Source organism: Micromonospora sp. NPDC049139 (genome assembly GCF_055586845.1).
This window is the reverse complement of sequence record NZ_JBVJHK010000013.1, coordinates 172,026-223,333: the sequence shown is the minus strand read 5'-3', so window position 1 is coordinate 223,333 and position 51,308 is coordinate 172,026. Positions and strand designations below refer to the sequence as shown.

Below are 51,308 nucleotides of genomic sequence, written 5' to 3'. Positions count from 1 at the left end.
TCGTCGGTAACCAGCACAGCCTCGGGGTGACCGAGCTGCTCGACCAGCCAGTTCCGCACGTCATCGCGGACGGCGTCGGCGTCCCACACCGCCGTACGCAACAGCCGCTGCATCGCCTGCGGATCGGCGTGACCCGCCCGTTCCGCGAGGGACCAGCAGGTCTTACGTTCCACGCCCGACAGCAGCCCTTCCACGAACTGCCCGGCGGTCCGGCGTGGCTCCGCCCGCACGAACCGGCCAGCGACACGCGTCACCGCCTCGTCCAGGATGACCCGCCACCGGTCAAGGTCTAGGCTGTGGCCCACGGCCATCGCGCGATCTTCGGTTGTCCTCACAAACCATCGATGATCAACGCGGTGGCCGTCCTCATGCCCACGCCACGCCCAACGCCGAAGGCAAGTGACGTTGGAGTACTAACCAGGATAGCCACTGGTCGACTCGGTCGATGGCGAAGGCGACTGGGCTCAACCAGACGGCCGTGTCGCGGATCTGGCGGGCGTTTGGGCTCAAGCCTCACCTGGTGGACACCTGGAAGCTGTCCACCGATCCGTTGTTCATCGACAAGGTCCGGGACGTGGTCGGGTTGTACCTCGATCCGCCGGACAAGGCGATGGTCCTCGCGGTCGACGAGAAGTCCCAGATGCAGGCCCTCGATCGCACCGCGCCGATGCTGCCGATGATGCCGGGCGTGCCCGAGCGCCGTACCCATGACTACGTGCGCCACGGCACCACGAGCCTGTCCCGCACGATACCCGTCGCGGTCTCCCACGACTGCTCGGTGCCCACGCACTCGAGCACGCTCGTGGCACCGAGGCCGCCGGTCAGCTCCTTGACGTGTGCGACGGCCGCCTCGCCGCGTTTCGCGACGTGATCGGTGGCCCCAGAAGGCCGGGCGACTGCGGCCCGGTCCTGGTGCCGTCCCAGGCAATGATCCGCTCCGCCCCGAGCCGCTTGGCGGCAGCACCCCTCAGAGCCCCACGGCCCGATGGTCGAGCTCTATGCGGCCATCCGCCAGGAGCCCCGTACGGTGCCTCCGGGGCTGTCCGGACGAACGCTGCAGCGCGCAAGTCTGGACGCTGCGCGGTGCGACCACGCTGGAACAGGCGCACGGCGGGCAGGTTTACCCCGGTCCACGACGCCTGGCGGGCTGCCGCTCGCAAGACCCACGGCGACACCGCAGGAACATCGACCCTGCTCGGCGTCCTGCACTAATCCGACCGGACCAACGACACGAGCACGTCCACGACGAACGCCTCAAGCCCTTGCCGCACCACCGAAAGCTCATCGGGGGCCGATGAAGCATGAAGCAACCCGGACCACTCCGACCACCCACGACACGCCGACCGAACAGAGCACTACTACGCCCGTCTACGAGACAACACAGGTCGCCTGCGCAGGTGATCGTGGCGGCGCCAGGGCCGTAGCCGATGATTTCGGTAGACGATGCCGGATGGACGGGTAGCGGTTGTCGTGCGGACGGCCGAAAGATGCGATCCCCGTGTCCCGGCCGCCCGGGACAGCGGACCCTGTCGCTGGTACCCCCCGGGCCGACAGACTTGCGGGCGAGGTGGCCGGCAGACCCGCCGGAACCGTTGCGCGGCAACGGCTACGCCCGGCACAGCCCGTTCGCACCACACGGGGTGACGGACCGGCCGCCACGACATCCGGACCCACGTTCCCGTGCCGACACCGGCCGTCGGAGCGGCGTCCGCACGGGGAGGGAGAGGCATGCGACCACGTCGGCACCTGGCCCGGCGCTGCCGGTGTTACCGCGCCGCGATGCCCGGCGGCAAGCCGGCGTCGGGTCTCCGTCAGAGGAACGAACTGAGTGGGCACGCGGCCCGCCCGGACGGCTCGCCCCGCCCGTCGTGGATCCGGTGGTTGCCAAACGCCGGGACGGGTCTTCCGCACCGTTGCCCGGTAGGCGCGGCGGATCCCGGCGACTTCAATCGTCGTAGACACCGCGCGACTCCCACCGTCCCGTCGCTCGGCCATCGGCGAGGGGATGCGCGATGACGGCTCCGTCGAATCTGCCACTGGTGCTCAGCGGTCCCGTCGTACGTCGGGTCGACCCGACCGGCGTCACGGTGTTCGTCGCGCTGCGCGCGGAGTGCACGGTGACCCTGAACGTGTTCGCGGTCGGCGCGGCTCCCGGGTTCGCCCGCGGCGCCACGGTCGGCACCGCCAGCCGTACGACGGTGCGGCTCGGGGAGCGGCTGCACGTCGTCGCGGTCACCGCGAGCGGGATCACCCTGCAACCCGGCGTCCTCTACGGCTACGACCTGGCGTTCTCCGGCGGCTCGACCGCCGGGAGCCTGTTCGACGCCGGCGTGGTCGCCGCCGACGCGGCAGCGGCGCGGGCCGCCCTGACGTACGTCGGGCACCCGCAGGCGCCGGCCGCCGCGCCCGCGTTCCCGACCTTCGCCACCCCGCCGGGTAACCCGAACCGGCTGCGGATCTTCCACGGGTCGTGCCGCAAGCCGCACGGCGAGGGCTACGACGCGTTCCCCGCCCTGGACCCGATCATCGCGGCCTCGGCGGGCGACCCGGCCCAGCGCCCGCACCAGCTGGTGCTCGGCGGGGACCAGATCTACGCCGACGACGTGGCCGACCCGCTGCTCGCGCTGATCCACGGCCACGACGCGCTGGCGGCGAACGGCAGCGACCCGGCGGTGCCCGCGTACCCGGGGGTGGCCGCCCGGCTGGGCCTGGCCGCCGAGGTGCTACCGGTCGGGACGACCGATCAGCCGACGGACGCGCGGTACGCGCCGGGCAAGCGCGCCGACGCGATGGCGAAGGACGCGAAGTTCACCTCCGGCGCGGCGGACAGCCACCTGATGTCGCTGCGCGAGTACCTGTGCATGTACCTGCTGGTCTGGTCGGACGTGCTGTGGCCGGAGAGCTGGCCGAGGTTCGAGCACGTGCTGCCGGCGGACACCCGGGTCCTGAAGGACCCGCAGGACCGCCGCCCCGGCGAGACGGTGTACGACCTCATGCTGGCCGGGCGGGCGTACACGCCCAGCGCCCAGCAGAAGGAGATCATCGAGCGGTTCGAGCGGTGGCAGCGGCAGGCGCTCGCGCTGCGGATGTTCCGGCAGGGGCTGGGCGCGGTGCGCCGGCAACTGGCGAACGTGGCGACGTACATGGTGGCCGACGACCACGAGGTCACCGACGACTGGAACATGACCGGCTCGTGGGTCACCGACGCGGTGGTGAACTCGCCGCTGGGGCGGCGGGTGGTGCGCAACGCGATGGCCGCGTACGCGGTGTTCCAGGCGTGGGGGAACACCCCGGAGCGGTACACCGAGGCCGGGGCCGCCGGGGAGCCGGGCCGGGCGGCGCTGGCCGCGCTGCGCGGCTGGGTCGCCGCCCCCAACGACGGCGACGACCTGGCGTTGCGGACCCGGCTCGGGTTGCCCACGGCGGTCACCAGCGAGGGCCGGCTGGCCCGGCCGGCGGGCGCGCTGACCTACCACTGGACCGTCACCTGGCCGCGCTACCAGCTGGTCGCGTTGGACACCCGCACCTGGCGGCAGTACCCGGCCGGCGCCGGCAAGCCGGGCGGTCTGCTCTACGACGACCAGCCGCTCGACGAGATGATCAGCGGCGGCGGGGTGCTCGGCGACGACGCGGTCACCGTCGTCGCCCAGCCGGTCGCCCTGTTCGGCGTACCCGTCCTGGAGCAGCTCGCGCAGCCCCTCGCGAGGGTGTTCGCCGGGCGGTACGACGCCGACGCGGAGGACGCGTGGGTGACGAGCGACGCGGCCGTACACAAGATCCTGGCCCGGCTGTTCGCGGCGGCGCCACCCGACGCCGACGGTGTCCGGCGGCGGCGGCTGGTCATGCTCGGCGGCGACATCCACTTCGGCTCCGCCGAGCGGATCCGCTACTCCGCCACCCTGCCGTACGCGTGCGGGCCCGACCCGGCGAAGCCGTTCGAGGGGGTCAACCGCACCGAGGGGGTGCTCGCCGGGTTCGTGTCCAGCGGGTTCCGCAACGAGGACGGCAAGACCCGGATCCTGCACGCGCTGGGGTACGTGCCGCTGCTCGACGGCACCGGCCGCATCGACCTGGTGGGTTGGGCCAACGAACTGCCCGACAAGGAGGGCCAGCGGATGCAGGCCGGCGTGCAGGTGACGCTGGCCGCCGACGACGTGACCGGCTGGTGGGTGTCCGGGCGGCCCTCGGTCAGCGACCTCGACGCGCTGAAGGTGCTGACCCGGCAGCCCGAGTGGAACGTGCACGTGCAGTTCGTCCGCCACGACGAGGCCGACCCGGAGGTCCGCCGCGACGGCACGCCGGAGTCGGTGGTGGACCCGGCGGGCCTGCCGCGCGACCAGGCGCTCGGGCAGTACCTGGCGGCGGCCCGCAACCTGGACCACTACAAGGGGTCGTGGGGCAACGGCAAGGAGATCGTCGGCCGCAACAACCTCGGCGAGGTCACCTTCGACTGGCCGGACGGGGAGTGCAAGTCGGCGACGCAGCGGCTGTGGTGGCACCTGCCCGGCGAGAACCGGGCGGCCGCGCTGACCACGTTCACCGTGGACCTGTCCTTCGGCTGCTCGCTGGCCGTCACCCCGCCGTACGGCGGGTGGAACCTGCGCGCCGACGACCGGGACGCCACCGCGACGGCCAAGGCCCGCTACGACGGGCTGGAGCGACCGGCGGATCTGGTCAAGGACCGCTGGGTGACCCGGTTGCAGCAGGACCTGGCCACGCTGGGCTTCCTGGCACCGGCCGAGGTCGACGGCGTGTACGGCCTGCTCACCTACTGGGCGGTGCTGGAGTTCCAGACGTACGCCCGCCGGGAGCGGGCCGCGGTCGAGCCGGCCGGCGCCACCGCGCCCCGCTACTCCGACCGGCTGCAACCGGTGGACGTGCCGGAGGCCGAACGGTACCTCGGGCCGGTCAGCGGCATGGCCGACCTGGCGACCCAGGTGGCGATCAAGCACTGGCTGGACAAGCGGTGGCGCTCCCCCGTCGTGGTCGAGGCGTGGCAGGTGGCGGGGGACGTCCCGCAGCGGCTGGACCAGCCGAACGTGTGGAACTTCGACGAGGTGACCGCCGCCGACCGGCGGGTGTACTCACGGGTCGTCACCGGGCGGCCGGCGGGGGCGGGCCGCGCCCCGGACGGGTACCCGGAGCTGATCCGGTTGGGCGCATACCGGGCGCACCCCACCGGGGCCGAGTGGAGCGGCCCGGTGCTCGACGCCGAGTCGGAGCTGCTGCCCGAGGCGGTGCTGCCGCGCCCGCAGGACCACGGCGGCGGCCCGTCGCTGGCCGCGCTGGTCGCGGCGATCGACGCCGGCGGGGACGCGGGCGCGCGGGCCGCCCGGCAGCTGTCCACCTTCAAGGTGCTGCGGGCCGTCGCCGAGAACCGGGTGCCGGACGCCGCCGGCGGCTACCTCGACGCCGTCGCCGCGGACGACCCGGCGGTGATCCGGTTCGGGCCGTTCGGTTGGCGGGCACACGGCCCGCTGGTCACGCCGACGTCGGTGCCGACCTTCCTCGACCTGAACTCCGAGCCGGGCGAGATGTGGGCGTACCTGGCGTTCCTGCGCGCCACCGACCGGGACGCCTACGACGCGCTGGGCGGGCTGGCGGGCGTCACCGCCGTGCCCGGGTGGGGGCGCGACGGCGGCGGGCTGCTCTTCACCGACCTGCGGGTGCTGCGGGCCCGCCCGGCGCGGACCGACGCGACCGGCGCCGCCCGCGAGGGCATCAGCACGACGCTGGAGCTGCTGGGGCTGCGGTCGTGGCACTGGATGCACCGCTACGCGCTCGCGCTGCGCGGCCACGACGGCGTCCGCCGGGGGATCTGGGCGTTCGCCCGGCAGCGGCTGCACGACCTGCTGGCCACCGACTGGGACTCCCCCGACCCGGACGTCTCCCCCACCGTGGCGAACGTCCCCGGGGCGGACGGCAACCCGCGGCGGGCCCGCGTCGGCGACGTGTTCACCTCCGAGCGGGCGGTGGCGCTGCTGGCCTGCTGGCAGCAGCACCGGGCGCACCAGCTCGTCGCCGTCGGGCCGCCGTCGGCAAACGCGGAGAAGCCGGAGTTCCGCACCCGGGCGCGCGCCGCCACCCCGCTGCACCTGGTGCTCACGAAGGCCAGGGCGCTGGGCGCGGACTTCAGCGGGGCGCCCACCGGCTGGACCGACGCGCACGAGACCGCGCTGATCACCGCCATCGGCCAGGTCGTCGCCGGCGACGCCGAGGTCGCCACCGCGCTGACCCGGCTCGCCGCCTGGCCGTCCTGGCCGACGGGGCGGCACTACACGCTGCCGCTCGACGCGCTGCCCGCCGCCGAGCGGGGCCTGTCGGCCGCCCGCGGGTCGCTGCGGCTCGACCTCGGCGACCTGCCGAGGGTGACCGCGTGAGCAGCACACGACCGGCGACGGACAGCGGCCGGCAGCACAAGGGACGGGGTGGACGATGAGCGACGCCAAGAACGCGCTGGCACTGCTGTGGAACGAGATCCGGCTGCTGGCCGAGCCGGTGCTGGCCGCGTACGACCCGTGGCAGCGGGCCCGGCTGATGCGCGCGTTGGGCTGGGACCTGGAGGCGGTCAGCGGGTTCGACGCCGCCCGCTTCGAGGACTGGGTGAAGACGATCGGCCCGGCCCTCGACGCGCTCGGCGCGGCGGCCGAGGCGGAGCTGGACAGCCTGGAGGCGGTGAAGAAGCTCGGTGCCGCCGCCGGCGACGCGTTCGGCAGGATCGGTGCGCTCCCGCCGACGCTGCAGGGGCAGCTGCCCGACGTGGCGGGCCTGCCCGAGGAGCTCGCCGACGACCTGCTCGACCTGCTGGTGCTGACGTACCTGTTGCGCCGGGTGCCGTGGACGGTGCCCGTGCTGGACCTGCTGGGCCTGGTCACCCCCGCCGCAGACGCGCCGCCCAGCGCGCCGATGCCGCCCGGCGACGCCCCGATCCGGCTGCCCCGCCGGCGCGACGAGCTGCACCTCGAACGTGTCGTCGACCTCGTCGCCGACCCCGGCGGCTACTTCCGCGACCTGTACGCCCCGGCCGGCTGGGACACCCCGGAAGGCGTGGCGGAGTTGTCCGCCCGGCTGCTGCCCCGGCTGGCCCGGGCGCTGCGGGCCCTCGGCCTCGACGCCGACCGGGGCGTACGCCCCGGCGTCGGCCCCGACCAGGGCGAGGTGGGGCGACGGCTGGCGGACAGCCTGCTGCGGCTGCGGTTCACCGGGCTGCGCACCCCCGGCGGAGAACCCCCACCGACCGGCGGCGGGCTCGCGCCGTGGCAGCCCACCTTCGGCGTCGGCGTCACCCTCGGCCTGGCGAGCTGGGACGGCCGGTTCACCGTGATCCTCGCCCCGACCGGCGAGGCGCACCTGGAGGGGTCGATCGGCGCGTGGAACGTCGCCACCGACCTCAGCGGCGCCGGCCCCGCGATCGCCGTCAACAGCGACGGGGTCACGTTCAGCGGCGACGCGGCCGTCGTCAAGTGGGCCGCCGAGATCGCCCGGATCGCGCCGGCCGGCGAGCCCGGCTGGATCATCGGCGCACCGGAGGGCACCCACCTCGCCGTCGGGCAGCTCGTCGTCACCGGCCGGGCCAGCCTCGGCGCCGGGCGCGACGACGTCGAGCTGGGCGTGCAGGCCGGCCGCGCCGAGCTGGTCATCCGCGCTGGCGACGGCGACGGGCTGCTCGCCAAGCTGCTGCCCGCCGACGGGCTGCGCCTCGGCCTCGACCTCGGCGCCGCCTGGTCGATGCGCACCGGCCTGCACCTGGCCGGGGCCGCCGCCCTGGTCGCCGAGTACCCGGTGCACCTGTCCTGGCACGGCATCGGCATCGAGGGGCTGCGCATCGCGTTGCAGGCCTCCACGCGGACCCGCGAGGTCAGCCTGCTGATCACGACCACCGTGCAGGCCACGCTGGGGCCGCTGCACGTCACGGTGGAGAACATCGGCGTCCGCGCCGACCTCACCTTCCCGCCCGCGCTGCCCGCCGGCAGCGGGGACGCCGCCCGCGGCGGCAACCTCGGCGTGGCCAACCTGGCCCCGGGGTTCAAGGCGCCCGACGGCGTCGCGCTGCGGATGGACAACGGCTTCGTCTCCGGCGGCGGCTACCTGTTCGTCGACGAGCCCCGCGGCATGTACGCCGGCGCCCTGCAGCTCGGCATGACCTCCACCACGCCGCTCGCCCCGATGAAGGGGTTCCGGCTCCAGGCCACCGCGATCGTCAACACCCGCAACCCCGACGGCAGCCGGCTGACCGAGGCCGACGGCGGGCACAGCTTCTCCCTGCTCCTCGCCGGCACGTACGAGTGGTTCCCCGGGCTGATGCTGTTCTGGGGCATCTCCATCACCGGCCTGGGCCTGGTCGTCGGGCACAACCGGCGCAGCAACCCCGAGGAGTTCCGCAACGCCGCCCGCTCCGGCACCCTCGACGCGCTGCTGTTCCCGCAGGACCCCGTCGCCAACGCCCCGGCCGTCATCGCCACCCTCAGCCGGCTGTTCCCGGTCGACACCACCGGCACCGTCCTCGGGGCGATGGTGCGGCTGAACTTCCTCGGTGGGCAGGTCGTCGCCGACCTGGGGGTGCTCGTCGAGTTCCCCGACCCGGTACGCATCCTGCTGCTCGGCAAGCTGGTGATCGACTTCTCCGACGCCGGCAGGTTCCGGCTGGACTCCTTCGGCATGGTCGACTTCGCCCGCCGCGAGATCAGCCTCGATGCCGCACTCATCGACTCGAAGCTGTTCGGCCGGCCCGTCTCCGGGGAGATGGCGCTGCGGGCCCGCTGGGGTGCCGGGCGTACCTTCGCCATGTCGATCGGCGGCTTCCACCCCCGCTACACACCCCCGCCCGGCTTCCCGCCGGTCAAACGCTTCAGCATCGCCCTGCAGAAGTCCGGCAAGGGCATCGACCTGCTGGCCTACCTGGCGGTCACCAGCAACACCGCCCAGTTCGGCGCCGAACTGAAGCTGCACTTCGAGGGCAGCGGCTTCGTCATCGACGGCCGCGCCTGGCTCGACGTGATGTTCCAGTTCAAGCCGTTCTGGTTCACCGCCGAGATCGGCGCCACCGTGTCGCTGAAGTACGGCGACAAGGAGCTGCTCGCGATCAACCTGCTCATCGGGGTCTCCGGCCCCGGCCCGTGGAAGGCCTGGGGCGAGGCCCGGATCAAGTTCCTGTTCTGGGAGGTGTCGGCGAAGTTCTCCTGGACCGACGGGGACACCGCCGCGGCCGACGAGCCCACCCACGTCGACGCCGCCGAGACGCTGCGCGTGGCGCTGTCCGCACCCGAGGCGTGGGAGATCCGTCCCGCCATCGGCGCCGGCGAGCCGGTGACGCTGCGCGACCTGACCGGCTGGACCGGGCCGATGCTGCTGCAACCCGGTGCGCGACTGTCGGTGCGGGAGAATGTGCTGCCGCTGGACACCGACCTGCAGCGCGTCGGCACGTCCCGGATCAGCGGACCGAACCGGTTCACGCTGACCGGGGTGAGTGTCGGCACCGGCGACGACGCGCTGTCCGGCACCCTCGGCGACACCGTCGAGGACGACTTCGCGCCGGGGCAGTTCCGCGACCTGTCCCCCGTCGAGCAGCTCACCACCCCCGGGTTCGTGCGGCTGGCCGCCGGGCGGACCGTCGCGCTGCCGGAGGACACCACCCTGCCGCCGGCCGACCTGACCACGTTCGCCGAGTTGGCCGACGACTCCGCGTACGACCGGATCATCATCGACGACCCGGACGCCGCCGGCCGGCCCCTGCCCGCCCAGCCGGCGACGGCGCGGCTCGCCGCCCGCGGCGGTGACCTGCTGGCCCGGTTCGCGGCCACCGCGCCGGCCGCCTACGCGGGCAGCCGCCACGGCGGCGCCGCCCGCTTCACCGGCCCCACCCTGGAACTGGCCGCCACCGCGCCGGCCGCCCGCACGCCGCGCGCCGCCGCGACCGTGCCGGCGCAGCGGCGCGCGACCGCCGCCCCGGCGGCGCCGCGCCGCCCCCGCGTCCGGGTTCCCCACCCGAGGATCACGCCCGTCGAGCTGGAGGTCTGCTGACATGGGTGGCCTGCGTTTCCTGCCCTGGGTCCGCGACGGCGTCGCCCGCGTGGTCTCCCACACCGACACCCTCACCGGCGCGCTGCCGCGCCCCCGCGCCGAGGTGACCCTCACCGTCGCCGCGCTCGGCACCGACACCGCCACCGGCGACACCGAGCAGATCACCGGCACCTCGACGGCGCTGCTGCACGGGCCGGGCGACGTCGTCGGCGTCGACCCGCAGGAGATCATCCGCAGCTACCCGGCGCCCGGCGCGGAGAACGTCGAGGTGTCCCTGCTGGCCGCGGTCGAGTTCGACAACCCCGACCTGCCGTGGCGGTACACCCCGGCGCGGCCCGACGACAACGGCGCGCTGCGCCCGTGGCTGGTCCTCGTCGTGGTGCCGGTCGGCGAGGACGGCGCGGAGCTGCGCACGCAGCCGGGCCAGGCCCTGGCCCGGCTCGCCACCACGGTGCGGCACCTGCCGGTGCTGGCCGAGTCGTGGGCGTGGGCACACGCCCAGGTGCTGGTCACCGACGACGACGAGGACCTGTCCGCGGTGATCGCCTCCGCCCCGGAGCGCACCCTGTCGCGGCTGGTGTGCCCGCGCCGGCTCGCCGCCGGCACCGACTACCTGGCCGCCGTGGTGCCCGCCTTCGCCGCCGGGGTCCGCGCCGGGCTCGGCGAGACCGTCGACGACACCGGCCCGCTCGCCCCCGCCTGGGGTCCCGACTCGGCCCACCCCGGCCCCGACGATCCGGTGCTGCTGCCCGTCTACCACCACTGGACGTTCCGCACCGGGCCCGACGGGGACTTCGAGTCCCTGGCCCGCCGGCTGCGGGCCCGGGTCCTGCCCGACGACGTCGGCCGGCAGCCGGTCGACATCGCCGCGCCCGGCGGCGGCCTGCCCGCCGGCGACGACGAGGGCGTCGAGGGCCGGTCCGTGCTCGGCTTCGAAGGCGCCCTCGCCGCGCCCGGCATGACCCCGACCGTCTGGGCCGACGACGTCCGCCAGGCCTGGCAGGGCGCGCTCACCGACCTGCTGCGCCACGCCGACGACCGGCTGACCCCGCCGCTGTACGGCAACATCCACACCCAGCAGGGGCAGGTCCCCACCGGTGACGCGGAACCGCGCTGGCTGGCCGGACTCAACCTGGACCCCCGATACCGGGCCGCCGCCGCCCTCGGCACCCAGGTGGTGCAACGCCACCAGGAGGACCTGGCCGCCGCCGCGTGGGAACGGGCCGCCGAGCTGCGCGAGGCCAACGAGCAGCTCCGCCGCGGCCAGGCCGCCCGGGACACCGCCACCGCCCTGTTCGCCCGCCGGGTCGACCCGGACTCCCCCGGCACGCCGGTCGGCGACGACCAGCTCGTGGCCATGACCCAGCCGGTGCACGACCTCGTCGACGCGGGCTCCGGCGCCCGCCTCGCCGCCGCCGGCGACCCGCTCGACCGGCAGCTCGACGGCAACCCGGGCGCGCGGGCCGCCACCAGCGCGCCGCTGCGCCGGCTGCTGCGCCCCCGCGGGCCCCTCGCCCGCCGGGTCGACGCCGACGGCGGCCCGGCGGCGCTGGCCCGGCTGGCCGGCGGCGCCAGCGCGGTGCCCGCCGCGAAGGTGCCCGCCGGCGGCAAGGTGCTGGACACGCTGGTCACCGACGGCCGTGGGCTCGGCTCGCTGACCCGCGCCGTCATCGAGCAGGCCGCCCAGAACCCGTGGTGGCACACCACCAGCACGGCCGGCGTCACGGCGGGCGTCCAGGTGCTGGCCGCCGACGGCCGGGTCACCGCGACGGCGGGCGTGGGGGCGCTGGCCGCCGACGACCCGGTCACCACCGTGGCCACCAACGCCGGCGACCTGCTCGGCGCCGACCGGTTCTTCCTCGGCGCCGCCGACGGTCGGCTGTTCGAACGCCGCCGCGTCGGCGAGCAGTGGGTGTGGCGCGACCACGGCCTCCCGCCGGGCACCGCCGTGGCCACCTCCGGCGCCACCGTGGCACCCGACCGGGTGTTCGTCCGCACCCGCGACAGCCGCCTGTTCGAGCGGCGGTGGGACGGCGACCGGTGGGTGTGGCGCGACTGCGGCGCGCCGCCGCTCGGGGTACGCAGCCGCCCGACAGTCGGCGGCAACCAGGTCTACCTGCTCGGCGGAGACGGCAACCTGTACCGCTACGACCCGGCGGCCGAGTCGTGGACGTCGCTGGGAAAGCCGGCGATGTGGTCCACCGAACGGCTCTGGGGCACCCCCCGCCCGATCGGGACGACGGTCCTGGTCGCCACCAGCCACAACCGGCTGTTCGTCCACAGCGGGCAGTGGAGCCAGGTCGGCAACGACGCCATCCCGCCGGTGTGGGGCTCCCCGGCCAGCCAGCACCCGTCCGCGTACGGGTCCCGCTTCTCCTACCTCACCACGGACGGCTGGCTGGTCTCCCAGCTCTCCGACGGCTCCCTCTACCGGCATGACGCGACCCCCGAGGGGCGACGGCTCGTCTCGCTCGGGCAGCAGGCGGCCCAGATCGGCGAGGACGACGGCATGTCGATCATCGCCCTCGGCGCGCCCGACGCCAACCCGGCCGACGTGCGCCTGATGCGCCGCTACCGCTACTACCACGACGGGCACGAACGGGAGTACTGGGGCTGGGAAGTGATCGGTTCCGCGCCGGCCGGCGGTCTCGGCCGGCACCGCCCCGGCCCCGTGCTCGGCGAGTTCCGCAGCGGCGAGATCTTCGCCGTGACCCGCGACGGCCGGCTCACCTCGTGGCGGTGGGGCTACGCCCCGACCGGCTGGATCGACCACGGCACCCCCGCCGACCCGCGCGGCGCCGGCCCGGACACCGCGCCCGCCCCGGCGCACCTGCGGTTCGCCCCCCGGGTGGGGCTGCTCGCGTCGCTGCTGTTCACCCACACCGTCCCGGTGGGCACGGGCAGCCGCGCCCGGATGCAGATCGGGCACAACGTGGGCGACGACGGCGCGGTGCGGGAGAACGTCCTCACCGCCGCCGTGGACGGACCGGCCATCCCCGTGGCGGCCCGCGCCACCGCCACCACGATCGGCCCCCTCGCGCCGAACGGCCACCCGGCACTGGTCGCCGCCGCCCTGCTGCCCGGCCCGGACGGCACCTGCCGGATCAGCTACTGGATCGGCCGGGACGCCACCGCCACCGGCACCGCCGCCGCCGGGTGGACCGGCCCGTACGAGCTGCCCGACCCGGTCAGCGCCCACGCCACCGGCCTCGACGTCGCCCTCGCCGACCTCGACGGCGACGAGCAGCCCGAACTCGTCGTCGCGTACGGGGTGAGCCGCCCCGGCGGCACCGAGAACCGGGTGTACTACCGCGTCGGGTGGGGCCTGGACGCGGCCGGCACGGTGACCCGCGGGTGGGGTGACTCGCAGCCCACCCCGCAGCAGCTCGACACCATCACCGCCGTCGGCGTCGACGTGGTCGACATGACCGGCGACCAGGTTCCCGACCTGCTGGTCTTCGCCGCCGGCTCGGTCGGCGCCGCCCCGGTGGCCCGCTACTCCACCGGGCTCGGGCTCAACCGGCGCGGCCGGATCGTCGGCGGTTGGACGGCCGCCCGCGCGGTGCCCGACGAGGCGGCCGTCGCCGGCGCCGCCGGGGCGGGCATCGCCGTGGCCGACGTGACCGGCACCCGCCGCCCCGACCTCGTCGTCGCCCGCCGCAGCGGCACCACCATCACCTACCGCACCGCCTTCGACCTCGACCCCGCCGGCGTACCCGTCAGCTGGAGCCCCGCGGTCACCGTCACCGGGGCCGCCGACGCCGGCACCGCCCGCGGCTGCGCGGTCGCGATCGCCGACCTGCGGGCCGACCTCGTCGCCGACCGGGCCCGGATGGGCGACGACTTCATGGCCGCCGCCGCGGCCCACCAGGGCCGGCTCGCCCCGGCGCAGTCGCTGGCCCGCAACCACCGGCCCGCGACGGTCGACCTCGCCACCGCCGCGGCGGCCGTCCGCGACACGGTCCGCCCCGAGACCGCCGTGGCCGGGGAGGTGCTCGCCGGACTCAGCCTCGGCGACGGCGACCTGGTCGACGCCCTGCCCGACAGCGGCGACCCGCTGCGTCGGCTGCTCGCCGGGGTCAGCTTCACCGTCCCCGCCTACGAGCTGCTGCGCGGCCTGTCCCAGGAGCACGTCGTGCCGAACCTGCCCGCGGTGGCGCCGGAGACGATGACCGCGCTGGCCGCCAACCCCCGGTTCATCGAGGCGTTCCTGGTCGGGCTCAACCACGAGATGAGCCGGGAGATGCTGTGGCGGGAGTTCCCCGCCGACCCGCGGCAGACCTGGTTCCGGCAGTTCTGGGACGTCCGCGGCGCCCTCTCGGCCGGCGCGCCGCTCACCGACATCCCGCCGCTGACCGACGACGCCTGGCGCAACGGGCCGCTGGGCAGCCACCTCACCGCCGTCGGCGCCCCCGGCGAGCAGTCCCTCGTGCTGGTCATCCGCGGTGAGCTGCTGCGCCGCTACCCGTCCACCATCGTCACCATGCGTCAGGCCACGTGGACCGGCCCCGAGCAGCGGGAACCGGCCGGGCCGGACATCCTGCCCATCTTCCACGCGTGGCTGTCGCCCGACCTGCTGCTGTTCGGGTTCCCGTTCACCGCCGACGTCGCCCGCGGCGCCACCCGGCAGACCGCCGGCCCCGCCGGCTACTTCTTCCTGCTGCGCGAGCAGCCGGCCGCGCCCCGCTTCGGCGTCGACCTCACCGGCGACCCGCTGCCGCCGGACGCGGTCGTCTTCGCCGCCCGGCACGGCCGCAACGCCGCCGACACCGCCCTCGCCGTGCTGCAACGCCCCGTCCTGCTCGCCCGCCACGCCAGCGACCTGCTACCGACGCCGGAGAACCACTGATGACCACCTCGTCGTACGCCGCGAACCGGCCGCCGCTGGCCACCGTGCTGACGCAGACCCCGTGGACGCTGTCCGCGCTCGCCCCCGCGGTCATGCTGCCGGTGCGCCTGGAGACCCGGTTCGCCGGCGCGACCCTGAAGATCCGCGTCTACCCCGACCAGATCCACGTCGACGACCACGAGCCGGACCTCACCGCCGAGGAGATCGCCGCCGGCCGGGCGTACTGGGGCGAGGGCCGGCCCGGCGGCGTCACCGGCGCACCCGACGACGCGGCCTGGAACGACCTGGTCCGCCGCTTCGGCGCGCCCCGCGCCGCCTGGATCGCCCGGGTGATGGAACCCGTCGCCGGCGACTTCCCCGAGCCGCAGCCCCGCCCCGGCCCCTGGTGCGAACCGGCCCGGGCCCGGCTGCTGCCCACCCGCTGGTACGCCGTCGGCCGCACCGCCAGCGGCCGACTGTTCACCGGCACCTCCGGCACCGTCACCCCGGACCTGCCCGTCGGGCCCACCCCCGTGCCGGCCGGCGGCACCGGCACCATCGACCAGGTGCCCGCCGAGGCGCCGCCCGTGGACGCCGGGATGCGCTGGACCGTCGACTTCGCCACCGCCGAGGCCGCCGGCATGGCGCTGACCGTCACCGTCCCCACCGGCACCGACGGGAACCCGGAGACGGTGGAACGGCTGCTGGTGTTCGGGCTCGACACCGCCGCCGCGCCCGACGCCTCCGCGAAGGCCCTCGGGCGCCTGCTGGAGGCGCACGCCGCGACCGACGGGCTGGCGTTCCTCGCCCCCGACACCCCCACCAACAACACCGCCACCGCCACGCCGGCGGCGGCCCCCACCACCGCCGCGCCGAGCGCCGCCGACACCGCCACCGACGCCGGGGCGCCGGAGGCCGCCGCCGCACTGGTCGCCGCCGCCCTGGGCGTGTCGCTGACCGCCGAACCCGACGACGCGCTGACCGCCGCCCGGGGCACGCCGACCCGCGAGGGCGCGCCGACCGCGCTCGCCCGCGGCACCGGCGCCACCGTCGCCGACCGGCCCACCGGCCGGCTGGTGCGCCGCCTGCTCTGGCCGGCCAGCTTCGGCGCCCTGCTGCGGGACCTGCTGCCCGTCGCCACCCCCGCCGAGCAGGCCGCGCTGCGCGAGCACTTCGTCGCCCACGTGCACGCCGACGGGCCGCTGCCCACGCTGCGCGTCGGCCGCCAGCCGTACGGGCTGCTGCCGGTGGCCAGCCTGCGGGACTGGCGCCCAGCCGGCGGCGGCGAGGCCCGGGCCGTCGGGCTGCTCACCAAGCTGTGGCAGCAGGTGTGGCTGCCCTCCCCCGTTTCCCGGATCGTCCCCGGCCTCGCCGACCCCGAGCGCACCCTGCTGGACATCCTGGCCACCGACGCGCGGGTGCTGGAGGTACGCGCCCGCAGCATGCTCGGCAACGAGTACGTCAGCTGGCTGTGGCGCTTCGCCCGCCTCGGCCTCGGCCCGGACTGGCGCGAGCAGGTGGTCGAACCGGCCCGGGACCTGCTCGCCGCCCTCGGGCTGGGCAGTCCCACCGACCCGCGGCTGTCCCTGGCCGTGTTCGCCAAGGAGGCGTACGCCCTCGGCACGCCCCTGCTCGACGGGCCCGGACAGCCGCGCGCCGACCGGATCCGCGCGTACCTCGACGCGCTCGCCGCCGTCGGCCTCGAGGGCGACGAGGTGCCGGCGAGCCCCGGTGACGGGCCGGTGCCGCTGTTCCACCGGCTGTTGCGCGCCGCCCTGATCGCCGAGCACTCCGCCGCCGCGCACGCGTTCGCCGGCGAGGCGTCCCTGCCCACCGCGGCGGAGGTCCCGGAGCCGGAACTGGTCGACATCCGCCCGCACGACCGCACCCCGGTGCTGCGCCGCCGCCTCGCCGTGCCCGTGCCCGGCGCCCCCGGCGAAACCGTCGGCAGCTACCTCGCCAGTTCCCAGGTCGACCCCCGCCACGTCCGGGCCACCACCGACCTGCGCGCCTTCCGCGCCGCCCTGACCGACCTGGGCGACGCGCTCGACGACGGGCTGTCCCCCGCCGACCTGCACCGGCACGTCGCCGGCACCCTCGGCCTGGCCACGCACCGGCTGGACGCCTGGATCACCTCGCTGGCCACCCGCCGGCTGGCCCAGCTCACCGCCGGACCCCCGACCGGCGTGCACGTCGGCGGGTACGGCTGGCTGGTCGACCTGCGGCCGGCCGGGCCGCCGCGGCTGGTGCCCCGCCCCGCCGACGTGCCCGACACCGTGGCGCCGCCCACGCTGCCCGTCGCCCCCGACGGCGCGGGTCACGTGCACGCCCCCTCGCCGGCGCAGGCCGTCACCACCGCGGTGCTGCGCAGCGCGTGGCGCTCGCACCACGGCGGGGACCACCCGATGGCCGTCGACCTGTCCTCCCGCCGGGTCCGCCTCGCCGAGCAACTGCTCGACGGCGTCCGCGCCGGCCAGAGCCTCGGCGCCCTGCTCGGTTACCGCTTCGAGCGCGGCCTGCACGACCACCCCGACGGCCCGCTGGACCAGTTCCTGCCGTTGTTCCGCCGGCTCGCGCCGGTGCGCGCCCACCGCGTCGACGCCGACGACGACACCACCACGGTCACCGCGACCGTCGAGTCGGCGGCGACCGTCGACGGGCTGGAACTGCACCGGCTGCACCAGGCCAGGGCCATCGAGTCGCAGCTCGACGCGCTGCCCGGCGCGGCCCGCGGCGCCGTGCGGCAGGTCCTCGCCGACCTCGCCGACGCCACCGACGCCGTGGCCGACACGCTGCTCGCCGAGAGCGTCCACCAGCTCGCCCTGGGCGACATGAACCGGGCCGCGGCCGCCGTCGACGCCGCCTCCGGCGCCGCCACCAGCCCACCCCAGCTACACGTCACCCGCACGCCGGCCACCGGCGCGACCCTCACCCACCGGGTGCTGCTGCTGATCAACGTCGACGACCGGATGGACCCGCTGCGGCAGGACTGGCCGGCCGCCCGCGCCCAGCACCCACGCATCATCGGCAGCCCCGCCGACGCGCTCACCTCCGTGCTGCTGCCGCCCTCGCCGCGGGTGTTCTGGCGCTACCGCTGGCACGCCCCCGACGGTGTCACCGCCACGCCGTGGCGCGACGCGAGCCTGGACCGGCTGCAGACCCCGGCGATCGACCTGCTCGCCGCCCCACCGCACCCCGGCCGCCCCGACGACGCCGAACTGGACCGCCGCATCGCCCTCGTCACCTGGGCGAAGCTGCTGCCCGCCGAGGTGCGACCGGACTGGACGCTGGAGCTGGACTACGACCGCGACCCGGCCTGGGCCGCCGACAAGATCGGCCTGGCCGAGTTCCTGCACGCCGTGAACGTGCTGCGGGACCTGTTCGGCCGCTCCCGGCCGGTCCTCGCCGCCGACCTCGGCCTGGACCCCGACGCGCCCCCGCAGGTCGATCCGGTGACGAAGGCGCAGACCGACGAGCTGTGGCAGTCGGCGCGGAACGCCGCCGCCGCGCTGCGGGACGTCCCGGCCGCCGACGCGCCCGGCTGGGACGAGACGGCGGTCCGCCTGCTGCTGGACACCGCCGCCGGGTTCGGCGTCACCGGCGCGGTGCCCCCGCCGCCGGCCGCCGGCACCGCCGCCGCGGTCGCCGACGCCGCCCTGGTCGCCGGCCACGAGCTGGACCGCCGGCTGGCCGCCCACTGCCGGGTCGTCGCCGACCTGCACGACCGGGCGCCCTGCCCACCGTCGGCCTGCACCTGCGACCCGGCCACCGACTTCGACCGGCCGTCGGCACCCCCCGCGCGGCGGCGGGACGCCCAGATCGCCCGCGTCCGGGCGCTGCTCGGCCCCGACATGCCCGTCCTGACCGCCGCCGGCGCGCCCCAGCCGCAGCAACTGGCCACCGCGCTGGCCGCCAGCGACGCGCTGCAGGGCGGCTCCCCCCACCCGGTGCGCCGGTGGCTGTCCCGCTACGGCCGGGTCCGCCCCGCCGTCGGCCGCCTCCAGGAGGTGCTGACCACCGCGCAGGCCCTGGACGCCGGCGGCGTGGTGAAGCTGCCCGCGACCGTCCGGGTGGCGCAGCTGCCGTACGCGCCCGGCGACCGCTGGGTGGGCGAGGCCCCGCCGCGCGCGAACACCGAACCGGTCTCCCTGGTCGTCGTCGCCCCCGGCGGCATCGACGTGACCCGGCCGGTGCACGGCCTGCTGGTCGACGAGTGGACGGAGGTGGTGCCCGCCGGACGGGTGCAGACCGGCCTCACCTTCGAGTACGACGCCCCCGGTGCCGCCGCGCCGCAGGCGGTCCTGCTGGGCCTCGCGCCCGACGGCGCCGCGACGTGGCAGCCGGCCACCCTCGCCAACGTCCTGGAGGAGGCCCTCGACCTGGCCGTCGCCCGCGCCGTCGACGTCGACTCCCTCGGCGCGGCCGGCCAGTTCCTGCCCGCCCTCTACTTCCCCACCAACGTCGCCGAGACCACGACCACCACCGACTTCGTCCCCGACGCGACGCTCGCGCCGCAGGGCGGACAGGAGGTCCAATGACCACCGTCGAACCAGCCCTGGCCGACACGCACACCCCGTCGGTCACCACCTGGACCCGCCTCGAACCGCGTACCCGCCGCGCCGACCTGGCCCCCGCCGTGGAGGCCCGCACCGCCGACCCGTTGTGGCTGCTCGCCCGGCAGTGGCAGCTCGGCGAGTTCACCGGCGAGGACACGGGGTCGCCGGTCAGCGCCCGGGTGCACGCCGAGGCCGCCCGGTTCACCCGCTACCGGCCCGGCACGGCCTCCGGCAGCACGGTCGGCCTGCCCGCCGCCACTCCCCTGGAGGCGGTGGTGGAACGGGAGTCCGCCACCACCGCCGGCGACCTGCGCTTCGCCGTCGAGAGTGGCCAGCAGCTACTGCGGTCGCTCGCCGCCGCCGGTGCCGGCGCGCTGGCACCCCGGCTGTGCGCCAGGTATCCCGTCCCCGCCGAGCCGCCCGACGCCGCGTCGGCCGCGGACGCCGAGACCCTCGGCTACCTGCGCATCGCCGCCGGCCGCGTACCGCACGGCGACCTGGCCCTGCGCGCCTGCGCGGAGGGCCGGTTCGTCGCCGAGAACGAGGTGCCTTCCGCCCTGGTCGGCGCGGTCACCGCCGCGATCGCCGAATGGATGACCTGGCTGGGCGTGCCGCCCCGCCCCGCCGGCCCGCCGGACGGCTACCTGCTGCAACTGCCCGCCGTGCTGGCGCCGGGCGCGTCCCGGCCCGCCGCGCCGCCGTGGCCGCCAGAGGACTTCACGCCCCTGTTCAGCGCCCCCGGCCAGGAGGGCTCCGCGTGGCGGCGCGAGCGGCTGGAGTACGACTTCGCCGTCGGCGCGCACGGCTCCGCCGGCGAACTGGTCCTCACCGCCCACGAGTACGACGGCGACCGGCTGGACTGGTACCACTTCGACCACGAGCCCGGGGCGACCCTCGACGCCGCCCCGGCGGTCGAGGACGTCGTCAAGGTGCTGCTGCCCACCCCGGTCGCGTACGCCGGCATGCCCTCGACCCGCTTCTGGGAGTTGGAGGACGCCCGGGTCAACCTGGCCGGCATCGGCGCCGGCGCCGGCGACCTGGCCCGGATGTTCCTGGTCGAGTACGGCCTCGTCTACGGCAACGACCACTTCCTGGTGCCGCTGGAACTGCCCGTCGGGTCCGCCACCCGGATCCGGTCGCTGATCGTCACCGACACCTTCGGCATCCAGACGCTCGTGCCGGCCGCGCCCGACGACACCGCGCTGTTCCGCCCGTCCGGGGCGACCGCCGGCGGGCCGGCCGACGTGCTGGTCCTGCCCGCCACGGCCGCCACCACCCTCGACTCCGAGCCGGTGGAGGAGGTACGCCTCGGCCGCGACGAGATGGCGAACCTGGCATGGGCCGTCGAACGGACCGTCACCGGCGCCACCGGCCGGCCGATCGACCGCGGCGCCCAGGTCGGCAGGGCGGCGCCGCCGCCGCGACCGCCGGTCGCCGACGCCGAGATGGTGCCCAGCCTGTCGTACGCCTTCGCCACGACCGTGCCGGACAACTGGGTGCCGCTGATCCCGGGGCCGACGCAGGACCGGCCCGACGTGGTCCGGCTGCGCCGGGTCCCGCTGCAACAGCCGTCCCGCGAGGGTCCGCCGGTCGCGGTCACCGGCCACAGCCGCCTGCTCGACTGGCGCTGGCGCGGCGACGACCTGGTCGAGCTGGCCATCCCCGAGGAGGAGGTGCCGCGCGCCGGCACCCGACTGCTGCGCCAGTGGCAGCTCGCCCGGTGGACCGACGGCTCGGTGCACCTGTGGCTGGGCCGCGCCCGCCACACCGGCACGGGCGAGCTGTCCAGCGGCCTGCGCTACGACACCGTCCAACCGCGCTGAACGATCCCACCCGCGCACCGACCGAACCAGATCAGCGGAGACCACCATGACGATCACCTGGAAGAACGACCTGCCGCTGCCGATGGCCCGGCCCCGGTACTACGACCACCAGTACCTGCGCGCCGGCGACCTGACCCAGGCGCTGGACTACCTGCTGGCCCGGCAGAACCTCGCCGCCCGACTGCTGCGGCCCAGGGGCGTGGTCACCGGCCTCGACCTGACCGCCACCGGTAGCGACGTGACGATCGGCCAGGGCGTGGCGATCGACGGCGCCGGCCGGGTGATCGTGCTGGCGGAGAACACCCGCAAGACCCTGCCCGCCGAGGGCAGCAGCTGGCACGTGGTGATCCGCTACCACGAGTACCTCACCGAGCGGCGCGACGAGGGCGGGGTCGCCGCCGAGACCCGGTGGACCGAGGAGGGGCGCATCGAGTTCTCCGCCGCCGCCCCCACCGACCCGGCCAACGCCATCGTGCTCGGCACGGTCACCCGCGCCGGCGGCACGATCACCGTGCAGGGCACCGGGCGGGTGGCCGCGGGCCTCCGGGTCCCGGTCGGGGCCATCGTGCCGGCCGTCGGCGGCGGCGCCCAGTCCGGCATCACCTTTCCGAGCGACCCCGGCGGCGGCGCCGGCGACGAGGCCTACATCCGGTACTGGCCGTACAGCGGCGAGAACACCATCCTGCGCATCGCCAACAACAACGACGCCGACGACATCATCGCCTTCACCCAGCAGAACGCGGACCGGCTGCGCATCGCCGGCGGCATGCTGCACCTGGGCAGCATGGAGGGGGCCACCGTCTCCCCCGGCCAGGTGGTCACCGGGCTCGGCTTCTGGGGCCCCGGCGTGCAGCACGCGCAGCTGTCGTTCCGGGCCGGCAAGGGCTTCGAGCTGGTCGACCGCAGCAACGACGGGCCGGGCCTCGGCTACGGCGAGGGCAGCAAGCCGTACGCCGACCTGGCGGTCAAGGAGCTGCGGGCGGCGAGCCTGCGCGGGCGCGGCGGGCTGTCGCTGACCGCCGAGGGCGGCTTCGCCGTGCGGGCCACCGGCGGGGTCACCGTGGTCAAGGACGCCAACGGCAACGGGGACCTGACGGTGCAGGGTGGCCTGTGGACGGGCGGGAACATCTCCATGCCGGCCTCCGGCTACCTCAACGGCGCCAACCGGCTGCACATCAACGGCCCCGAACGGCTCTACCTGCTCAACAGCGCCGGCGTCTACATCGGCTACGGCGGCGGCACGGGCCCGGAGACCGGCTGCCTGTGGGTGGAGAAGCGCGGCTTCTTCGGCGGGAACGTCCAGATCAACGGCCAGCTCGGCGTCGCGGTCAGCCCGAACACGGTGCCCTCCTGGAGCGGCGGCGGCATCAGCACGTTCGACCTGTTCGCCTCCGGCGCGATCTACCTCGGCACCGAGTCGGGCGGCTACACGATCAGCCTGATGGCCAGCAGCGGCGTGATCAAGGGCAAGTCCAAGCAGTTCGCCATCGACCACCCGCTGGACGCCCCCGACGCCACCGAACGCCGCCAGCTCATCCACGCCGCCATCGAGGGACCGGAGAACGGTGTCTACTACCGGGGTGAGGCGCGGCTCGACGGCGGCACCGCCACCGTCGAACTGCCCGCGTACTTCGAGGCGCTGACCCGGCCGGAGGGCCGGACCGTGCACCTGACGCCGGTCTTCGACGACGACGAGCCGGTCTCCGCGCTGGCCGCGAGCCGGGTCAGGGACGGGGCATTCCGCGTCCGCACCGTCGACGGGTCGCCGGCCTCGCACGCCTTCTACTGGGAGGTCAAGGCCGTCCGCGACGACCTGGAGCCGCTCGAGGTGGAGGTGCCGGCGACGCACTGACCTGCCCTCGGGGCCGGGCCACCCGCAAACGAACCCGGCCCCGAGGCCAGCGCCGACCACTCGTCGGGCGGTCAGCCGCTCCCGCGCGGGCGCCAGCCGGCCGGCGGGTCCTCACCGACCAGTCCGTCCACCGCCTCGCGGAGCAGGTCGGCCTGGCCGGTGTGCCGGCCGTACTCCTCGACGAGGTCGCAGACGAGCCGGCGCAGGCTGGCGTGGCGGCCGTCGGGCGTGGCGGCGTAAACGAGTTGGTCGAGCCCGCCGACGGCCAGGGCGGCGTCGAGCCTCGCGCGGGACCGTTCGACGGCGCCGTCCCACAGCGCGTAGAGCTGCTCGGGGGCGTCGGTGGCGGCGGAGGTGAACGGCCAGTCGTTGCCGCCGTCCCAGGCCGTGCCCTCCCACGGCGCGCCGATCGCCTGCCCGGTCAGCCTGGTCGTGAAGGTGCTGTCCTCCACCGCGGCGAGGTGCTTGAGCAGGCCGCCGAGGGTCAGCGAGGAGGCGCCGAAGCGGGTCCGCAGCGCGGCGGCGTCGAGGCCGTCGGCCTTCCAACGAAAGGTCGTTCGCAGCCGGTCGAGCGCGCCGACGAGATGCTCGACCTCGGTGCCGGCGAGGGGCGGCTCCCACGGGTACTCGCTGTTGGTCATCGCGCCACCGTAGGCCGCACCACCGACAACCCTGTCCGCGGAGCCGCGGACCCTGTGCGAACTCGACCTGCGCGTCGACCGACGGGCACCACCGACTGACGCCCGGTCAGCGACAGAGGGAATCGACGTACCGCTCGAAGTCGGGAAACTCGGCCCGTGCCGCCTCGATCACCTCGGGCACGGTCCGGCGTGCCTGCGGCGCGTAGCGCTCGGCGATCGCGGTGCGGCGGGCGTCCGGGCGGGGGCGGTGCTCGTGGCGTGGCCACATGGTCGCCTCCAGCGGGCCGAAGCCACCGGCCAGCAGCCACAGGTAGGCCCCCAGGTCGCAGGCGACGACGGACGTCTCGCCTTCGGAGCCGAGGAACACCACCGGCTGACGGTCGACCGGCTCACCCGGCCGGACCAGCCAGAAGGCGGCCAGTCCGCCCGTGCCGTCCTGGCCGAAGATCCGCAGGTCCAGACCGTCCATCGAGCTGTTGCCGCTCCACGCGTGCCACCACTCGGCGGTCTCGCCGAGGGTGAGAAAGCTGTCGTACGGCTCGAAGTCGACGCCGTCGCCGCCGGCGTAGTCGAAGCCGCCGTCCTGGGCCTCCCGCAGCGCGGCGGGAAGGGTGAGTTCTCCTCCGGTCACCGGCGCACGGTAGCGGAAGACCACGACAGAAACGGGTCGACGGTTCAGGGGCCGGCCGCCGACCCGACGGCAATGACGTATCTCATATTGACGCGAATCGTCCAATGTGATGCATTGGCCACTTCCCTGGGATGACGCGCAGTCCTTTCTCAGACGGACCGGAAACAGATTGCAACCAAGGGGTAGCGCATCGCTTCATGTCGTTGCATACTTGCCGCCGACGCACGGCTGATCCCGGCGTGCCGATCCGACCGAAAGGTTATTCCGTGAAGCGTGACCAGTCGCCTGTGCTGCCGGGCAGCGGCGCCACCGACTATGCACGCTATATGCGCACGGACGCGCTGCTCGACCTGCAACGGTCGCCGGCCGAGATGATCCACCGCGACGAACTGCTCTTCCAGGTGGTGCACCAGTCGGCGGAGCTGTGGCTCAAACTGGCGGCGGCCGAGTTGACCGAGGCGACCGCCCGGGTGGGCGCCGGGGACCCCGCGGCGGCCGAGGCGCTGCTGGCGCGGGCGACGCTCGCCGTGCGGCTGATCACCGACCAGCTGGAGATGTTCCGACACCTCTCCCCCGTGGACTTCCAGGCGATGCAGCCCGCGCTGGGCAACGGCTCCGGCGCCGAGTCGCCAGGCTGGCGGCAGGTCCAGGCGGCCAGCCGGCAACTCGGGCGCGCGTTCGCCGACTGCCTCGCCGACCGGGGGATCCCGGCGACGGCGTTGTGCCCGGCAGACCCGGCGGACCCCGTCCACCGGCTGGCGGAGGCGATGGTGGAGTGGGACGAGCGGGTGTCGCTGTGGCGCACGCGGCACTACCAGGTGGCCCTGCGGGTCGGCGGTCACGCTCCGGCCGGCACCCCGGGCAGCCCGGCCACCATGCTCGCCAAACTTGTCGGGCACCGGTTCTTTCCCGATTTGTGGCAGGCCCGACTCCAGCCCGCGGCCGACGATTCCGGTGCCGCCAAGCCCTGACATCCGCACTTGCCGGCGGTGACCGGCGTCCTCCCATTGTGGTGCCGATTCGGAAATGTCGAGGGGCGCTTCGTGCACGAATTGACGAGCTGGTTGTCCGGTACGGCCGACCCGCGCACTTTCCCCTACCCGGCGGTGCTGCGCGAATTCCATCGGGTCGGCAAACACTTCGTCGAAAAGGAACTCCTCGCCCTGCTCGACGAGACGCGGGCGAGAGTGGCCGGCGCGACGACGGCCGGCGACGACGAGGCGCGGCTGTTGAGCGACTTCCTCGACGTGACGCTCGACAAGTGGGACGGCCGCTACGACTACCGCAGCTACCTGGCCCTACGCGTGCTCCGGCTGCCCTGCGGCGCGGACGACCCGCCCCCGGCCGAGGACGACGCCACCGCCCGGCGCGCCCGTGACCGGCTGTTCGTCCGCCTGGTCGCCGACGCGTTGGCCTTCGAGTTGGCCGCCGCCGCCCACACCACCGACCTGCTCCCGCAGCAGCGTCCGGGGCCGCCGGTGGTGACCAAACGCTGCCGCCTCGGCGTCCGGGCCGCCCTGCCCCCGCTGGCCCGCCTCGGCCTGGCCGGGGCGGTCGGCGACGGCGGTCCGACGACCACCGCCACCGCGCTGCACGCCGTCGCCGCCGACCTCGACGCCGACGGGGATCAAACGCTGCGGCTGAGCATGTTGCCGGTCCACGTGACCCACGACGAATACCTGTTCATCCGGGTGCTCCAGGCGTACGAGTGCCTCTTCGCCGGGGTCGCCGACGAGCTGCGCGCCGCCGTCGCCGCGCTGGCCGGGGCCGTGCCACGTGCGGCGGCCGACCGGCTGGGGTACGCCGGGGACCTGCTCGGCGCCGCCGGCCCGCTCTTCTCGCTGCTGGCCACCATGCAGACGGAGTCGTTCCGGACGTTCCGGCAGTACACCGAGGGGGCCAGCGCCATCCAGTCCCGCTCCTACAAGCTCGTGGAGTCGCTCTGCCGTACGCCGGAAGGAGACCGGCTGGACTCGGTGGCCTACCGGTCGGTGCCGGAGGTGCGGTCCCTGGTGCGGGCCGGCCAGCCGACGATCGACGAGGCGTACCGGTCGGCCGTGCGTGCGGGCCGGCTCGACGGCGCGGACCGCATGCTGGTGGCGCGGCGGATGGAGACGTTCGCCGGGGCCCTGTCGCAGTGGCGGCGCACGCACCACCGGATCGCCACCCGGATGCTCGGTCCCCGCTCCGGGACCGGCTACACGGAGGGCACCCCTTATCTGGCGGCGGTCCGCGACGTGCCGGTCTTCACGGCCGTCACCGCCGATTCCCGCCCGGTCGACCCGATTGGAGGCCACACCGCGTGAGTCGATCCCACCCCGCGCCCGGGCCTGACGCGCCCCGGTGCCTCGACGCCGCCGCGCAGGCCGCGCTGCGCGCCGAGTTCCCCCTGCTGGAGACCTGTGTCTACCTGAACAACAACTCCACCGGCGCGGTGCCGAGGGGCGCGGAGCGGGTGCTGCACGACTACTGGGAGACGCTGCGCACCTGGCGGGACGACGTGTGGCAGGGCTGGCACGTCGGTCTCGACCGGTACGCCGACTCGGTGGCCGCCCTGATCGGCGCACCGCCGGGCAGCGTGGTCACCGACGCGAACCTGAGCACCCTGCTCGCCCGGGTGGCGTCCTGCTTCGACTACCGCCCGCCGCGCGACCGGGTCGTCACCACCGACCTGGAGTACCCGACGGTGCCGTTCGTCTTCCGGGCGTTCGGCCGCTACGGCGCCCGCCTCGACGTGGTCGGCACCGGCGGCCCCCACCTCGACCAGGAGGCGCTGGAGGCGCGCCTCGACGAGCGGACGCTGCTGGTGTGCGTGTCGCACGCCAGCTTCACCTCCGGCGCCACCGTCGACCTGCCCCGCCTGGTCGCCCGCGCCCACGACGTCGGCGCGCTGGTGGTGGTGGACGCCTTCCAGACCGTGGGGGTGGTGCCGATGGACGTCACCGCCCTCGGTGTCGACGTCGTCCTCGGCGGCGCGCACAAGTGGCTCTGCGGCGTCGGCACCGCCTTCCTCTACGTCCGCCCCGACCTGGTGCCGGAGCTGACGCCGGCGGCCACCGGCTGGCAGGCCGGCGACCGGGCGTTCACGTTCCAGCCGTCCACCGGCTGGGCGCCCGACGCCCGGCGGTTCGCCGGCGGCACGCCGTACCCGGTCACCTCCCTGGTCTCCCAGGTCGGCCTGGACCTGCTGGCCGGGATCGGCACCGAGGCCATCCGGTGGCACTCGCTGGCCCTCACCCAGCGGGTCCTCGACCGGGCCGGCGAGGCCGGCATCGCGGTGGTCAGCCCCACCGCGCCGCACCGCCGCGGCGGCGTGGTGTGCCTGGACGTGCCCGACGGCGAGGCGGTGAAGCGGCGACTCGCCGCCCGTGACCTGATCTGCAGTTGGCGCGGCTACCTGCGGGTCGGTCCGCACGTCTACAACACCCTCGACGAGGTCGACGCGTTCATGGACGCGCTGGAGAAGGAGCTGCACCGGTGACCGTCACCCTCTCGCCGCGGGCGCTGATGAGCCTGCTCGCCAACGGTCCGAAGGCCATGGACGTGCTGGAGACGGCGTTCAGCATGGGCCTGCTCGACGCGCTGGAGCCCGGGCCCGTCCGTCTCGACGCGCTGGCCACCCGGTTCGGGGTACGCCCGCTACGGCTCTACAAGTTTCTCGACTGCCTGGAGAGCCTGGGCTTCCTGACGCGCGACGAGCCCGAGGACGACATCGGCACGACCAGCTACCGTGCCGTGCCGGGGCTGCGCGACGCGGTCGCCGCGGTGGTCGGCCCCGGCGCGGTCGAGCGTGACCGGGACCGCTATCCCTGGCGGCGGCTGCACGGCCGGCTGCCCGAGAGCCTGCGCGGCCAGGTCAGCATCGGCGACGACGACTTCGCCTGGCCGCCGAAGACCGACGCGCATACCGCCGAGTTCGAGCGCAGCATGGCCGTCGGGCTGGGACCGGTGATCGAGGCGGTACGGCGGCACGCCGATCTGCTGTGGCCGGACCGGCGTCGCCTGCTGGAGGTAGGCGGTGGCGACGGGACGCTCGCCGCGCACGTCCTCGACACCGCGCCGGGCCTGCGGGCCGACGTCTACAACCTGCCGGCGGTGGCGCCGTTGGTGGCGGCCACCCGGGTCGCGCGGGGGCACCCCGAGCGGCTGGGGTTCGTCGGCGGCGACTTCCTGACCGAGCCGCTGCCCAAGGGGTACGACGCGATGTCGTTCGTGCGGGTGCTGCACGACTGGCCGAACGAGGTGGCCCGCCACCTGGTGGAGCAGGCGTACGCGGCGCTGGAGCCAGGTGGGCTGCTGCTGATCTGCGAGGAGTTCCGCACCCCGGACCGGCTGGCCATGCAGTTCTTCTGGAGCTACTTCCTGATCGGCGTGGACAGCTGCGTCAGCCGGCTGCGCGAGGCGGAGTTCTACACCAAGCTGCTCGCGGAGGTCGGCTTCGAGCGGGTGGCGGTGCTGCCCGGCACCTGGGAGCTGGTCGTCGCGTACAAGCCGAACCCGGCTGGCTGACCGGCCCCGCCCCGGCCGCGCCTTCCGCCCTTCTTCGTCGCCTTGCGGCCCGGTCGAACAGCAACGTCGGCCTCGTCGCGCCTGACCGCAGGGCCGTCCCTGGTCTCGACGCGCCGCTGCACGGGGCGGATCACCCGGACCGGGTGGGGTGTGCTCACCCCGGTGCGGGACAGAGTGGTGACCCACGACAGCCAGGGAGGCACCATGACGCTCCGCTCCAAGGTCAACATCGCGCCGACCGACGACGTGCCGCTGAAGCCGGCGCATGGCTACCGACTGCGCCGGCAGCGGCATCCGATCGGTGTCCGGGGCGGGCCGCGCCGAGCCCCGCGCGGCTACCGACTGCCCGACGCGGAGCGGCGGCAGATCCGGGCCGCGTACGACCTGCGGGAGCGGCAACTGGTGCGGGCTCTGGTGACGGCCGCCGGGCAGCCCGGCGACGCGGCGGAGAACCTGGCCGGGCAGTTGGAGCAGCGACTGGACGCGCTGGTACACCGCGCCGGCTTCGCCCGGACCGTCGGCGAGGCCCGCAGCCTGGTCGAGCACAACACGTTCACCCTGGACGGCGGCAAGGTCAACCGTCCCTCGTACCTGGTGCGACCGGGACAGATAATTCAGGTACGCCCGGAGCGGCAGTGCCCCACACCGGCTGTGGTCGCCGCAGGCGGGTTCCGCGACGTCGAGTCCCCGCCGTACCTGGACGTCCGGCCGGAGGAATTCACCGCGACGCTGACCCGGGAGCCGCGCCGGCAGGAGGTGCCCGACCTGCGCGGCGTCCCGCTCACCGTCCGGTCCGACTAGGTCAGCCCACACCACACCGGCCCCGGCACGTGGACCACGAGGCGCGGTCGGTCAGGCAGCGGCCACAGCACCGCAGGACGGACAGGCTCTCACGGTGCGGCGACGGACACCGGCACGCTGAGTCGGCCCTCGTTTCCGCTGCGATCCAGCCCGGACACGCAGTAGGAGAGCGAACGGTCGGTCGGGGCGGTGCGGTCGACCCAGCCCGTACCCCGGACGGTGCCGACGAGCCGGGCCGCATCGCCGTCCACCCGGTAGACGGCGAAGCTCGCGGCCCCGTCCCCGCGCCAGGTCAGCGCCACCTCGCCGTCGCCGTGACGGCGCGCGCCGGTGACCGTGGGGGCGGCCGGCGGTGCCGCTGGTAGGTGCGCCATCGCGGGCACGAGTGCCGGGCCGGCGTAGTGCGCCCCGCTGTACCGGCTGACCGCCCCGAGCTTGTCGGCGCGCACCTGCCGGGCGCTGAAGTGCACGCTCCCGCTCACCCCGTGCCGCCGGTTGAGGGCGAGCTGGCGGTCCAGCTCGGCCGGGTCGCGCCAGGCGCCGCGCTCGCCCACCCGGTAGTCGGCCTGGCCGATGTAGAGCTGCACGCGGGTGCCCTTCACCATGGCCGCCCACCACGGCAGCAGCGTGGCGTAGTCGGCCCTGTCGAACCCGATGTGCCAGTAGAGCTGCGGCACGACGTAGTCCAGCCACTGCTCCCGCACCCAGAGTCGGGTGTCGGCGTAGATGTCGTCGTAGCTCTGCAGCCCGGCTGTCGCGGAGCCGGCCGGGTCGGTGCGCTTGTTCCGCCAGATGCCGAACGGGCTGATGCCGAACTTCACCCACGGCTTGATCACCTTGATCCGCTCGCTCATCTCCCGCACGAGGGTGTTCACGTTGTCCCGGCGCCAGTCGTGCTTGTCCGCGGACCGCCCGCCGTACCGGGCGAACGCCGCGTCGTCGGGGAAGTCCTGCCCAGCCTCGGGATAGGGGTAGAAGAAGTCGTCGAAGTGCACCCCGTCGACGTCGTACCGCCGCACCGCCTCCAACATCGAGTCCTCGACGAAGGTGCGCGCCTCGGGGATGCCCGGGTTGAAGTAGAGGCGGCTACCGGGCTTGTCGGCGCTGGGATAGGTCACCACCCAGTCCGGGTGCCGGCGCAGCGGGTGGGTCGGCGCGAGCCGGTCCAGCCGGGGGCCGGGTCCGCCCACCGTGGCCGGCTGCCCGCCCCGGTACGGGTTGAACCAGGCGTGGAACTCCAGGTTGCGGGCGTGCGCCTCGGTGACCATGAACTCCATCGGGTCCCAGCCCGGGTCGCGGCCGTCGCGCCGCCCCGTCAGCCACTCCGACCACGGCGCGTACTCCGACGGCCAGAGCGCGTCCCCGCTCGGCCGCACGTGCACGAAGACCGCGTTGTGGTTGCGCCGCACGGCCAGGTCCAGCCAGCCCCGGAACTCCGCCCGCACCGTCTCGGCCGGCAGCCCGCGCCGGCTCGGCCAGTCGATGTTGTTCACCGTCGTGATCCACATGCCGCGCAACTCTCGGGGCGCCCGGGCCGCCCGGCCGGCGCAGGTCGGGGTGCCGTCCCTCGGGCCGGTGCCAGGCGCCGCAGCGATGGCGGACGCGTCACCCGGCGCCGATGCGCCGCCGCCGGCATCCGGGTCCCGCAGCGACCAGGCACCGGCCGCGGCCGCTACGGCGAGCGCGGCGACCACCGCGACCAGCGCGTGGGTACGACGACGGTGGGCGGGGGAAACGGGCGGAGCAACGACGGGCATCGCCCCAGTCTGCCCAGTTGCTGCCCGCCGGGTGAACCAGTCCGCCCCTTACGTGACGATCGGACAATGCCGGCTGCCGGCCCTGTGCCGCGATACCTGCCGGGGTCGGACGAACATCGACTGCTCAACCAGTGGAGCGGGGAGCCACGGACCTGAGCCGAGGCACGCAACCGCGGCGAGGGAGACGAAGCGGGCGGTTCCGGCTGCGGCGCGGCTACCTGAACCCGACCTCCGGCACCGCCGGAGGCGGCACCGGCGGCGGCACCGGCGGCCGCAGGAGCTTCGCGATCGGTGTGGCGACCAGCCTCGCAACCCCAAGGCCGGCGTGGTCGCGGTGTCCCTCATCCCGCAGTTCGTCACCGCCGACGGCCCGGTGCTGGCCTCCTCGATCGCCCTCGGCGCCGTCTGGGCCACCGTCTCCGGCACCTGGTTCTGCCTGTACGCCTGGACCGTCGACAAGGGCCGTGCCCGAGCCAAGAGCCCAGCCGTGCAGCGCTTCCTGCAGGCGGCGGCCGGCGTCACCATGCTCGGCCTCGGCACCGCGGTGGCGGTCGGCACCTGACCATCGGAGATCTTCCCTTGCCGGCGTCGACTAGCTTGCACACATAGACATAGATGACTGTCGTGTTGCACGGTGGAGGACGGACACATGACCGAGCCGGGAGACCCGCAGCAGAGCAACGAGCGGCCGCCGGATGGCGCGGTGTCGTCGGCGTCACCGGGTCGACGGCGGAAGGCACTGCTGTTCGGCTGCGCCGGCCTGGTGCTCGCCCTGGTCGCCGGCCTCGTCGTATGGCTGAACCTGCCGACGCCCGAACGCAATCGGGAGCCCTTCGACCAGGCGGTGGCCAGCCTCGGGAACGCCCGCGGAGTGCGTTACACGGGTGCCGCGACGGACGCGGCGTTCACTGGCAAGCAGACGCGGCGGGACATCACGGTCACCGCCCACGGGGAGCAGTACGGCACCGTCAGCGTGCCGGACCTGAACATGGATCTGAAGGTGCTCCGGGTCGGTGGACGGGTCTACGGCTACGAGACGAGCAACGGGCGGTGGGCCCGGTGGCGGACCGGCGGCTACACGAGGCGGCTGCTCGGCCCGATGTCCGAACAGCTCGTCTCCCCTGGCGCGCTTGCTGATCAACTGTCGGAGGCCCTGGACGCGCTGCCCAGGCTGCCCGCGCCCGAGGACCCGGACCTGCCGGCCCTCTCGGTGGACGGGGTGCCGGCGTTGCGGGCCGACACGGCGGCGGGCACCCTCCTGGTGGCCAAGGACCCACCGTACCGCGTACTGCGGTTGGAGCCGGGCACCGAGACGCCACGGTCGGGTCAACCGCAGCCGACCGGTCAGGACGAAGCCCCGTCCGACGCCGCGGCTTTCGACAGTCTGGACATCGCTCCGCTCTCCGACGGCCAGGCCGAGCAGATGTACGACACCCTCGCGGCCGAGACCGCGCAACTGGCCGGCGCCGAGGACGCGGACGTCGACTTCGCTCTGGAAGGCGACGGCACCCTAAAGTGCAGGCCCAGTGGCTGCCACGTCCGGCAGAGCTTCACCGGAACGCTGTCCACCGACGCCGCGACCCGCATCACCGCCGGCCAGATCACCGTCAGCATGACGGTCACCATGGACATCGAGGGGCGGCGGGCCGGCGGCTGCAGCAGCCCTCCGAGGACCCTTCCGCTCACCGGGAACACCGTCTCCGGTCAGCAGTCCTGCTCGGCCCCGGAGGCCGGCCCGGTGTGGGCCGCCGTCGACGCCGAGAAGCGGGCCAGGGCCAAGGCGGAGTCCAGGGCCACCGGCCGGTCGGTCACCTACACCGTCCGCTCACATGCCCGCGCCGAGGTGATCGCACAGGCCGTCACCAAGGTCGAGGTGGACCGGCTGCTCGAACGGCAGCGGCAGCAGCGCAACTCCACGGAATGCCCGACGCCCAACAGCTTCGTCCCCGGCACCCTCGTCCTGCTCGCCGACGGCAGCGCCCGCCCGATCGAACGGGTCACCCCGGGCGTCCGGGTCCGCGCAACCGATCCGGTCACCGGCCGCACCACCGGCGAGCCCGTGCTCGCCCAGATCACCGGCGGCGGCCCGAAACACCTCGACCAGCTCACCGTCACCGACGGCCGGCAGACCGGCACCGTCACCGCGACGGCCGGCCACCCGTTCTGGAACCCCGACCGGCGGGCCTGGATCGACGCCGGCGACCTACGCCCCGGCGCGGCCCTCGCCGGCCCGCCAGGCTCCCGCCCGGTCCGCGTCACCGGTACGCGCGCCTACCAGCGGAACCTGACCGTCCACAACCTCACCGTCGCCAACGTCCACACCTTCTACGTGCTGGCCGGAGACACGCCTGTCCTGGTGCACAACTGCGCGATGAAACGTGGCGCGAAGGCGCTGAAGGGGATCAAGGTTCCCAACTCCTACGAGGGGCTCGACATCGCGCACGTACGGCGGAACCACGTCCTGGGCGGTGCCGGGGTGACCAGCGGCAAGGACCTGTGGCCGGCGAAGATCACCGACGCGGAACTGGAGTCCATCGCCCGGGCGGCGTTGCGGAACAACCCGCGCGTGGTCGGCTACGATCCTGAGACACGAATGGTCCAGGCGACCGCCGTGGTCGACGGCAGGAAAGTGCGGTTCCAGATTCCCCGTGGCGGCGGCCGGATGAGATCGATCTACCCGCAGTGAATCCGTCGCGCTCCGGCCGAAGCCGCCGGCCGCCGGCTCGTTGACAGAGGCTCGGAGCATGTTCGCGATCAACATTCCGTTGGACAGCCTGCGGGTCGACGCACGTGCACCCGAACTCCACCTGCACGGCCAGACCTGGATCACCATCGACGGCCACGACTTTCCCGAACGGCACTGGGCCGACTCTCCGCTGTCGTTCCTCGGCTCGCTGCGGGCCGCGATCCGGGAGGCCGCCGGCGGCGAGGAGGCGGATTTCTACTTCTGGGAAGGCGCCTATTTCGTGAAGCTCGTTCCCCGGCCGGACGGCGTCGCCGTGTTCGCGGTGCACGACGCCGACCTGGACGAGGGCGGAGCCGTCGAGGCGAGTTGCGTGTCCACGCTCGGCGAGCTCGGCCGGCTGTATCAGGCGGAGGTCTCCCGCCTGATGGAGTGGGCCCAGCGGCACCAGGAACGGGACCTGCGGGCGTTCCTGGCCCGGATCCTGCCCCTGCCCGAGTTGGACCGGCCGTGAGGATGCTCGGGGAGTCCTGCCGGCGTGGACCGACCGCTGTGGGCCTGGGAACGGGATCGCCGGCCGGACGCGTCAGGCAGCTGCCGTCCGGCTCGCCAGCGCGCGGGAGAGCCTGCGGACGGCCTCGTCCATGAGGTCGGGTGGCGCGGCCGCGTAGGTGAGGCGCAGGTGTGGTGCCGGGGGTTCGGCGGCGTACCACGGCCGCCCGGGGAAGACCACGACGCCCTCGTGGGCCGCGGCGGCGGCCAGCGCGACGTCGTCGGTGCCGTCGGGCAGGCGGGCCCACAGGTGCAGGCCGCCCCGCGGAACCACCTGCGGGGCGAGTGGGGGCAGGTGCCGCCGCAGCGCGGCCAGCAGTGCCGCGCGCCGCGCCTGCAACGCGGCGCGCACGGTGCGGTGGTGACGCGCCCACGCCGGGGAGGTGACGAACTCGATCGTGGCCTGCTGCAGGGGGCCGGCCACGAAGAAGTCGTCGAGCAGTCGGCCTGCCCGCAGGCGGGCGCCGGCCGGGCCACGGGCGCCGATCGCCGCGACACGGAGCCCGGGCGCGGCGGACTTGGTCAGGGAGCGCAGGTAGACGACGTGTCCGTCGGGGTCGTCGGCGGCCAGTGGAGGTGTGGCCTCGCCGTCGATGGCGAGGTCCCGGGCGTAGTCGTCCTCGATCAGGAACGCCCCGGCGTCGCGTACGGCGGCGCAGACCTCGGCGCGGCGGTGGGCCGCCAGGGTCGCGCCGGTGGGGTTGGCGTACAGCGGTTGGCAGTAGAACAACCGCGCGCCGGTGCGGGTGAACGCGGCGGCCAGTTGGTCGGGCCGTACGCCGTCGGCGTCCGCGGGGACGGGCACCACCCGCAGTCCGGCGGCGCGGGCCGTGGCCAGCGCGCCCAGGTAGGTCGGCGACTCGACGAGCAGGGTGTCACCGGGGGCGGCGAGCGCGCGGAGCGCGGAGGACAGCGCGGCCTGTCCGCCCGGGCAGATCACCATGTCGCCGGCGCTCAGCCCGCCTCCGGCCGCGCGGGCGAACCAGGCGCGCAGGTCCTCGCGTCCCTCGGCCGGGCCGCGTTGCCACGACGCGGGCTGTCGGGCGGCTCGGGCCAGCGCGGCACCGAGCGCGGCGGCCGGTTGAAGATCCGGGTCCAGGTAGCCGCCGGACAGCGGTATCGCGTCCGAGGGCGGTAGCGCCAGTAACGCCTGCATGTCCTCCTCGCCGCGTGGGCGAGGGCCGAGGGCCACGGTCTGCCAGGACAGGTCCGCCCCGGGCTGCCGCGTGGGCGCGGCGGCCACGAAGGTGCCCCGCCCTGATCGCGCCTCGACCAGTCCCTCTGCGGCGAGCTGCCGGATCGCCTCGGTGACCGTCACCGGGGAGGCCTGGTGGCGCGCGGTCAGCTCGCGTACCGACGGCAGCCGGTCCCCCGGGTCGGCCCTGGCGACGAGCGCGCGCAGATCTTGGATGACACGCTCGGCTGCGTTACCGTTGCCCATGAAGGACAAGAGTAGCGCTACTGCCGTGAGCACGGTAACAGCGGATCGCACCGTCGGGCTCGCCCTCGGAGCGCTGGGCGTGCTGGCCTTCAGCATGTCGCTGCCCATGACCCGAGTCGCCGTGCAGGAGCTGGACCCCTGGTTCGTCGCCTTCGGCCGGGCCGTCGGCGCGGCGCTGCTGGCATGGGCGTACCTGAGATCCACCGGCGCGCCGCGGCCCAGCCGAGGTCAGTGGCGGCGCCTGTCGATCGTCGCGCTCGGTGTCGTCGTCAGCTTTCCGTTGTTCACCTCGCTGGCCCTGACGACGCAGACCTCCGCGCACGGCGCGGTCGTCGTCGCCGTGCTGCCGGCCATGACCGCGATGTTCGCGGTGCTGCGCGCCGGAGAGCGTCCGCCGCCGCTGTTCTGGGTCGCGAGCATCGGCGGGCTGCTGGCGGTCCTGGCCTTCCTCATCGTCAGCGGCACGGTCAGCGGCGCCCTGTCCCTCGCGGATCTGTACCTGCTCGCGGCGGTCGTGCTGTGCGGCCTCGGATACGCCGAGGGCGGTTTGCTCGCCCGCGAACTGGGCGGTGCCCGCACGATCTGCTGGGCACTGCTGCTGTCGCTGCCCGTCACCCTGCCCGTCACGGCTGTGGCCACCACGATCCACCGACCGCACGCCGGCGCCGCCGCCTGGGCAGGGTTCGGTTACCTCACCGCGGTCTCCATGTTCCTGGGCTTCTTCGCCTGGTACGCGGGCCTCGCCCGCGGCGGCATCGCGCAGGTCGGACAGATCCAGCTCGCCCAGCCCGTCCTCACCCTGACCTGGTCGGCGCTGCTGGTCGGCGAGGCCGTCGCTCCGGCCTCGGTCGCCGCGGCGTTCGTGGTGCTCGCCTGCGTCGTCCTGACCCAGCGCTCCCGCACCGGAACACGAATCGCTGCTCCTTCGCCGACGGGCGAGCCGGGCGGTTCCGGCGCGAGACCCGTCGTGGCGTCGGCAGCCCACCCGTCGCCGGATCCGTCCTGATGCGCACCGGCGCCACCTGGCGCGCCCGGCAGGGCGGCGCGCGGGCCGGCCGGGCGCGCCGCCGATGAAGGATTCCGCCGCCCCGAAAGCCCGGCACCGCAAACCGTTTACACCGCCGTCGGCTGCGGGGTATGTTACGAGCCATCCATCGAGCTCCATCTATCACAAATAGGGGTGGAAGGTGACTGGTCGACGCGCCTCACGGCGTACGCACGGGCTACTCGGCGCCATGCTCGCCGCGACTCTGGTCCTGTCCGGTGAGTCAGTCCTGGCGGCTTCGCCGGCATCAGCCGACCCGGACCGGGGCTCGGCCGCATCAAGCCGGTTGGCCACCGCGTTCGACACCGCCGCACGACGGTACGACGTTCCCCGCGATCTGCTCCTCGCCCTCGGCCACGCCGAGACGCGCCTCGACGGGCATGGCGGCAGACCGAGCGCGGCGGGCGGCTACGGCCTCATGCACCTGGTCAGCAACCCGAACCTGCACACCCTGGACGAGGCGGCCCGGCTGACCCGGCTCGACCGGGACACGCTACGCGCCGACCCGACCGCGAACGTCGCTGGCGCCGCCGCCGTCCTGCGCTCCTACGCCGACCAGGCCGGCCTGACCGCCGTCGAGCGCCAGGACGTCAACAGGTGGTACGGCTCGGTCGCGCGCTACGGCGGGGCAAGCACCCCGGCGGTCGCCCGGCTCTACGCCGACGCCGTCTACGACCTGCTCCGAACCGGCTTCGAGACGGCACAGCCCGAAGCGTTGGCCGTTCCCGGCCGTCCGGTCGCGCCGCAGCGAGGCGTGCTCGCCCAGGCGGCGGACGGGGTCGGAACCCTCAGCACCGACTACGGACCGGCCGCGTGGGCGCCGGCCAGCCCCAGCAACTACACCGTGGCCAGCCGGCCCGGCAGCCACCCCGTCAGGTACGTCGTCATCCACGTCACGCAGGGCAGCTACGCCGGATCGATCAGCTGGTTCCAGAACCCGGCCGCCAAGGCCAGCGCGCACTACACGTTCCGCTCGTCCGACGGCGCGGTCACCCAGTCCGTGCGCGAGAAGGACATCGCCTGGCACGCCGGCAACTGGACCTACAACACCCAGTCCATCGGCATCGAACACGAGGGCTACGTCGACAACCCCGCCTGGTTCACCGACGCGATGTACCGGGCGTCCGCGGCCCTGACCCGCAACCTGGCCAACAAGTACGGCATCCCCAAGGACCGGGCACACATCATCGGCCACAACGAGGTGCCGGGGGCCACCCACACCGACCCGGGCCCGCACTGGAACTGGACCTACTACATGGAGTTGGTGAACGGGAAGACCGGCGTCGGCTCCGGCACGGTGAACACCGGAGGGGCCGGCCTCAACGTCCGCTCGGGGCCCGGCGCCGGCTACGCCATCGTCGGATCCGTCGCCGACGGCACGACGGTCAGCATCTACTGCCAGGCCGTCGGCACCACCGTCACCGGCACCTACGGCACCACCAACGTCTGGAACCGGATCGGCACCAACAGGTACGTCTCGGACGCCTACGTCCTGACCGGCCACGACGGCTTCATCCCCAACGTGCCACGGTGCTGACCTCCCGGCGCCGGACCCGCGCGGCCCCTCGCCGACGTGCCCGCGGTGAGAGGATCTGGAGAGCCGAAGGACACAAGGGAGGGCGCCGTGCGCTACGTCGATGGCCCGACGGTGGAGTGCGACCTGCGCCTGGCGGCCGATCCGGCCCGGGTGTGGGAGCTGGTCACCGACATCGAGCTGCCCACGCGGTTCAGTACGGAGCTGCGCCGGGTCCGATGGCTGGACGGCAGCCGGGGGCCGGCGCTCGGCGCCCGGTTCGAGGGGCACAACCACCATCCCGCGCTGGGCGAGTGGCGGACCATCTCGCACGTCGTGCGGTTCGACGAGCCGCAGGTCTTCGGCTGGGTGGTGCTCGACCCGGACAACCGCTTCGGTGGCGGCCCCGCCGACCTGCGGCGCCCGGCCGCCGCCTGGCAGTTCCGGCTCGCTCCCGAGGGTGACGGCTGCCGGCTGGTCCAGTCCGTCCGGATCGGCCCCGGCCGCAGCGGGGTGAGCCTGGTCATCGACCGGGCCCCCGAGAACGAGGAGCAGATCATCGAGCACCGACGGGCCGCCCTGCGGGACGCCATGACCGCCACGTTGCAGGGCATCCAGGGCCTCGCCGAGCAGCCGCGCTGACCATTCCGACGACGCGGCCCGGCCATCACCGGGTTCGAGCCCTCGGCGACGTCGAGCAACACCGCGGTGGTGGGCGGGCCGCACTGATGGCACAGCGGGTGCGGCCCCGCTCTACGGCACCGGGAAGTCCAGATGCGAATTCCGGTCGGGACGCGCACGGACCACGTCCATGACCTGCCCCGCCACAGCGGAGGGGCGGCGGTCACGGAGATCCAGGACGTTGCCGGAGACACTCACCCGGTTGGCCACGAGCAGCCGCATGATCGCCAGCAGGGCGTCGAACCGGCCGGTCAGGTCGAACCGGCGACCGTCGGGTCCGATCACGACGGCCGGGCGCGCCCCGACGGCGAGGGTGGTGCGCGCCCAGTCGATCTCGTACGACCGGCGGTCGGGGCCGACCCGCACGACGAGCTGCTTCGTGCGGTGCAGCAGCGCGAGGTAGGCCATCGGCACCGTCAGTTTCTTCCCGAGGTCGATCGGGGCGGTGCCGTCGGCGGGAAAGACACGCAGGACGGTCTCCAGCACCGGGCCGGCGTACTGGAAGGTCTTCGTGCCCCGCAGTTCCAGGAACCGGCCACGGACGAGGTGCCCGCCGTGGCGGGCCCACCGGCGGTCCACGCCGCCGAACGCCCCTTTCTCCGCGGGCAAATGGTCGACCACCCACCTGGCCTGCCCGTCCGGCACCGGCTCGGGCGCCGGCCACCCGCCGGCGGCCCGCTCGACCAGGTTCTGGAGCTGCGTCGCCATGGCGGGATCGACGCGGCGCAGGTCGATCGTGTCGCCGTCCATGGTGATCCGGCCCGCGGTCCCGGTGCCGGTGATCCGCCACAGCTCCAGGAGGAGATCCGGGCGACCGGTCAGCTCGACGTGCCGCCCGTCGAGACCGAGCAGCCTGCACGTCCTGGCGCCCGACAGCAGGGCGCTGCGCGGCCAGTCGATGCCGAACTCCTCGGGGATGTCGGGATGGACGACGGCGACGAGTCGCCCCGCGGTGACGGCCCCCAGGCACAGGGACGGCACCCGCCACGTGTGCGTCGACTCGAACGGCTCGCCGCCGTCAGGTTGGACCCGCAGCCCGAGCCGGATGCGCGGCTTCGGCTCGTCGGGGTCGAGGTCGCCGTAGGACTGGTACGTCGCCTCCCAGTCGTCGCCGTACGACACGAGTGCCGCCTCGCGCACCTCGGCCGTGGCCAGCCGACCGCCCTGGATGGGGATCCGGGCGCGGGGAGTCCACATGGCGAGGGTGTCGTCGTCCCACTGATACGCCCTGGACACGCGGTCGCGGTCGGTGATGACCGGGTGGTGCCTGCGGGTGAAGAGGAACGCGCTGACGAGGATCGCGAGGGTGAACCCCAGCCCGACGAGGAGGAAGGCCAGCGGGACACCCCGTTCGCCCTCGCCGGCATCGGTGACGCCCAGGGCGCCGCAGACCAGCAGGATCGGCCCCGCCACCCCAAAGACGGTGAAGAGCACGAGGTTGCCGACGAACGTACGGGCGAAACTCCGCACTGCCCCTCCTTGGCTGACGTCGGTCCTTGATACCACCGTTCCCGACGCGACTGCGGCGGACCAGTTCCAAGACGGTACAAGGGCGGCGCCCGCCGACGGCAGACCGAGAGCGACGCGGGGTTTCGACGTCAACGGCTGGCTGGACCAGCTGGGCGTGCGCCGGCCCTCCTGACCGGGAAAGCCCGGGGGTGCCGACCCGGCGCACGCCTCGTGCTCGTCCGGTCGTCCGCCCTGGTCAGACGACGTCCCTGCGTAGGGGCAGGACGATAGCCAGTAGCGCGGCGGCGAGCGCGTAGGCGATCAGCAGCCCCGCGCCGGCCTGCGGGGAGAGGAGTTGCGGTGCGGCTCCGGTCGTGTCGTTCGCCACCTGGGTGAGCGCGGTGAAGTTGGTCAGCGCGGCGGTGGCACCGCCGGGCAGGAACGGGTATGCCGTGTTCACCCCGGGAATGAAGAGCAGCAGGTTCTCGCCCATGTAGAGGTACGCGCCCAAGCCGGCCAAGGCGAGCACCTGGTTGCGGACCAGCGCGCCGATGCCCACGCCCAGTACGGTGTAGGCCGCCATCGCCACGACCAGGCGCAGCAGCAGACTGACGACGACATCGAGTGGTGCGCCGGTGGGGATGTCCCGGACAGCCGTCCCGGCGTAGAGCGCGATGCCGGCCGCGATCGTGGTGATCAGCCCGTAGGCCACCCCGGCGACGAGGTAGACGAGGAGTTTCGCGGCCAGCACGCTCCAGCGTCGAGGTGCGAACAGGAACGTGGCCGAGATGGTCCGGTGCCGGTACTCGGAGGTGACCGCCGTCGCGCCGAACAGCGCAGGGACGATCACTCCGAGCCCGGCGAGGCCGAGTACCGCCCGGATGCCGGCCTCGGTGTCCAGTCCGGGCAGGGGCGGATTGACGTTCTCGGGGCCGATGATGGTGAGCAGCCCGACCAGGCCGCCGCCGAAGACGACCGCGGCGGCCACGGCCCAGATCCAGAGGCGGGTGGCGAACAGCCGGCGGAACTCGGCTCGGACGAGGTGGCTCATCTGGTGGTCCTCTTTTCCCCGGTCAACTGCAGAAATGCCTGTTCCAGGTCGGTGCGGCACGGAGTCAGTCCGTACACGCGCAGGCCCGCGCCCGCCGCGGTGTCCGCGACCCTTTCGGCGCTGAGGCCATGGATTCGGAGGGTGCCCGGACCGGTGTTCTCGATCCGGGGCGGGCGACCGTCGGTCGTCCGGGCATCGGCCAGTCGCGCGGCGAGGAGGTCGGCGTCAGGAGACTGGACCACGACGGCGGGAACGGTCACCGCAGCGAGTTCGTCGAGGGTGCCTTCGGCCATCAGGCGCCCGCCGCTGAGCACGACCACGCCGTCCACCATCTGTTCCACCTCGCTGAGCACGTGGCTGGAGACCAGGACGGTGCGCCCCTCGTCGGCGAGCTGGCGTAGGAACCGGCGTAGCCAGGCGATCCCCCCGGGGTCGAGCCCGTTGGTCGGCTCGTCCAGAAGCAGCACGGGAGCGTTGCCGAGTAGGGCCGTGGCGAGGGCGAGCCGCTGGCGCATGCCGGTGGAGAATTGGCCGGTCTTGCGGCCCGCGAACCCGGACATGTCCAGGGCCTCGATGACCTCGTCCGCGCGTCGTAGCGGCAGCCCGGCCATGTCGCAGTAGATCCGCAGGTGGTCCCGGGCGCTGGTTCCGGGATGGCAGCTTGACGCGTCCAGGGCCGCGCCGACGGTACGAGCCGGCTGCGGCAGGTCGACGTACCGTCGGCCACCGATGAGCGCGTCGCCGGAGGTGGGCCGAACCAATCCCAGGATCATTCGCAGGGTGGTCGACTTCCCGGCGCCGTTCGGGCCGAGGAAGCCGGTGACCCGCCCGGGCTCCACGGTGAAGGTCAGGTCGGTGACCGCCGGGACGGCACCGAACCGCTTGGTGAGGTTGCGCACCTGCACGCGCACGCCGTCGGACGTCTTCGTGATGCTGGTGAGCGGTTTGTCGTGGTCACTGGGAACCAGCCTTTGGATCTTGGGCATGAGGCATCGCCATTCGAGGTGGGGTGAAAAAGGGACCGGTGGCCGCCGGAGCGGCCACCGGCCGGGAAGCAACGGACGGACCGGTCAGGGCGTCCGCGTGGCCTCTTCGATGAGCCGAACCGTGGCGCGGGGGTCGCTGACCTGGACGACGAGGCGGTTGTAGCGTTCGTCGGTCAGTTCGATGACGACGGCCTTGGCTGGATCACGGACGTCCCAGAACACCCGCTCGCCTTCGGTGTGGAAGGTGCCCGCGACGATGACTCCGGGAAGGTGGGCTCCCGGCGCTCGCAGCCCCTTCGGCTCCTTGACGATCCCCGGGTCGGCGGTCGCGCCCCTGACGTTGACCAGCGGGATGGTGAGCCGGCTCTTCAGTGCCCAGAGCTTGTCCAGGCCTTCGATCTCCACGACGAGGGCCTCGCCGTCGACATACACACGTGCCATATCTGTCTCCTCAGATCTCGTGCTGGCTGAGCTGGTCGGCCACTGCCGCGCCGGCTTCGGTGGTTTGCGTATCGGAGGCGCCGGCCCTGGCCCGCAGGCGCAGACCCAGCACGGTGGCGGTCAGCGCGGTGGTCAGTGCCTCGACGCGAGCGGTTCCGTCGGCGCCCGGATGTTCGGCGATCAGGACGCGACCGAGGGCCTCGTCCATCTCCCGCAGGCACTGGGCGACCACTTCGGCGACCTCGGGATCGACCGGGGCGCGCTCGACCGCGGCCCTCAGGAGCAGGTCGAAGCCGGGTTTCGCCGCGTCGGTGGCGAGTACGCGATGCATCGCCTCGGTGATGTCGCCAGCCGCCGCGACGGCCGTGACGAGTGGTCGCACCTGGTGCTCCACGTGCCAGCGCAGCGCCCTGGTGTAGAGCCCACCCTTGCTGCCGAAGGTCTTGTACAGGCTGTTGCGATGGACGCCGAGGCTGGCCACCAGGTCGTCGACGGACGTGCCGTCGTATCCCCGCTCGGCGAAAACTCCTATCGCCGCCTGGACAGCTTGATCCTCGTCGAACCCACGTGGTCTCCCCATGTCAGCCACAGTAGCGGGTTTAGGAACGACCAGTCAAGAACGATCGTTCCTGAATTCGGCCGAGCTGGTTCCTGCCGCCTGAGGAGGCCCCTGTTCCGTCCCTACCGTCGAGCCCTGGCCCGACGCCGGCTGTCGACCCCGCTCCGGCCGAACGCGTCGGCGCGCCCCCAACGCCCCGGGATGTCGAGCAGTTCGATCCGGCCGATCGCGGCCGGCAGGGCGGGATCGACCGCGAGGTGGTCCTCGTGCGGATTGAGGCCGAGCATCGTACGGAGGAACAGCAGGGTCGCTCCGGCCGACCAGCCCTGCGGGCTGCAGGCGGTGGGGTATTCGACGGGGTACTTGGTCAGGGGCCGCTCGTAGCCGGCGAACGCTTCGGGCAGCCGCCCGCCGAAGTACTGCGACGCGTCGATGACCGCCTCGGCGATCTGGCCGGCCTCGGTGCGGAAGCCGTAGCGCCACAGCCCCCAGGCGATGATCGAATTGTCGAACGGCCAGACCGTGCCGACGTGGTAGCCGACCGGGTTGTACCGCGCCGCGCTGTCGGCCAGGGTGCGGACACCCCACCCGGAGAACATGCTCGGCCCGAGGAGGTGCTGGGCGATCTTCTGGGCCCGGTCCGGTTCGACGATGCCGCTCCACAGCAGGTGGCCCATGTTGGACGACATGGCGTCGACCGGCTTGCCGTCGGTGTCGAGGGCGAGGGCGTAGTACTCCCCCTCCTCGATCCAGAAGTCGCGGTTGAAACGCCGTTTGAGGTCGGCCGCCTCGGCTTCCAGCCGGTCGGCGTAGGCGGGGTCGTTCCAGAACTGCCGGGCCAGACGGGCGCCGCGCAGCTTCGCGTCGTAGGCGTACCCCTGCAGCTCACAGGTCGCGCGTGGCAGTCCGGGCAGCCGGCCGTCCCGGTAGGAGACGGCATCCCAGGAGTCCTTCCAGCACTGGTTCTCCAGGCCGTTCACGGTGTTTCGCCGCTGGTACGACACGTAGCCGTTGCCCAGGATGTCGCCGTACTCGTCGATCCAGTTCAGCGCCGCGCGGGCCTCGAGCTCCAACTGTCGCACCAGGCTGGCGTCCCCGCTCCACCGCTCGTACTCGTCGAGCAGGATCACGTACAGGGGGGTGGAGTCCGCCGATCCGTAGTAGGGGCTGTGCGGCTGCTCCTCGAACGCCGCCGATTCGCCGTAGCGGAACTCGTGCGCGATCTTCCCGGGTTCCTCGTCGCGGTAGTCGTCCAGCTTGCTGCCCTGCTGGAAGGCGAGGTCGCGGAGGACCGTCGAGGCGAGTTCCGGCACGAACGGCAGCGTCTGCAGGCTGATGAAGATGCTGTCGCGGCCGAAGATGGTCATGAACCAGGGCAGTCCCGCGGCCGGCAACCGCCGGGGGAAGGCGAGCGGTGAGTACCGCATCGCGGCCAGGTCGGTGAGGCTGCGCTCGTACGCCGTCTGCAGGGACCGGTGGTCGCACACCAGCTGTGGTGTCTGGACGAGGAAGTCGTCGAGGTCCTGCCGCAGCTGCGGCTTCACCCGCCCCTGGTGGGCGTCCAGGCTGGCCCGGATGTCGAGGCCCCGCGCGCCGCGCACGATCGGGTAGACGTGCAGCTCCGTGCTCCACCTGCCGCGCGGTGCGATCCGGAGGTCGAAGGTCATCCCCGTTTCGTCGACGCGCGCCGGCGAAGTGCTCGAAATGATCGTCTCACGGTGGAAGGTGCCTCGTTCGTAGCGGAACCGCAGATGACCGTCCTCGACGCTCGTCAGGGTCTTCCCGGTCTTCTGCCGCACGTCCTTGATCTCGAACAGGTCGGCGAAGTCGGTGGCCATCTCCACCCGCAACGTGAGGTGCCGTTCCTCGGTGTCGTGGTTGAGTACCGTCAACTGTTCGCTGAACTCCCGGCAGATCTGCTGCTGCCGGATGACCGAGACCTTCGCGTCGACGTAGTGGGTCGGCTCGCCGGGCACGAGGAAGTAGCGGGTCTCGAAGTACTGCAGGTCGTCCCGGGACAGGGCGTTGAGCGGTTGACCGTCGACGGTCAGCACCCATTTCGACAGGAACCGGGTGTCGAACGAGAAGAGCCCGGTGGGAAAGGTCGGCGACGGGTGCAGGTCGCCACGTTCGTCGCTGACGACGAACGTGTTGCCGTCCAGGATGCTGACGCCTCGTTCGCTCATGAACCCTGTCCTCCTGCACGGGCGAAGTCGCGCGGGTGGTGGGCGCCCTCGGGGCCGGGCAGCAGCCGCTCGAACGACGACAGGAGCGCCAGGTCGCCCTCGACGTTGATCTCGTTACGCATCAGCGCCGCGTAGAGCTGCGCCCGACCCTGGACCAGCCGGTCGAAGAGCGTCTGGTGGCCCCGGATCACCAGGTCCGGCCGCTGCTCCTGGCGCGACACCTGGGTCGTGCCGTCGCACAACGTTACGAACCAGACATCTACTCCCGTATCGCGTTCGACGTCCAGCCGGATCGTGCCCCGGGCCTTCATTGTGATCGGCGTGCCCGGGCTCCGGCCCAGCCGGCCGAGAAAGTCGGCGGTCGGGTCCCCCATCAGAAGCCTCCTCCAACACCCCCGCGAGCCGCACTGTTCGTACAGCCTGGAACGCCCGGTGGTGAGCGGCCCTCACCCGAAGCGGGTGAAATTCGCCGGCGGTGTACCCGCGGCGCAGCGGGGGCCGGTCGTCCGGCCGCACCGCTGCTTCGCCGGCGGGGTCTGGCAGGTCAGCCGGCGGAGTGGGCGTGACGGGCGGCCCGCTCGGCCAGCCACAGCCACCGGCGCTGCACGTCACCGCTGGTGGCGGCGGCCATCGCCAGGGCGTCGCCGCGGACCGCGCCGAGGGCGTCCGCCGTCGCCGTGGGGTCGTCCAGCGCGGCCGCGCCGGCGCGGAACGCCTCGGCCTCGGCCGCGCCGCCGAACCGCGGTGCCACCTCCGCGCGCCAGAACTCCGCCCAGGCCAGGTCCGGGTTCCAGGTGAAGCGCGCGTACGCCAGGTAGCTGATCTCGTTGGTCGGGTGGTACGCCGACGCCTCGGCGAAGATCGTCAGGCCGCGCATGCCCGCCCCGGCGGCCCGGGTCGCCATGTCGGCGTACAGGTCGGGCACCCAGGAGTGCCGCTGCCGGTTCCACTGGGAGCCGGCGTGGGTGCGCAGCACGTTGGTGGTGTGCGGAAGCCCGTCGACGTGGTCGGCGGTGAGCCGGTCCCGGTTGTCGTGCCAGAAGCCCCGGTTGACGCAGTACTGGTAGGCCACGTCGTCGGGCAGGTCGGCCAGCGGCTTCTGGGCCTCCAGGTCGAAGATGTTGTCCCAGTAGACCTCGACGAGGTGCCGCAGCGGCACCCCCGCCGGCCCGGTGCGGCGGGCGGTCTCGAGCAGGGTCGGGTAGACCGACCGCATGGCCTCGTACGACCAGGAGGTGCGCTCGCCGCCGGTGCGGGCCGCGCACCTGGCGCAGGCGCAGCTGCCGTAGTCGCCGGTCTCGAAGTTGACGCCGCCGACGGGGAGGGTGTCCAGCAGCCAGTCGACCGCCTCCCGGTGCCACGCCAGGTTGTCCGGCTGGGACGGGCAGGCGGCCATCATGTACTCGCTGGCCGGGAAGTGCAGGTCGCCGAAGTCGTCGATGTCGAACCCGACCTTCTTCGGCAGCTCGGCGGCCAGGTCGGGGCGCTGCCGCAGCCAGGTGGCGAGGTTGTAGCGGTGCCGGCCGTCGAAGTAGATGCCGCCGTAGGCGTTGACGCCGATCCCGGCGATGATCCGTACGCCTCGGGCGTTGGCGTACTCGCACAGCTCGCGGGCCGCCTCGACGCCGCCGTGGGCGTCGCGCAGCAGCCCGTACACCACGATGCCGCCGATCCGCTCCCGGCTGCAGAAGTCGACCAGCCGCCGGTAGTCGGCGCCGAACGCGTCGGCGGGCTTGGCGTACGGGTTCAGGGCGCCGATCTCCTGCTGGCCGAGCTGCCGAAGGTCCCAGTTGGTGGAGTGGTCCCAGGTCCACAGGTTGCGCAGCGGCAGCCGAGGCGCGCCCTCCCGGACGCCCACCGGCACGCCGGCCGGGGTGGCCAGGGCGAGCAGCTCCCGCGCGGCGTAGACCAGGCCGGCGAAGGGGTCGCCGCTGAGCCGGATCTCGCCCTGCTCGGGCACCTCGATCCGGTAGCCGCCCTCGGGCCGCGCCGGGTCGGCCTCGAAGCGGACCGGCACCCCCTCGGGTGTCTCACCCCACGCCTCGCCCAACAGCCGGGCCGCGTAGGGCGCGGATGCGGCGCCCTGCACCCGGACTCCGGCGATCTGGCGGTACTGCGACATCAAGACCTCCCGAGGGATTGCGGGGTGACGGCGAGGTAGTCGACCACCTCGATGCCGGTCCACACCCGGTGCTGCCAGTACGGATCCTGTTCGACACGGCTGCGGGCGGCCGTGGCGTCGGCGGCCCGCAGGACGAGGACGGAAGCGCCGAGGTCGGCCCGGGCCCCGGCGAGCAGGGCGGTGCCGTCGGCGAGCAGGGCCTCGACGTGGGCGAGGTGGGCCTGCCGGTGCGGTTCCCGGCGGGTGGCGGCGTCCGCGGCGAACGTGGCCGTGACCAGGAAGGTCGGTTCGAACCTCACGCCTCACCGCCGATGGCCTCGAGCAGCCGCCGCATCGCCACCCGGTAGACCGTCTGCGGCCGGCCCGCGCCGGTGCTGACGTGCACGCCGACCTCCTCGGCGAAGCCGGCGGCCCGCAGCGACTTGAGCAGTCGGCGCGCCGAGCGCGCCTCCACCCCGTAGGCGTCGGCCAGGGCCCGCGCGGTCACCTGGTTCGGGTCCATCTGGTGCAGCGCGTCCAGCAACCGGCGGGTCGACAGCGGCCCGAGGCGGAGCTGTTCGGAGATCCGCAGGACCTCGGGGGCGGTCTCGCGGAGCCGTTGTTTCACCGGGCTCTCCCGGCTGGAGTAGATCTGCCCGTCGGGGAAGACGACGTGGGTGTCGCCGCTGCCGCGGCCGAGTGCCAGCGCCTTGCGGGCGTTGTCCTCGGCGGCGGCGATGGTGGTGCCGGCACCGAAGCCGACCGTGTGCTCGACGTCGACACCGCGGAGGGTCAGCAGGGAGGCGTGGCCGGCCCGGTGCCGGGCGATGGCGCTCTCGACGGTGCCGCGGGTCGTCGTGATGAGCAGCGTCCGGTCGTCGATCGTGCCCAGTCTGCCCCGCATCCGCTCGGCATGTTCGAGCAACGCCTCGCGCAGCCGCAGCCGCTCCCGTTCCATCTGGTACGGGTCCTGCTGGCGGCTGGCGGGCTCGGTCAGCTCAATCATCATCACCGCGATCTGGGTGGCGCGGGACTGTCGTACCTCCGCGGCGAGCCACGCCCGGCGCAGGGCGTCCCGCACGGAGGCGCGGGTGTGTTCCACCCGCCAGACCGGCACCCCGCTGTCGGCCAGGTCGCGGTGCACCGCGCCGAGGCAGGTCAGGCACGCCTCGACCGCGCCGGAGGCGTACCGCTCGCGGTGGAAGGCGGTGATCTCGTCGAGGCCGGAGAAGAGCAGGCCGGACGAGTCCGCGATGGGCAGGATCTCGGTCGGCGGGATCAGGTCGATGTCGTGGTACGTCTCGCGGACGATGTCGGCCTCGATAGTGTCCACGCTCACCGTGGGCAGCCGTCCGCCGCTCGCCAGCAGCATCCGTGACAGTGTCCGGTAGAGGTCGATGCCGGCGTGCGGCATGTAGTCGATCTCGGCGCGCAGGTCGCCGGCGGCGGCGGCGAACGCGTACGGGATGCGCCCGGTGAAGAGCAGCACCTGGCACAGCTCGTCGAGTTCGCGGGCCAGCTCGAGGGCCTGTTCCGGCCGGGTGTACGTGCGGGCCGTCAGGTCCGTGGCGCGGCCCTCGCCCGCGGCGACCTCCTGCACGAGCCGGATCGAGTCCTCCGGACCGATGATGCCGATCACCTTGCCACCTCCACGTCGTCGCCGGTCTCGGGCGGGCTGCTCAGCGGGTGTGGACGGTGCCGACCACACCGTCGCTGACCGGCGACGCCAACAGGACCAGCGCGGACGCCACGTCCTCCGGACGGCCCAGGGCCGCCTCGATCTCCGCGACCCGGCCGGCGTCGGTCCCGTTGGTCCGCGCCTCGTCCAGCGACCGTCGCATCAGCGGCGTGTCGATGTCGCCGGGGCACAGCGTGTGCACGCGGATCCCCTGTGGACGGAGCTGTCGGTCCAATGTGAGCGCCAGGCCGTGCAGTCCACCCTTGCTCGCGCCGTAGGGTACCGAGCCGGAGCCGTTCTGCACGCCCGCCCTGGAGCCCACCAGCACGAGGACACCGGTGCCCGGGGTGAGGTGCCGCACCGCGTGCTTGGCGACGAGGAACGGCCCGGTCAGGTTGACCGCGATCACCTGCGCCCACAGCTCGGCGGTGACCTCCCGGACGTCGAGGCCCTGGCCGCGCATGACGCCCGCCACGTGCAGCACGGCGTCGATCCCGCCCCACTCGGCGGCGACGTCGTCGAGCGCGGCGGCGACCTCGGCCTCGACGGTCACGTCGACCCGGCGGGCGCTGGCGCTCGCCCCGGTGCGCCGGGCCGCGGCGGCGGCCCCGGCCGCGCCGTCGCCGTCGGCGTCCAGCACCGCGACCGCCGCGCCGGCCGCGGCGGCGGCGTGGACGGTGGCCAGGCCGATGCCGGAGGCGCCGCCGACGACGACCACCCGCCGGCCGGCCAGCAGGCCGGCCGGCGGAGTGTCAGCGGTCATCGCGTGACCGTGCGGCGCACGGCATCCACCACGTCGGCCGCCTCGGGGATCACGGCGGCCTGCAGGGCCGGGGCGGCCGGCATCGGCACGTCCGGGGTGGCCACCCGGGCGACCGGGGCGCGCAGGTCGGCGAAGCACTCCGCGGCGGCCCGGGCGGCGATCTCGGCGCCGAACCCGCCGGTCAGGTTCGCCTCGTGGGCGACGACCAGCCGACCCGTGCGGGCCACCGAGGCGGCGACGGTGTCGAAGTCCAGCGGGTTGAGCCAGCGCAGGTCGATCACCTCGGCCTCGATGCCCTCCTCGCTGAGCTGGCCCGCGGCGTCCAGCGACGCCGAGACCATCCGGGACCACGCCACGACGGTGACGTCGGTGCCCGGGCGGACCACGCGGGCGCCGCCGACCGGTTCGACCGGGGCGTCGGTGCGGACGGGGCCGCGTGTCGGGTAGAGCATGCGCGCCTCGGCGACCACCACCGGGTCGTCGCTGACGACCGCGGTGCGCAGCATCTGGTACGCGTCGTCGGGCGTGGCCGGCAGGGCCACCCGCAACCCGGGGGTGTGCGCGAAGTACGCCTCGGGTGAGTGCGAGTGCTGGGCGCAGGCGCCGGGCGAGTAGCCCTGCTGCATCCGGATCACCAGCGGCGCCTTCCACCGGCCGTTGCTGGAGTAGTGGATGGTGGAGATCTGGTTGACGAACTGGTCCATCGCCACGAACGAGAAGTCGGCGTACATGATCTCGGCGATCGGCCGGAGGCCGGTCAT

35 protein-coding genes and 1 pseudogene (1 of these 36 only partly in view) are annotated in these 51,308 nt (G+C 73.9%); 18 read left to right on the top strand and 18 right to left on the bottom strand.

Going from position 1 to position 51,308, the window contains the following annotated elements; all coding sequences use genetic code 11:
- On the bottom strand, positions 1-311 hold a 311-nt coding region (locus ACZ6Q9_RS22075; protein ID WP_466021426.1), incomplete at its 3' end, for a transposase.
- Positions 312-424: 113 nt separating this feature from the next.
- Between ACZ6Q9_RS22075 and ACZ6Q9_RS22070 the strand changes: the two are divergent.
- Positions 425-739, top strand: a pseudogene (locus ACZ6Q9_RS22070) (IS630 family transposase); the annotation flags it as partial.
- Here the strand turns inward: ACZ6Q9_RS22070 and ACZ6Q9_RS22065 are convergent.
- Positions 712-924 (bottom strand): zinc-binding dehydrogenase, encoded by a 213-nt coding sequence (locus tag ACZ6Q9_RS22065; protein WP_393267391.1) that lies wholly within the window; start codon positions 922-924, stop codon positions 712-714. The pseudogene ACZ6Q9_RS22070 and the gene ACZ6Q9_RS22065 sit on opposite strands and share 28 nt — an antisense overlap.
- A gap of 1,088 nt (positions 925-2,012) precedes the next feature.
- On the opposite strand from ACZ6Q9_RS22065, the gene ACZ6Q9_RS22060 reads away from it, so the two are divergent.
- Genes ACZ6Q9_RS22060 through ACZ6Q9_RS22035 form a run of 6 tightly spaced genes read left to right on the top strand, consistent with a single transcriptional unit; the run spans position 2,013 to position 23,079 of the window.
- A complete protein-coding gene (locus tag ACZ6Q9_RS22060; RefSeq protein WP_393453844.1) occupies positions 2,013-6,380 on the top strand; it encodes a peptidoglycan-binding protein in 4,368 nt (1,455 codons plus the stop codon).
- A gap of 55 nt (positions 6,381-6,435) precedes the next feature.
- On the top strand, positions 6,436-10,020 hold the full coding sequence (locus ACZ6Q9_RS22055) for a DUF6603 domain-containing protein (protein WP_396830923.1): 3,585 nt from the start codon (positions 6,436-6,438) through the stop codon (positions 10,018-10,020).
- A gap of 1 nt (position 10,021) precedes the next feature.
- Positions 10,022-14,869 (top strand): hypothetical protein, encoded by a 4,848-nt coding sequence (locus ACZ6Q9_RS22050; RefSeq protein ID WP_393453838.1) that lies wholly within the window; start codon positions 10,022-10,024, stop codon positions 14,867-14,869.
- Positions 14,869-19,386, top strand: coding sequence for a hypothetical protein (locus ACZ6Q9_RS22045; RefSeq protein ID WP_396830922.1), 4,518 nt, complete (start codon positions 14,869-14,871; stop codon positions 19,384-19,386). Before ACZ6Q9_RS22050 ends, ACZ6Q9_RS22045 begins: the two co-directional genes overlap by 1 nt.
- Positions 19,383-21,227, top strand: a complete 1,845-nt coding sequence (locus ACZ6Q9_RS22040) for a hypothetical protein (protein ID WP_396830920.1) — start codon at positions 19,383-19,385, stop codon at positions 21,225-21,227. Before ACZ6Q9_RS22045 ends, ACZ6Q9_RS22040 begins: the two co-directional genes overlap by 4 nt.
- A 46-nt stretch (positions 21,228-21,273) precedes the next feature.
- Complete coding sequence (locus tag ACZ6Q9_RS22035; protein WP_396830918.1) at positions 21,274-23,079, top strand: hypothetical protein; 1,806 nt, start codon at positions 21,274-21,276, stop codon at positions 23,077-23,079.
- A gap of 71 nt (positions 23,080-23,150) precedes the next feature.
- On the opposite strand, the gene ACZ6Q9_RS22030 is transcribed toward ACZ6Q9_RS22035, so the two are convergent.
- The gene (locus ACZ6Q9_RS22030) at positions 23,151-23,720 is read right to left on the bottom strand and encodes a mycothiol transferase (protein ID WP_396830917.1); all 570 of its coding nucleotides are present in this window, start codon (positions 23,718-23,720) and stop codon (positions 23,151-23,153) included.
- Between the two features lie 106 nt (positions 23,721-23,826).
- A complete protein-coding gene (locus ACZ6Q9_RS22025) occupies positions 23,827-24,351 on the bottom strand; it encodes an SMI1/KNR4 family protein (protein WP_396830915.1) in 525 nt (174 codons plus the stop codon).
- 266 nt (positions 24,352-24,617) lie between these two features.
- Here ACZ6Q9_RS22025 and ACZ6Q9_RS22020 point away from each other — a divergent pair, with 266 nt between their 5' ends.
- The 5 genes from ACZ6Q9_RS22020 (at position 24,618) to rpsD (ending at position 29,661) form a co-directional block, all read left to right on the top strand.
- Positions 24,618-25,322, top strand: a complete 705-nt coding sequence (locus ACZ6Q9_RS22020; protein ID WP_396830914.1) for a tryptophan 2,3-dioxygenase family protein — start codon at positions 24,618-24,620, stop codon at positions 25,320-25,322.
- 72 nt (positions 25,323-25,394) lie between these two features.
- Positions 25,395-26,657 carry a hypothetical protein gene (locus tag ACZ6Q9_RS22015; protein ID WP_396830912.1) on the top strand — a complete coding sequence of 421 codons (1,263 nt, stop codon included), beginning with the start codon at positions 25,395-25,397 and terminating at the stop codon, positions 26,655-26,657.
- The gene (locus ACZ6Q9_RS22010) at positions 26,654-27,832 is read left to right on the top strand and encodes an aminotransferase class V-fold PLP-dependent enzyme (RefSeq protein ID WP_393453814.1); all 1,179 of its coding nucleotides are present in this window, start codon (positions 26,654-26,656) and stop codon (positions 27,830-27,832) included. The genes ACZ6Q9_RS22015 and ACZ6Q9_RS22010 overlap by 4 nt, the downstream gene beginning before the upstream one ends.
- Positions 27,829-28,860 carry a methyltransferase gene (locus ACZ6Q9_RS22005; RefSeq protein ID WP_396830910.1) on the top strand — a complete coding sequence of 344 codons (1,032 nt, stop codon included), beginning with the start codon at positions 27,829-27,831 and terminating at the stop codon, positions 28,858-28,860. The genes ACZ6Q9_RS22010 and ACZ6Q9_RS22005 overlap by 4 nt, the downstream gene beginning before the upstream one ends.
- A gap of 204 nt (positions 28,861-29,064) precedes the next feature.
- The gene (rpsD, locus tag ACZ6Q9_RS22000; RefSeq protein ID WP_396830909.1) at positions 29,065-29,661 is read left to right on the top strand and encodes a 30S ribosomal protein S4; all 597 of its coding nucleotides are present in this window, start codon (positions 29,065-29,067) and stop codon (positions 29,659-29,661) included.
- 89 nt (positions 29,662-29,750) lie between these two features.
- Here rpsD and ACZ6Q9_RS21995 read toward each other — a convergent pair whose 3' ends face one another.
- A complete protein-coding gene (locus ACZ6Q9_RS21995) occupies positions 29,751-31,418 on the bottom strand; it encodes a glycoside hydrolase family 10-like protein (RefSeq protein WP_396830908.1) in 1,668 nt (555 codons plus the stop codon).
- Between the two features lie 31 nt (positions 31,419-31,449).
- Between ACZ6Q9_RS21995 and ACZ6Q9_RS21990 the strand changes: the two genes are divergently transcribed.
- The 3 genes from ACZ6Q9_RS21990 to ACZ6Q9_RS21980 all read left to right on the top strand — a co-directional run bounded on the left by ACZ6Q9_RS21990 (position 31,450) and on the right by ACZ6Q9_RS21980 (position 34,615).
- Complete coding sequence (locus ACZ6Q9_RS21990) at positions 31,450-31,980, top strand: LysE family translocator (RefSeq protein WP_393267349.1); 531 nt, start codon at positions 31,450-31,452, stop codon at positions 31,978-31,980.
- Between the two features lie 87 nt (positions 31,981-32,067).
- Positions 32,068-34,104: a polymorphic toxin-type HINT domain-containing protein gene (locus ACZ6Q9_RS21985; RefSeq protein ID WP_396830907.1), complete on the top strand. Its 2,037-nt coding sequence runs from the start codon at positions 32,068-32,070 to the stop codon at positions 34,102-34,104.
- A gap of 58 nt (positions 34,105-34,162) precedes the next feature.
- A complete protein-coding gene (locus ACZ6Q9_RS21980) occupies positions 34,163-34,615 on the top strand; it encodes a hypothetical protein (protein WP_393267343.1) in 453 nt (150 codons plus the stop codon).
- Between the two features lie 72 nt (positions 34,616-34,687).
- On the opposite strand, the gene ACZ6Q9_RS21975 is transcribed toward ACZ6Q9_RS21980, so the two are convergent.
- Complete coding sequence (locus ACZ6Q9_RS21975; RefSeq protein WP_396830905.1) at positions 34,688-36,094, bottom strand: PLP-dependent aminotransferase family protein; 1,407 nt, start codon at positions 36,092-36,094, stop codon at positions 34,688-34,690.
- A 25-nt stretch (positions 36,095-36,119) separates the two neighbouring features.
- On the opposite strand from ACZ6Q9_RS21975, the gene ACZ6Q9_RS21970 reads away from it, so the two are divergent.
- The 3 genes from ACZ6Q9_RS21970 (at position 36,120) to ACZ6Q9_RS21960 (ending at position 39,294) form a co-directional block, all read left to right on the top strand.
- A complete protein-coding gene (locus ACZ6Q9_RS21970; protein WP_396830903.1) occupies positions 36,120-37,100 on the top strand; it encodes a DMT family transporter in 981 nt (326 codons plus the stop codon).
- A gap of 229 nt (positions 37,101-37,329) precedes the next feature.
- Positions 37,330-38,676 (top strand): N-acetylmuramoyl-L-alanine amidase, encoded by a 1,347-nt coding sequence (locus ACZ6Q9_RS21965; protein WP_466021425.1) that lies wholly within the window; start codon positions 37,330-37,332, stop codon positions 38,674-38,676.
- Between the two features lie 87 nt (positions 38,677-38,763).
- A complete protein-coding gene (locus tag ACZ6Q9_RS21960; RefSeq protein ID WP_393267332.1) occupies positions 38,764-39,294 on the top strand; it encodes an SRPBCC family protein in 531 nt (176 codons plus the stop codon).
- 111 nt (positions 39,295-39,405) lie between these two features.
- Here the strand turns inward: ACZ6Q9_RS21960 and ACZ6Q9_RS21955 are convergent, their stop codons facing one another.
- The 12 genes from ACZ6Q9_RS21955 to ACZ6Q9_RS21900 form a co-directional block, all read right to left on the bottom strand.
- A complete protein-coding gene (locus ACZ6Q9_RS21955) occupies positions 39,406-40,803 on the bottom strand; it encodes a hypothetical protein (RefSeq protein ID WP_396830901.1) in 1,398 nt (465 codons plus the stop codon).
- Positions 40,804-41,038: 235 nt separating this feature from the next.
- A complete protein-coding gene (locus ACZ6Q9_RS21950; protein WP_357462191.1) occupies positions 41,039-41,833 on the bottom strand; it encodes an ABC transporter permease in 795 nt (264 codons plus the stop codon).
- Positions 41,830-42,819 (bottom strand): ABC transporter ATP-binding protein, encoded by a 990-nt coding sequence (locus tag ACZ6Q9_RS21945; protein WP_393267327.1) that lies wholly within the window; start codon positions 42,817-42,819, stop codon positions 41,830-41,832. Before ACZ6Q9_RS21945 ends, ACZ6Q9_RS21950 begins: the two co-directional genes overlap by 4 nt.
- Positions 42,820-42,903: 84 nt before the next feature.
- Complete coding sequence (locus ACZ6Q9_RS21940) at positions 42,904-43,260, bottom strand: hypothetical protein (RefSeq protein ID WP_393267324.1); 357 nt, start codon at positions 43,258-43,260, stop codon at positions 42,904-42,906.
- Between the two features lie 10 nt (positions 43,261-43,270).
- Positions 43,271-43,840 carry a TetR/AcrR family transcriptional regulator gene (locus tag ACZ6Q9_RS21935; protein WP_393267321.1) on the bottom strand — a complete coding sequence of 190 codons (570 nt, stop codon included), beginning with the start codon at positions 43,838-43,840 and terminating at the stop codon, positions 43,271-43,273.
- A 101-nt stretch (positions 43,841-43,941) separates the two neighbouring features.
- Positions 43,942-46,005 (bottom strand): amylo-alpha-1,6-glucosidase, encoded by a 2,064-nt coding sequence (locus ACZ6Q9_RS21930; protein ID WP_393267318.1) that lies wholly within the window; start codon positions 46,003-46,005, stop codon positions 43,942-43,944.
- Positions 46,002-46,379, bottom strand: a complete 378-nt coding sequence (locus ACZ6Q9_RS21925; protein ID WP_393267316.1) for an SCP2 sterol-binding domain-containing protein — start codon at positions 46,377-46,379, stop codon at positions 46,002-46,004. Before ACZ6Q9_RS21925 ends, ACZ6Q9_RS21930 begins: the two co-directional genes overlap by 4 nt.
- A 170-nt stretch (positions 46,380-46,549) precedes the next feature.
- Positions 46,550-48,127 (bottom strand): hypothetical protein, encoded by a 1,578-nt coding sequence (locus tag ACZ6Q9_RS21920; RefSeq protein ID WP_393267313.1) that lies wholly within the window; start codon positions 48,125-48,127, stop codon positions 46,550-46,552.
- Positions 48,127-48,426, bottom strand: a complete 300-nt coding sequence (locus ACZ6Q9_RS21915) for a YciI family protein (RefSeq protein WP_393267310.1) — start codon at positions 48,424-48,426, stop codon at positions 48,127-48,129. The genes ACZ6Q9_RS21920 and ACZ6Q9_RS21915 overlap by 1 nt, the downstream gene beginning before the upstream one ends.
- Positions 48,423-49,745, bottom strand: coding sequence for a helix-turn-helix domain-containing protein (locus tag ACZ6Q9_RS21910; protein ID WP_363705258.1), 1,323 nt, complete (start codon positions 49,743-49,745; stop codon positions 48,423-48,425). Before ACZ6Q9_RS21910 ends, ACZ6Q9_RS21915 begins: the two co-directional genes overlap by 4 nt.
- Positions 49,746-49,785: 40 nt before the next feature.
- Entirely contained in the window at positions 49,786-50,547 is a 762-nt protein-coding gene (locus ACZ6Q9_RS21905; protein ID WP_357462198.1) for an SDR family NAD(P)-dependent oxidoreductase, read from the bottom strand.
- Positions 50,544-51,308, bottom strand: the 3' portion of a protein-coding gene (locus ACZ6Q9_RS21900; protein ID WP_357462199.1) for an alpha-ketoacid dehydrogenase subunit beta. 216 nt of this gene lie beyond the right edge of the window; the window shows 765 of its 981 coding nt (coding positions 217-981); its start codon lies off the right edge, out of view — the gene reads right to left on this strand; the stop codon is at positions 50,544-50,546. Before ACZ6Q9_RS21900 ends, ACZ6Q9_RS21905 begins: the two co-directional genes overlap by 4 nt.

Bases quoted from the DNA above. Each gene is read 5' to 3' on its own strand.
- ACZ6Q9_RS22060 (WP_393453844.1), top strand. From the start codon at position 2,013: ATGACGGCTCCGTCGAATCTGCCACTGGTGCTCAGCGGTCCCGTCGTA.
- ACZ6Q9_RS22055 (WP_396830923.1), top strand. From the start codon at position 6,436: ATGAGCGACGCCAAGAACGCGCTGGCACTGCTGTGGAACGAGATCCGG.
- ACZ6Q9_RS22050 (WP_393453838.1), top strand. From the start codon at position 10,022: ATGGGTGGCCTGCGTTTCCTGCCCTGGGTCCGCGACGGCGTCGCCCGC.
- ACZ6Q9_RS22045 (WP_396830922.1), top strand. From the start codon at position 14,869: ATGACCACCTCGTCGTACGCCGCGAACCGGCCGCCGCTGGCCACCGTG.
- ACZ6Q9_RS22040 (WP_396830920.1), top strand. From the start codon at position 19,383: ATGACCACCGTCGAACCAGCCCTGGCCGACACGCACACCCCGTCGGTC.
- ACZ6Q9_RS22035 (WP_396830918.1), top strand. From the start codon at position 21,274: ATGACGATCACCTGGAAGAACGACCTGCCGCTGCCGATGGCCCGGCCC.
- ACZ6Q9_RS22030 (WP_396830917.1), bottom strand. From the start codon at position 23,720: ATGACCAACAGCGAGTACCCGTGGGAGCCGCCCCTCGCCGGCACCGAG.
- rpsD (WP_396830909.1), top strand. From the start codon at position 29,065: ATGACGCTCCGCTCCAAGGTCAACATCGCGCCGACCGACGACGTGCCG.
- ACZ6Q9_RS21995 (WP_396830908.1), bottom strand. From the start codon at position 31,418: ATGCCCGTCGTTGCTCCGCCCGTTTCCCCCGCCCACCGTCGTCGTACC.
- ACZ6Q9_RS21985 (WP_396830907.1), top strand. From the start codon at position 32,068: ATGACCGAGCCGGGAGACCCGCAGCAGAGCAACGAGCGGCCGCCGGAT.
- ACZ6Q9_RS21980 (WP_393267343.1), top strand. From the start codon at position 34,163: ATGTTCGCGATCAACATTCCGTTGGACAGCCTGCGGGTCGACGCACGT.
- ACZ6Q9_RS21975 (WP_396830905.1), bottom strand. From the start codon at position 36,094: ATGGGCAACGGTAACGCAGCCGAGCGTGTCATCCAAGATCTGCGCGCG.
- ACZ6Q9_RS21965 (WP_466021425.1), top strand. From the start codon at position 37,330: ATGCTCGCCGCGACTCTGGTCCTGTCCGGTGAGTCAGTCCTGGCGGCT.
- ACZ6Q9_RS21950 (WP_357462191.1), bottom strand. From the start codon at position 41,833: ATGAGCCACCTCGTCCGAGCCGAGTTCCGCCGGCTGTTCGCCACCCGC.
- ACZ6Q9_RS21945 (WP_393267327.1), bottom strand. From the start codon at position 42,819: ATGCCCAAGATCCAAAGGCTGGTTCCCAGTGACCACGACAAACCGCTC.
- ACZ6Q9_RS21940 (WP_393267324.1), bottom strand. From the start codon at position 43,260: ATGGCACGTGTGTATGTCGACGGCGAGGCCCTCGTCGTGGAGATCGAA.
- ACZ6Q9_RS21935 (WP_393267321.1), bottom strand. From the start codon at position 43,840: ATGGGGAGACCACGTGGGTTCGACGAGGATCAAGCTGTCCAGGCGGCG.
- ACZ6Q9_RS21930 (WP_393267318.1), bottom strand. From the start codon at position 46,005: ATGAGCGAACGAGGCGTCAGCATCCTGGACGGCAACACGTTCGTCGTC.
- ACZ6Q9_RS21925 (WP_393267316.1), bottom strand. From the start codon at position 46,379: ATGGGGGACCCGACCGCCGACTTTCTCGGCCGGCTGGGCCGGAGCCCG.
- ACZ6Q9_RS21920 (WP_393267313.1), bottom strand. From the start codon at position 48,127: ATGTCGCAGTACCGCCAGATCGCCGGAGTCCGGGTGCAGGGCGCCGCA.
- ACZ6Q9_RS21905 (WP_357462198.1), bottom strand. From the start codon at position 50,547: ATGACCGCTGACACTCCGCCGGCCGGCCTGCTGGCCGGCCGGCGGGTG.